Origin of the sequence: Duganella violaceipulchra (genome assembly GCF_019166075.1) — a bacterium.
GTDB classification, from domain to species: domain Bacteria; phylum Pseudomonadota; class Gammaproteobacteria; order Burkholderiales; family Burkholderiaceae_D; genus Rugamonas; species Rugamonas violaceipulchra.
Window position 1 is genome coordinate 458256 of record NZ_JAHTGR010000001.1, and the last position, 57322, is coordinate 515577.

At 65.2% G+C, this 57322-nt stretch carries 53 protein-coding genes (2 of these 53 only partly in view); 37 read left to right on the forward strand and 16 right to left on the reverse strand.

All coding sequences use genetic code 11. The annotated features are described in order from the left end of the window. The 3 genes in view from fliP to KVP70_RS01920 are tightly spaced (at most 4 nt apart) and all read right to left on the reverse strand, a layout consistent with a single transcriptional unit that may run on beyond the window. A protein-coding gene (fliP, locus tag KVP70_RS01910; protein WP_217940306.1) for a flagellar type III secretion system pore protein FliP crosses the window boundary here: on the reverse strand, nucleotides 1-320 show its start. 451 nt of this gene lie to the left of the window's left edge; only the first 320 of its 771 coding nucleotides appear in the window; its start codon is at nucleotides 318-320; its stop codon lies beyond the left edge, outside the window. Beyond that, the gene (locus tag KVP70_RS01915) at nucleotides 317-688 is read right to left on the reverse strand and encodes a FliM/FliN family flagellar motor switch protein (protein WP_026334460.1); all 372 of its coding nucleotides are present in this window, start codon (nucleotides 686-688) and stop codon (nucleotides 317-319) included. The genes fliP and KVP70_RS01915 overlap by 4 nt, the downstream gene beginning before the upstream one ends. A gap of 4 nt (nucleotides 689-692) precedes the next feature. After that, a complete protein-coding gene (locus KVP70_RS01920) occupies nucleotides 693-1571 on the reverse strand; it encodes a FliM/FliN family flagellar motor switch protein (RefSeq protein WP_229224520.1) in 879 nt (292 codons plus the stop codon). A gap of 593 nt (nucleotides 1572-2164) precedes the next feature. On the opposite strand from KVP70_RS01920, the gene fliE reads away from it, so the two are divergent. From fliE to KVP70_RS02005, 17 genes are all read left to right on the forward strand, one after another. After that, nucleotides 2165-2515, forward strand: coding sequence for a flagellar hook-basal body complex protein FliE (gene fliE / locus KVP70_RS01925; RefSeq protein ID WP_217940307.1), 351 nt, complete (start codon nucleotides 2165-2167; stop codon nucleotides 2513-2515). Nucleotides 2516-2548: 33 nt separating this feature from the next. Next, entirely contained in the window at nucleotides 2549-4324 is a 1776-nt protein-coding gene (gene fliF / locus KVP70_RS01930) for a flagellar basal-body MS-ring/collar protein FliF (protein WP_217940308.1), read from the forward strand. Then, nucleotides 4308-5351, forward strand: a complete 1044-nt coding sequence (locus tag KVP70_RS01935) for a flagellar motor switch protein FliG (RefSeq protein ID WP_217940309.1) — start codon at nucleotides 4308-4310, stop codon at nucleotides 5349-5351. The genes fliF and KVP70_RS01935 overlap by 17 nt, the downstream gene beginning before the upstream one ends. Continuing rightward, the gene (gene fliH, locus KVP70_RS01940) at nucleotides 5348-6058 is read left to right on the forward strand and encodes a flagellar assembly protein FliH (RefSeq protein ID WP_217940310.1); all 711 of its coding nucleotides are present in this window, start codon (nucleotides 5348-5350) and stop codon (nucleotides 6056-6058) included. The genes KVP70_RS01935 and fliH overlap by 4 nt, the downstream gene beginning before the upstream one ends. Next, a complete protein-coding gene (fliI, locus tag KVP70_RS01945; protein WP_217940311.1) occupies nucleotides 6055-7365 on the forward strand; it encodes a flagellar protein export ATPase FliI in 1311 nt (436 codons plus the stop codon). Before fliH ends, fliI begins: the two co-directional genes overlap by 4 nt. Beyond that, the gene (locus KVP70_RS01950; protein WP_116988558.1) at nucleotides 7362-7793 is read left to right on the forward strand and encodes a flagellar FliJ family protein; all 432 of its coding nucleotides are present in this window, start codon (nucleotides 7362-7364) and stop codon (nucleotides 7791-7793) included. Before fliI ends, KVP70_RS01950 begins: the two co-directional genes overlap by 4 nt. A gap of 112 nt (nucleotides 7794-7905) precedes the next feature. Further along, entirely contained in the window at nucleotides 7906-9321 is a 1416-nt protein-coding gene (gene fliD, locus KVP70_RS01955; RefSeq protein WP_217940312.1) for a flagellar filament capping protein FliD, read from the forward strand. Nucleotides 9322-9353: 32 nt separating this feature from the next. Then, nucleotides 9354-9743, forward strand: coding sequence for a flagellar export chaperone FliS (gene fliS / locus KVP70_RS01960; RefSeq protein WP_217940313.1), 390 nt, complete (start codon nucleotides 9354-9356; stop codon nucleotides 9741-9743). Continuing rightward, nucleotides 9736-10053 (forward strand): hypothetical protein, encoded by a 318-nt coding sequence (locus KVP70_RS01965; protein ID WP_217940314.1) that lies wholly within the window; start codon nucleotides 9736-9738, stop codon nucleotides 10051-10053. Before fliS ends, KVP70_RS01965 begins: the two co-directional genes overlap by 8 nt. After that, the gene (locus KVP70_RS34575; protein WP_217940315.1) at nucleotides 10050-11771 is read left to right on the forward strand and encodes a flagellar hook-length control protein FliK; all 1722 of its coding nucleotides are present in this window, start codon (nucleotides 10050-10052) and stop codon (nucleotides 11769-11771) included. Before KVP70_RS01965 ends, KVP70_RS34575 begins: the two co-directional genes overlap by 4 nt. A 7-nt stretch (nucleotides 11772-11778) precedes the next feature. Beyond that, nucleotides 11779-12261 carry a flagellar basal body-associated FliL family protein gene (locus tag KVP70_RS01975; RefSeq protein ID WP_217940316.1) on the forward strand — a complete coding sequence of 161 codons (483 nt, stop codon included), beginning with the start codon at nucleotides 11779-11781 and terminating at the stop codon, nucleotides 12259-12261. Between the two features lie 54 nt (nucleotides 12262-12315). Continuing rightward, complete coding sequence (locus tag KVP70_RS01980) at nucleotides 12316-13053, forward strand: FliA/WhiG family RNA polymerase sigma factor (protein WP_217940317.1); 738 nt, start codon at nucleotides 12316-12318, stop codon at nucleotides 13051-13053. Between the two features lie 54 nt (nucleotides 13054-13107). After that, nucleotides 13108-14028 carry a flagellar motor stator protein MotA gene (gene motA, locus KVP70_RS01985; protein ID WP_217940318.1) on the forward strand — a complete coding sequence of 307 codons (921 nt, stop codon included), beginning with the start codon at nucleotides 13108-13110 and terminating at the stop codon, nucleotides 14026-14028. Further along, on the forward strand, nucleotides 14012-15034 hold the full coding sequence (locus KVP70_RS01990) for a flagellar motor protein MotB (RefSeq protein ID WP_217940319.1): 1023 nt from the start codon (nucleotides 14012-14014) through the stop codon (nucleotides 15032-15034). Before motA ends, KVP70_RS01990 begins: the two co-directional genes overlap by 17 nt. Before the next feature lie 42 nt (nucleotides 15035-15076). Continuing rightward, complete coding sequence (gene flgM, locus KVP70_RS01995) at nucleotides 15077-15352, forward strand: flagellar biosynthesis anti-sigma factor FlgM (RefSeq protein ID WP_217940320.1); 276 nt, start codon at nucleotides 15077-15079, stop codon at nucleotides 15350-15352. After that, nucleotides 15349-15801, forward strand: coding sequence for a flagellar export chaperone FlgN (flgN, locus tag KVP70_RS02000; RefSeq protein WP_262311676.1), 453 nt, complete (start codon nucleotides 15349-15351; stop codon nucleotides 15799-15801). Before flgM ends, flgN begins: the two co-directional genes overlap by 4 nt. Further along, nucleotides 15788-16552 (forward strand): glycoside hydrolase family 73 protein, encoded by a 765-nt coding sequence (locus KVP70_RS02005; protein WP_217940321.1) that lies wholly within the window; start codon nucleotides 15788-15790, stop codon nucleotides 16550-16552. The genes flgN and KVP70_RS02005 overlap by 14 nt, the downstream gene beginning before the upstream one ends. On the opposite strand, the gene flgA is transcribed toward KVP70_RS02005, so the two are convergent. Next, nucleotides 16533-17246, reverse strand: coding sequence for a flagellar basal body P-ring formation chaperone FlgA (gene flgA, locus KVP70_RS02010; protein ID WP_229224522.1), 714 nt, complete (start codon nucleotides 17244-17246; stop codon nucleotides 16533-16535). The two genes, KVP70_RS02005 and flgA, sit on opposite strands and share 20 nt — an antisense overlap. 173 nt (nucleotides 17247-17419) lie before the next feature. On the opposite strand from flgA, the gene flgB reads away from it, so the two are divergent. The 12 genes from flgB (at nucleotide 17420) to KVP70_RS02070 (ending at nucleotide 27516) form a co-directional block, all read left to right on the forward strand. Continuing rightward, nucleotides 17420-17782, forward strand: coding sequence for a flagellar basal body rod protein FlgB (gene flgB, locus KVP70_RS02015; RefSeq protein WP_217940322.1), 363 nt, complete (start codon nucleotides 17420-17422; stop codon nucleotides 17780-17782). Nucleotides 17783-17796: 14 nt separating this feature from the next. Next, nucleotides 17797-18219, forward strand: coding sequence for a flagellar basal body rod protein FlgC (gene flgC, locus KVP70_RS02020; RefSeq protein ID WP_020702651.1), 423 nt, complete (start codon nucleotides 17797-17799; stop codon nucleotides 18217-18219). 3 nt (nucleotides 18220-18222) lie between these two features. Further along, nucleotides 18223-18909 (forward strand): flagellar hook capping FlgD N-terminal domain-containing protein, encoded by a 687-nt coding sequence (locus tag KVP70_RS02025; RefSeq protein ID WP_217940323.1) that lies wholly within the window; start codon nucleotides 18223-18225, stop codon nucleotides 18907-18909. A 14-nt stretch (nucleotides 18910-18923) separates the two neighbouring features. Beyond that, nucleotides 18924-20186, forward strand: a complete 1263-nt coding sequence (locus tag KVP70_RS02030; RefSeq protein WP_217940324.1) for a flagellar hook protein FlgE — start codon at nucleotides 18924-18926, stop codon at nucleotides 20184-20186. Between the two features lie 14 nt (nucleotides 20187-20200). Then, entirely contained in the window at nucleotides 20201-20926 is a 726-nt protein-coding gene (flgF, locus tag KVP70_RS02035; protein WP_217940325.1) for a flagellar basal-body rod protein FlgF, read from the forward strand. Between the two features lie 40 nt (nucleotides 20927-20966). Then, the gene (flgG, locus tag KVP70_RS02040; RefSeq protein WP_217940326.1) at nucleotides 20967-21758 is read left to right on the forward strand and encodes a flagellar basal-body rod protein FlgG; all 792 of its coding nucleotides are present in this window, start codon (nucleotides 20967-20969) and stop codon (nucleotides 21756-21758) included. Next, nucleotides 21758-22435, forward strand: a complete 678-nt coding sequence (gene flgH / locus KVP70_RS02045) for a flagellar basal body L-ring protein FlgH (protein ID WP_217940327.1) — start codon at nucleotides 21758-21760, stop codon at nucleotides 22433-22435. Before flgG ends, flgH begins: the two co-directional genes overlap by 1 nt. 29 nt (nucleotides 22436-22464) lie before the next feature. Beyond that, entirely contained in the window at nucleotides 22465-23598 is a 1134-nt protein-coding gene (locus tag KVP70_RS02050) for a flagellar basal body P-ring protein FlgI (RefSeq protein WP_217940328.1), read from the forward strand. A 9-nt stretch (nucleotides 23599-23607) separates the two neighbouring features. After that, nucleotides 23608-24069, forward strand: coding sequence for a rod-binding protein (locus tag KVP70_RS02055; protein ID WP_217940329.1), 462 nt, complete (start codon nucleotides 23608-23610; stop codon nucleotides 24067-24069). Nucleotides 24070-24163: 94 nt separating this feature from the next. Then, complete coding sequence (gene flgK / locus KVP70_RS02060) at nucleotides 24164-25534, forward strand: flagellar hook-associated protein FlgK (protein ID WP_217940330.1); 1371 nt, start codon at nucleotides 24164-24166, stop codon at nucleotides 25532-25534. A gap of 11 nt (nucleotides 25535-25545) precedes the next feature. Further along, nucleotides 25546-26457: a flagellar hook-associated protein FlgL gene (flgL, locus tag KVP70_RS02065; RefSeq protein ID WP_217940331.1), complete on the forward strand. Its 912-nt coding sequence runs from the start codon at nucleotides 25546-25548 to the stop codon at nucleotides 26455-26457. An 18-nt stretch (nucleotides 26458-26475) separates the two neighbouring features. Beyond that, on the forward strand, nucleotides 26476-27516 hold the full coding sequence (locus tag KVP70_RS02070; protein WP_217940332.1) for a hypothetical protein: 1041 nt from the start codon (nucleotides 26476-26478) through the stop codon (nucleotides 27514-27516). A 16-nt stretch (nucleotides 27517-27532) separates the two neighbouring features. On the opposite strand, the gene KVP70_RS02075 is transcribed toward KVP70_RS02070, so the two are convergent. The 4 genes from KVP70_RS02075 to KVP70_RS02090 all read right to left on the reverse strand — a co-directional run bounded on the left by KVP70_RS02075 (nucleotide 27533) and on the right by KVP70_RS02090 (nucleotide 31719). Further along, complete coding sequence (locus tag KVP70_RS02075) at nucleotides 27533-29728, reverse strand: putative bifunctional diguanylate cyclase/phosphodiesterase (protein WP_217940333.1); 2196 nt, start codon at nucleotides 29726-29728, stop codon at nucleotides 27533-27535. A gap of 67 nt (nucleotides 29729-29795) precedes the next feature. Further along, a complete protein-coding gene (locus KVP70_RS02080) occupies nucleotides 29796-30470 on the reverse strand; it encodes an amino acid ABC transporter permease (RefSeq protein ID WP_229224523.1) in 675 nt (224 codons plus the stop codon). Between the two features lie 2 nt (nucleotides 30471-30472). Next, entirely contained in the window at nucleotides 30473-31276 is an 804-nt protein-coding gene (locus KVP70_RS02085; protein ID WP_217940334.1) for a transporter substrate-binding domain-containing protein, read from the reverse strand. A 26-nt stretch (nucleotides 31277-31302) separates the two neighbouring features. Next, nucleotides 31303-31719 (reverse strand): hypothetical protein, encoded by a 417-nt coding sequence (locus KVP70_RS02090; protein ID WP_217940335.1) that lies wholly within the window; start codon nucleotides 31717-31719, stop codon nucleotides 31303-31305. A gap of 67 nt (nucleotides 31720-31786) precedes the next feature. On the opposite strand from KVP70_RS02090, the gene KVP70_RS02095 reads away from it, so the two are divergent. Then, on the forward strand, nucleotides 31787-32005 hold the full coding sequence (locus KVP70_RS02095) for a DUF3460 family protein (protein ID WP_217940336.1): 219 nt from the start codon (nucleotides 31787-31789) through the stop codon (nucleotides 32003-32005). A gap of 3 nt (nucleotides 32006-32008) precedes the next feature. Here KVP70_RS02095 and KVP70_RS02100 read toward each other — a convergent pair whose 3' ends face one another. The 3 genes from KVP70_RS02100 to KVP70_RS02110 form a co-directional block, all read right to left on the reverse strand. Continuing rightward, the gene (locus tag KVP70_RS02100; RefSeq protein WP_416053837.1) at nucleotides 32009-32671 is read right to left on the reverse strand and encodes a YcbK family protein; all 663 of its coding nucleotides are present in this window, start codon (nucleotides 32669-32671) and stop codon (nucleotides 32009-32011) included. 197 nt (nucleotides 32672-32868) lie between these two features. Further along, nucleotides 32869-33336, reverse strand: coding sequence for a hypothetical protein (locus KVP70_RS02105; protein WP_217940338.1), 468 nt, complete (start codon nucleotides 33334-33336; stop codon nucleotides 32869-32871). Nucleotides 33337-33454: 118 nt separating this feature from the next. Then, complete coding sequence (locus tag KVP70_RS02110) at nucleotides 33455-34279, reverse strand: EAL domain-containing protein (RefSeq protein WP_217940339.1); 825 nt, start codon at nucleotides 34277-34279, stop codon at nucleotides 33455-33457. A gap of 155 nt (nucleotides 34280-34434) precedes the next feature. Between KVP70_RS02110 and KVP70_RS02115 the strand changes: the two genes are divergently transcribed. Next, nucleotides 34435-35232 (forward strand): class II glutamine amidotransferase, encoded by a 798-nt coding sequence (locus tag KVP70_RS02115; RefSeq protein WP_217940340.1) that lies wholly within the window; start codon nucleotides 34435-34437, stop codon nucleotides 35230-35232. A 6-nt stretch (nucleotides 35233-35238) separates the two neighbouring features. Here the strand turns inward: KVP70_RS02115 and KVP70_RS02120 are convergent, their stop codons facing one another. Then, entirely contained in the window at nucleotides 35239-35712 is a 474-nt protein-coding gene (locus tag KVP70_RS02120; RefSeq protein WP_229224560.1) for a GNAT family N-acetyltransferase, read from the reverse strand. A 371-nt stretch (nucleotides 35713-36083) separates the two neighbouring features. Between KVP70_RS02120 and KVP70_RS02125 the strand changes: the two genes are divergently transcribed. The 3 genes from KVP70_RS02125 to KVP70_RS02135 all read left to right on the forward strand — a co-directional run bounded on the left by KVP70_RS02125 (nucleotide 36084) and on the right by KVP70_RS02135 (nucleotide 38604). Further along, nucleotides 36084-37106 carry a sulfate ABC transporter substrate-binding protein gene (locus tag KVP70_RS02125; protein WP_217940342.1) on the forward strand — a complete coding sequence of 341 codons (1023 nt, stop codon included), beginning with the start codon at nucleotides 36084-36086 and terminating at the stop codon, nucleotides 37104-37106. An 83-nt stretch (nucleotides 37107-37189) separates the two neighbouring features. Beyond that, complete coding sequence (locus KVP70_RS02130; RefSeq protein ID WP_008449515.1) at nucleotides 37190-37414, forward strand: TOBE domain-containing protein; 225 nt, start codon at nucleotides 37190-37192, stop codon at nucleotides 37412-37414. 317 nt (nucleotides 37415-37731) lie between these two features. Continuing rightward, nucleotides 37732-38604 carry a serine hydrolase gene (locus tag KVP70_RS02135; RefSeq protein WP_217940343.1) on the forward strand — a complete coding sequence of 291 codons (873 nt, stop codon included), beginning with the start codon at nucleotides 37732-37734 and terminating at the stop codon, nucleotides 38602-38604. 141 nt (nucleotides 38605-38745) lie between these two features. Here KVP70_RS02135 and recD read toward each other — a convergent pair whose 3' ends face one another. From recD to KVP70_RS02155, 4 genes are read right to left on the reverse strand one after another with little or no spacing between them, the layout of a single operon-like run. Then, a complete protein-coding gene (gene recD, locus KVP70_RS02140; RefSeq protein ID WP_307730250.1) occupies nucleotides 38746-40776 on the reverse strand; it encodes an exodeoxyribonuclease V subunit alpha in 2031 nt (676 codons plus the stop codon). Beyond that, entirely contained in the window at nucleotides 40712-44464 is a 3753-nt protein-coding gene (gene recB / locus KVP70_RS02145; protein WP_217940344.1) for an exodeoxyribonuclease V subunit beta, read from the reverse strand. Before recB ends, recD begins: the two co-directional genes overlap by 65 nt. After that, nucleotides 44461-47895, reverse strand: a complete 3435-nt coding sequence (recC, locus tag KVP70_RS02150; RefSeq protein ID WP_217940345.1) for an exodeoxyribonuclease V subunit gamma — start codon at nucleotides 47893-47895, stop codon at nucleotides 44461-44463. Before recC ends, recB begins: the two co-directional genes overlap by 4 nt. A gap of 36 nt (nucleotides 47896-47931) precedes the next feature. Further along, a complete protein-coding gene (locus KVP70_RS02155) occupies nucleotides 47932-51063 on the reverse strand; it encodes a CHASE domain-containing hybrid sensor histidine kinase/response regulator family protein (RefSeq protein WP_217940346.1) in 3132 nt (1043 codons plus the stop codon). Nucleotides 51064-51259: 196 nt separating this feature from the next. Between KVP70_RS02155 and KVP70_RS02160 the strand changes: the two genes are divergently transcribed. The 3 genes from KVP70_RS02160 to KVP70_RS02170 form a co-directional block, all read left to right on the forward strand. Beyond that, nucleotides 51260-52861, forward strand: coding sequence for a CehA/McbA family metallohydrolase (locus KVP70_RS02160; protein ID WP_229224524.1), 1602 nt, complete (start codon nucleotides 51260-51262; stop codon nucleotides 52859-52861). Nucleotides 52862-53029: 168 nt separating this feature from the next. Next, complete coding sequence (locus tag KVP70_RS02165) at nucleotides 53030-54922, forward strand: putative bifunctional diguanylate cyclase/phosphodiesterase (RefSeq protein ID WP_217940347.1); 1893 nt, start codon at nucleotides 53030-53032, stop codon at nucleotides 54920-54922. A 4-nt stretch (nucleotides 54923-54926) separates the two neighbouring features. Next, nucleotides 54927-57322 carry the beginning of a hybrid sensor histidine kinase/response regulator gene (locus tag KVP70_RS02170; protein WP_217940348.1) on the forward strand. Its footprint extends 2509 nt past the window's final position, so the window shows 2396 of its 4905 coding nt (coding positions 1-2396); it begins with the start codon at nucleotides 54927-54929; the stop codon falls past the right edge of the window.

Genomic DNA, 57322 nt, shown 5'->3' on the forward strand with positions numbered 1-57322 from the left:
GTCAGGATCAGCGCCACCCCGGTGATGATGCGGTTGGGCAGGCCCTGCTGCAGGCCCAGCGCCTGGCGCAGCAGCGACAACACGATCACGAAGCGGGTGAAGCTGGTCATCATCATGACCATCACCGGGAGCAAGCCCAGCAAGGTCATGACGATCAGGATCTGGGTCTTGACCGTCAGTTCGGTCTTGGCGCCGGGCACCACATTGGCCAGCAGGTCGACCGCGTGGGCCGGAGCGCAGGCCAGCAGGCCCAGCAACGTCAAGCCCGCGGCCGCTGGCAGCAGTCGCCGGCGCCACTGCGGGTTCAGGCTCCAGGTCATGGAGTCATCATGTCGAGATTCAGGCCGTCCAGGTCGATCACTTTGAGGCCGTAGTTTTCACCCGCCACCACCACTTCGGCGCGGCCGATGGCGGTGCCGTTGACCTTGATCACCAGCGGCTCGCCGGCCAGCACGTCGAGCTCGACCACGCTGTCCGGGCCGATCGCCATCAGTTCCTGCAGCGAGATGCGGGCCGAGCCCACTTCCAAGGTCAAGGTCACCGGGATCTTGCGCATCATGGCCGGCAGGTCGCGGCGCGCCGGCGTGGCCGGCACGTCGGTCAGCTCGGTGCCGACCTGGTCGATAATCATTTCCTCGGACAAGTCTTCCAGCAGGGCGTCGCTAGGGTTGGCTACGTTCATGTTCATCATGTTATTCGGCGTCTTCAAAAGAGGTTAAACAGAGTTTGCCTTTGTGTTCGGTGACGGCGGCGGTGAAGATGCGGGAATCTTCGAGCAGCACGTCCGCTCTGTTCAGGCTGATCGGGATCACGTCGCCGACCTGAAGGTCGTACAGGCTGCCCAGCGGCACTTCCTTGCTGGCCAGGCGGCCGACCAGGCCCACCTGCAGGCGCTGCACCAGCGGCGCGGCGGCCTTGGCCTTCTTGCCGGCGTCGCGGTCGCGCAACAGCCCGCGCAGCACGCTGGCCATCAGCGTCTTGTCGAGCGCGAACCAGTACTTGCCGGTGGCGCCGCTCTTGATGTCGGCCACGGTGACGGTGATGATCCAGCTGCCCTTGGGCGGGTGGGAGCCGGGGGCCGGCTTGAATTCGCTGTCGACCGCCTCCGCCTCGCCTTCGGCCGGGACCGGCTTGTCGAGCACCGGCAGGTTCAGTTCGATGCGGCCGGCCAGGGTGCCGGCCAACTGTTGCCCCAACACCACGGCGAGGCGCTCTTCGGTGGCGGTCACCTTGACCGTGTTCTCGTCCAGCGCGGCCGCGTCCGCCTTGCCGCTGCCGTAGCGGAAGTTCAACACACTGAGCAGCACCTTGCGTTCCAGCGAGAAGGCGATCTGGCCGGCCGGCGCGGCAAAGCTGAGCCAGCGGCCACGGATCTCGTGGCCTTCGAGCCGCTCGAACGCGACGTCCTCGACCTGGAAGCCGCCCCAGTAGCGGCGGTTCATATTCAGCCGCATCGACTGCGCCAGGTCGTCGCGCAGCTGCGCCGCAAACAAATGCAGCAGATGCACCGGCCGCCCCAGCAGGCATGGGTCCAGAACTTGAGGTGGCGCGGTCTGTTTTGTGGTTGTCATGTTTTCGCCATATCGGAAATTCTTAGCTACGCCTCCATCATCGCACTATCCAGCCAAAAACTGGTTACTTCCAGCGCACTATTTGGGGAATAAAACCTATCGTAACTTAAAGTCACGCGTCGTCGTTAGCACAGGATACATCAAAATTCACATTATTGCCATCCAACAATATTTGATGAAGTGATTCCCGGTGGCAAATAAGTCTTTACAAGAATATTGCTAGCCAGTAAGCTTAACCCGCTTCCCGTCGTCTGACGCTGCTCTGCAACACACTTGAATACATGGCGCTTAGTAAATGATTTATAACGATATTTGCCGCAAGAGAACAGTTTCCGGCAACCGGGAATTGCGCCAGCACCCCCACCCCCACGCCCGCACCACGGATGCCGCCACCCCAACGCGGACCCGGCGTTGAACACCATGCATACGCTGACTTTCTTACAAGACTGTGACATCGCCGTAACATCCGTCGCGAAGTGTGGCTTGATGGAGCACAGCGACTTACAGATAAACAACGTGGGGCTTGCTGCTTTCTGGCAATCTGGATATGGTAGACATGTGGGACTAACGTTGCATAAACGGGAGATAGCAAGATGAGTAACGGAATCTCGAACCTGATACAGGCCGACCTCGCGTCGCTCACCAACGCGGCGCAAAACCTGGCCCAGCAAAGCGTGGCGCCCGCCGCGCAATTTATCGCCGGCGCCGGCGACAGTCAGCCGGCCTTCTCCTTCGCGCAGTCGATGAAGGACGCGGTCCACAAGGTCAACGACGCCGACGCCAATGCCGCGCAGCAGATGTCCGACGTCGACGCCGGCAAGAGCGACGACCTGGTCGGCGCCATGCTGTCCAGCCAGGAAGCCAGCCTGTCCTTCTCGATGTTGATGCAAGTGCGCAACAAAGTGATGGGCGCCGTGGACGAGCTCATCAAATTGCCGCTGTAACAGCGTGCCCAGTTCAACGCGAAAGCCAACAACGTGATCAATTCCATCAAGTCCGCCTTCGAGCGCTGGCGCGCCAGCCCCGTCGCGCTGTCCATGCCGCCCAACCTGCTGAAGAACCTGTATCCATTGCTGCTGCTGGCGATCGGCGTGACGGCCATGGTGCTGATGTATCTGTGGAGCGACCAGTCCGGCTATAAACCGGTGTTCGGCGCGCGCGAAAAAGTCGCCGCGGCCGACATGATGACGGTGCTCGACGCCGACCACATCCCCTACCGCCTGCATCCGGAAAGCGGCCAGGTGCTGGTGCCGAACTCGATGCTGGGCAAGGTGCGCATGCTGCTGGCCGCCAAGGGCGTGACCGCGCAGCTGCCGGCCGGCCTCGAGCTGATGGATAAGAACGACCCGCTGGGCGTGTCGCAATTCGTGCAGGACGTGCGCTTCCGCCGCGGCCTGGAGGGCGAGCTGGCGCAATCGATCATGACCCTGGATGCGATCGCCCACGCGCGCGTGCACCTGTCGATCGCCAAGTCGACCTCGTTTGTGTCGTCGGACGGCGAGAAGTCGTCGGCCTCGGTGGTGGTGGCGCTCAAGCCCGGCCACACGCTGGCGCCGGAGGCGATCGCCGCCGTGGTGAACATGGTGTCGGGCAGCGTCGCCAGCCTCAGCCCGCAGCGCGTCAGCCTGGTCGACCAGACCGGCAACCTGCTGTCCTCCCACATCGACCTGGCCGACGGCTTCGACGCCGGCAGCGCCAGCAATGAAAACGGCAAGCGCTACCAGGACGAGGTCAAGGCCAATGTGCGCAACCTGCTGGGCCCGGTCATCGGCGACGACAATTTCCGCATGAGCGTGATGGCCGTGGTCGACAACGACAAGGTCGAGGAAACGGTCGAGAAATACGGCGCCGATCCGAAAGTGACCAGCGAAGCGATGCGCGAAGAGCTCGACCGCAACCGCGTGGCGCAAGGCGTGCCGGGCACCTTGTCGAACCGTCCGCCGCCGGCCAACGCCAATCCGGCCGACGCCGCCAAGCCGGCCGCCGCCAACGACCCCAACAATCCCGCCGACGGCACCGCGCGCAAGAACGCCACCACCCGCCAGTACGCCTACGACCGCAGCATCACCCAGACCAAGCGCAGCCGCGGCCGGCTTGAGAAGCTGAGCGTGGCCGTGGTGCTGGCGCAGGCCGCCTCACCCACGCCCAAGACCGGCTGGAGCGCCAACGAGATCGCCAACATCGACAAGATCCTGCGCAACGGCCTGGGCATCAACAGCGAGCGCGGCGACCAGCTGGTGGTGTCGGTCATGAACTTCCCGGCCAAGGCGGCGACCACGCCATGGTGGCAGGAACGCGACAACGTGGTCGACCTCAGCTCCTACGTGATGTACGGGGTCGGCATCATCCTCGGCTACCTGCTGCTGCTGCGTCCGCTGATGCGCCTGGCCACGGTGCGCTTCACCCCGCCGCCGCAGGAACTGGCGCGCATCGCCGCCGAACGCCGCGCCGCCGAACAGGCCGCCGTGGTGGCCGCCAAGGAAGCCAAGGAAGCTGCCGCCGCCGCGGCCGGCACGCCGGCGATCGCCGGGACCCACGCGCCGGGCACGCCGGGCGCGGCCCCTGCCCTGCCGGGCGCCGCCGCGCAGCCGGGCATGCCGGTGGTGCCGCTGTTGGAAAACTACGATCTGCCGCCGCCAGGCTCGGCGGTCGACGTCATGGTCGACCACCTGAAAGTACTGGCCGCCAAAGAACCGGAACGTGTCGCCGAAGTCGTCAAACAATGGATGCAGAAAAATGGCCGAACTCAATAACCCCCAGGACGAAGATTACGGCGACGCCGTCCGCAACGCCCAGCTGTCGCCGGTGGAGCAGGCCGCGATCGTGCTGCTGAGCATAGGTGAGGAGCCGGCCGCGGCCGTGCTGCGCTGCCTGTCGCGCGAGGAGTTGCTGGAAGTGACACAGGTGATGTCGCGCATGAGCGGCATCAAGGTCGAGTCCGTCAAGACCGCGATGCAGACCTTCTTCGACGACTACCGCCAGCAGTCCGGCGTGCACGGCGCCTCGCGCAGCTACCTGAAGCGCTCGCTGGACCTGGCGCTCGGCGGCGACCTCGCCAACACGGTGCTCAACAACATCTACGGCGACGAGCTGCGGCCCAAGATGGCGCGCCTGCAGTGGGCCTCGCCGAAGTGGCTGGCCGAATACATCTCCAACGAACACGTGCAGATGCAGGCGGTGTTCCTGGCCTTCCTGCCGGCCGCGCTGGCCGGCCAGATCATCGACGCGCTGCCGGCCGACGGCCGCGACCTGGTGCTGCTGAACCTGGCCCGCCTGGAGGAGATCGACCGCGACTTGCTCGTCGAGCTCGACGAGCTGGTGGTGCGCTGCCTGTCCTCCTTCGATTCGCAGAGCACCAGCGTGGAAGGCATACGCCAGGCCGCCGAGATCCTCAACCGCCTGCCGAGCAACCGCGCGCAGATGGTCGAGCTGCTGCGTGCGCACGACCCGGAAGTGGTGTCCAAGATCGAGCTGTCGATGTACGACTTCTTCATCCTCGGCAACCAGTCCGAGGTGGCGATCACCCGCATCATCGAGGAAGTGCCGCTGGAGCAATGGGCGATCGCGCTCAAGGGCGCCGAAGTGTCGATCCGCGACGCCATCCTCAAGACCATGCCGAAACGCCAGGCCCAGGCCTTCGAGGACATGATGCGCCGCGCCGGCCCGATGCCGCTGTCGCGCATCGAGCAAACCCGCCAGGAGATCATGGCCACCGTCAAGGCGCTGGCCGACGTCGGCGAAATCGAGATCCAGCTGTTCGCCGAGCAGGTGGTCGAATGAAGGCGTTCCGCGCTTACCGCTTTCCGCCGCTGGCGCAGTTCACCAACCTGGCGCACCAGCGCGCGGTGGCGCACAGCCACAGCCAGAGCGGCGACGGCGGCGCCCAGTGGGCCGCCTCGGTCAGCGAGGGCTTTGAACAGGGCCAGCGCGACGGCTACGAGATCGGCCTGGCGCGCGGCCAGGAAGACGGCTTCGAAGCGGGCCGCAGCTCGGGCCAGGAACAGGGCCGCGAGGAAGGCCGCCACGAAACCCTGGTGGCCTACGACCAGATGGCGCGCCCGGTCGACGCCATGCTCAAGAGCCTGAAAAAACTGCGCTCCGACTACCGCGCCGCCCAGCGCAAGGAAGTGGTCGACCTGGTGGCCAAGGTGGCGCGCCAGGTGATCCGCGCCGAACTGGCCTTGCAGCCGGTGCAGCTGATGGCCCTGGTCGAGGAAACGCTGGCGTCGATGCCGCCCACCCGCGAGGAAATCGACGTCTTCCTGAACCCGGAAGAACTCAAGCGCATCGCCGAGCTGGACCCGAAACGTTCCAAGCGCTGGAACCTGATCCCGGACGCCCGCCTGGAAGTGGGCGAGTGCCGCATCAAGGCTGGCGATAATGAAGTCGATGCCGGATGTCATCAACGTCTTGCGGCTGTCATGGAACAGGTCGATAATCAACTTCAAGCTGCCGACGGCGGCGATGAACCGGAGAGCGAAGAGTGATCGCTGACGCCTTACGCAATCTCGAACTGGGTTCCGTGCCCATGGCGACCCCGACCGGTCGCCTGGTGGGGGCGTCCGGTTTGCTGCTTGAGGCGGTGGGATGTCCCTTGCACACCGGCCAGCGTTGCCAGATTGAGACAGTCAACGGCGAGTGGCTGGACGCGCAGGTGGTCGGTTTCCGCGACAAGCTGTCGTTCCTGATGCCGTTCAAGAAGGCCATCGGCCTGACCACCGGCGCCCGCGTGCTGCCCTCCCCCGAAAAAGTGAGCCTGCAGATCGGTTCCGGCTGGCTGGGCCGCATGGTCAACGGCCTGGGCGAACCGATCGACGGCCTCGGCAAGCTGTCCGGCGACTTCCCGCTCGAACCGCTGCCGCCACGCATCCACCCCTTGAAGAAAAAGCCGGTCACCGAGGCGCTGGACGTGGGCGTGCGCGCCATCAACGCCATGCTGACCCTGGGCAAGGGCCAGCGGGTCGGCCTGATGGCCGGCTCCGGTGTCGGCAAGTCGGTGCTGCTGGGCCTGATGACCCGGCAGACCGTGGCCGACGTGGTGGTGGTCGGCCTGATCGGCGAGCGCTCGCGCGAGGTGCGCGAATTCGTCGACATGTCGCTCGGCAAGGAAGGCTTGTCGAAGGCGGTGCTGGTGATCGCCCCGGCCGACGAGAGCCCGCTGATGCGCATCATGGCCACCGAGCTGTGCCACTCGATCGCCGCCCACTACCGCGACCAGGGCAAGCACGTGCTGCTGCTGGTCGATTCGCTGACCCGCTACGCGATGGCGCTGCGCGAAGTGGCGCTGGCGCTGGGCGAGCCGCCGGCCACCAAGGGCTATCCGCCGTCGGTGTTCTCGGCGCTGCCGCAGCTGATCGAATCGGCCGGCAACGGCGAAAACCAGACCGGCAGCATGAGCGCGATCTACACCGTGCTGGCCGAGGGCGACGACCAGCAGGACCCGGTGGTCGACACCGCCCGCGCCGTGCTCGACGGCCACATCGTCATGACCCGCGAGCTGGCCGACCGCGGCCACTATCCGGCGATCGACATCGCATCGTCGATCAGCCGCTGCATGAGCCAGGTCATCACCCACGAGCACATGATGGCGGCCCGCGCACTGAAGGCCAGCATGGCGCGCCACGACCGCGTGCGCGACCTGATCCCGCTGGGCGCCTATGTGCCGGGCGCCGATCCGGTCACCGACAAGGCGGTGCAGCTGCATCCCCGGGTCGAGGATTTCCTGTGCCAGGGTACCAAGGAAGAGGCGCCCTTCGCGCCGTGCATCCACCAACTTGAAAAGCTGATGACATGAGCCACCACAACATCCGTAACCTGACCACGCTCGTGGCCCTGCGCAACACCGAGGTGGAGCGCCTGCAGACCGAGCTGGCGGAAAAGGAAAGTTTGCGTGAACGTTATCAAAAAAACCTGGAGCGCCTGACCGGGCTCTACACCAACAGCGGCCCCAGCGGCAATCTGCATCCCGCGCTGGCCGGCAACTGCGGCGACTACAAGCAGGCCGTGATGCAGATGGCCGACAGCCACCGGCTCGACCTGCACATGCACGAGGCCGACATGGCGCTGTCGCAACAGCAGCTCAACGCGGCCTGGGCCAAGCGCGAGGTGCTGGGCAAGGTGCTGGTCAAGCAGCAAAAGGTGGTGCTGGCCCAGCAAAATGTACAGGAACGCAAGCAACATGATGAATTGGCAACCCAACTCTGGATGCGCGGCCAAAAATAAACGCGGCGCGCCGCGCGGGGCGAAAAATTAGTTAAGAATATTTTCATAGGGAAACGATTAAGGTCGCCTTATATCAGGGTACACTTCAATCATCCTTCCAGGAGCAACGATCATGGCAGTCATCAGCAGTCCCGTCTACGACCCGCAAACCACGGCCGAGAAACTGGCGAACGCGTATGTCGCGCCGACCAAGGCCATCCTGGATAGCCGGGCCAGCAAGGCCACCGCCACCGTCAGCGCGCTGGGCACGCTGGGCAGCGCGCTGAGCGCCTTCCAGTCCGCGCTGCAGGCGCTGACCACCAGCACCAGCGGCGTGGCCGCCAACGCCGCCACCAGCAGCAACACCACGATCGCCACCGGCACCGCCACCGCCACCGCCGTGGCCGGCACCTACTCGTTCTACGTCGAGCAGCTGGCCACCGCCGGCCAGGTGTCGTACAACGTCAACGACAGCGTCGCCGCCGGCGCCGGCTCGCTGAAGGTGATGCTGGCCGACGGCTCCAACTTCCAGATCGACCTGGCCACCGCCGACAGCAATATGGACGGCAGTCTGTCGGCCAAGGAAATCGCCGCCGCGATCAACGTCGCCGCCAGCAATAATTCGCGCGTCACCGCCTCCACCCTGACCATCAACGGCCAGCCCAAGCTGGTGCTCAGTTCCACCCAGACCGGCGCCGCCAACGCGGTGGCCTCGCTCGACGTCAGCGGCCTGGGCGATGCAGCCCTGCAGTCGGACCTGTCGACCCAAAAGGTCGAGACGATCGCCAACGACGCGATTGTCTGGATGGGCGACCAGAACACCGGCACCAAGGTCACCCAGGCCTCCAACACCTTCAGCACCATCGACAACGTCAAGTTCACCGTCAAGCAGGCGCAGCTGGCCGGCGCCACGCCGGTGCAGCTGACCGTGGGCCCCGACAGCAGCGCCACCACCGCCAACGTGCAGAGCTTTGTCGACGCCTACAACAAGCTGCTGGCCGTGTTCAAGACCGTGACCGCGCCGGGCAACCACGCCGCCACCTCGACCACCGACAGCACGCCGCAGTCGCCCGACGCCGCGCTGTACAACGATTCCGGCGTGGCCGCGCTGCGCGCCACGCTGGGCGCCACGCTGCGCAACGCCACCGGCGGCCGCTCGCTGATCAGCTTTGGCATCACCGCCGCGCGCGACGGCACCTTGACCCTGGACAGCACCCGGCTGCAGAAAACCATCGCCGCCGACCCCGGCAAGATCGACAGCCTGTTCGGCCGCGCCGGCCTGGGCGTCGACAGCGGCGTGCTGGGCTCGATGAACAAGCTGGTCACCACCTGGACCAATTCCGCCACCGGCCTGATCGGCGGGCGCAAGACCGCCATCACCCGCGTGCAGGACGATATCGCCAAGCGCCAGGTCGCCGTGCAAAACCAGTTCGACAACGCCTACAAACGCTATCTGGCGCAGTTCAGCGCGCTCCAGCAGCTGCAGTCGTCGATGACCAGCACCTCGAATATGTTCACGGCGATGTTCTCCTCCAGCAGCGACAATTAAGTTAACGAATCACAACCAGTACGGTGAACACCATGTTGAACCACGAAGCTTACAGCAGTTATCACTCCACCAATCTGGACGCCCAGGTCACCCGGGCGTCGCCGATCGAGCTGGTGCTGGTGCTGACCGACGGCTTGCTCGAAGAGCTGGCGCGCGCGCGCGGCCACATCGTCGGCAAGCGCTACGAGCTCAAGGCCAACAGCCTGAACAAGTGCACCGACATCATCAACGGCCTGGCCAGTTCGCTCGACTTCGAGCACGGCGGCGAAGTGGTGGAAAACCTCGGCCGCCTGTACGACTACTGCGCCGGCCGCCTGTACACCGCCGGCGTCAGCCTGGACCCGACCATCATCGACGAAGTGACGACCTTGCTGACCACCATCAAAAAGGGCTGGCTGGGCGTACAGGCCAAAAATGGATAGGCAACGCACGCTGCTGCAAATGGCGCAAAAGATGCGCGCCGCCATCGCTGCCGGGGACTGGAAGATGCTGGCGGCGATGAACACCCTGATGGCCACCGCCTTGCCGCAGATGGCGGCCCAGGGCGCATGGAGCGGCAGCGAACGGGCCGCCCTGTCGGCCCTGCGTCAGGTACATGAAGAAGCAGTACGCGCATGCAACGCCGCCACCGAGGACCTGGCGCGGCGGCTGCATGAAATGCAAGCCAACAAAGAAGGCTGGCTGGCCTATGCGCTAGACAGCGAACAGTTAGAAACCGGAATCCAAGCATGACCATGACCACCTCCAGCGCTACCGCCGCGGCCAAAGCCGCGAAAGCCGAACTGACCGCGCCGATCGCCGCCAACCATGGCGGCCGCGACAGCATGCCGACGCCAGCGCCCAGTCATAACGCCGCCTACAACGGCGGCCGGGTTCCGCCCAAGGCCGCGCCGCTGACCGGCAACAACAAGCCTCAGCAGGCCAGCAACCAGCCCAAGCCGACGCCGGCCAAGCCCAGCCCGGCGCCCCGCGGCGCCACGCCGGCCAGCCAGAACGACCCGGTCAGCTATCCGGGCCGCGACCAGGCCGAGCCGGCCACCGATGAAACCCAGTCCGGCGCGCCGCTGTTCGCCCAGCTGCTGCAACTGGCCGACCCGCTGGTGCTCGGCCAGCAAAGCGGCGAGACCGACAGCGGCGCCGACGGTGCCGCCGACGCCGACGCCGACGCCGCCAGCGCCGCCGCCACGACCGTCACCGCCGCCAACGCCAACGCCGCCACGCTGGTGCCGGCCATGTTCAGCGCGCTGCAGGCCAGCGCCGCGCCGCCAGCCGCGCCGGTCGCGGGCGCCGACAGCGCCGCCCCGCTGCGCACCGACGCCGTCGGCGCCACCTCTACGCTCAACAGCGCCGTCACCCGCCTGAACCTGTCGGCCGCCAGCGTGGCCGTCACCGCCGCCCCGGCCACGACGCCGGCCCCGGCCCCGCTGCCGACCGCCGCGGCCGCGCGCGACGAGGGCGCCGCCCCCGCCCCCGCTGCCTCCGCCGCCGCCGCGCCAGCCCCGGTTGCGGTCAGCGCGATCCCGGCCGGCACGCCGCAAACCATCTATGCAATGGCCAACAGCGCCGCGCTTGGCGCGCAGGTCCAGCAAGCCTGGTCGGATGCGCCGGCCTCGGCCCCGCTGCCGGCCCCGGCCAGCGCGGCGCCGCTCGCCACGCCGCAAAACCTTTACGCCATGGCCAACAACGCCGCGCTCGGCGCGCAAGCCCAGCAGAGCCTGTCGGATGCGCCGGTCCCGGCCGCCAGCCCCGCGCCGGCCGCCGCCAGCGCCGCGCCGGCCCCGCTCGCCGCCCCCTTGCCGGCCGCCGTCGGCGCCGCCTTCACGCCGGCGCTGCCGCGCGTGGCGCCGCGCGGCGCCGAAGCCGCCGCCACCGACACGCCCGAGCCCGGCAACGCGACCACCGCCGTGGCCGCCACCGCCAAGGACGACGGCATGCCCCGCAGCAGCGCGCCAGCGCCGGCGCCGGTCGGCGGCAGCGTCAGCTTCAACCAGAACACCCAGGCCGCCACGCCGGCCGCCGCCGCCGTGGTCAAGCTGGCCGGCGCGCCGGACCAGTGGCAGCAGCCGCTGCGCGAGGCGCTGGGCGACCGCCTGCAAGTACAGCTGCAACGCAATAACGACCACGCCGTGATCCGCCTGGAACCGCCGAACATGGGCAGCATCGAGATCTCGATCCGCCACAGCGCCGGCTCGCTGCAGGTGAACCTGAGCGCCAACCACAGCGAAGTGCTGCGCCAGCTCAACACCATCGGCGACAGCGTGCGCCAGGACTTGTCGACCCGCCAGTTCGCCGACGTCTCGGTGACGGTGTCGTCGTCGCGCGCCCAGGCCCAGGCCGACAGCGGCGGACGCAACGGCCAGCAGCGCGAGCAGGAAGAAGGCCGCACGCCGGGCCGCGCCCTGTCGGACGACGACACCACCACCTTTGCCATGACGTCCGAGCGGGAGTAATCAGTAGATGAAGAACATGAAAATGATCATAGCGTTGGTGCTGGTGGCCGTGGTCGGCGCAGCAGTGGCCGGCGGCGCAGTCTGGTACATGTCCAAGGGCAAGGATGAGCCGGCGGCCGAGGGCAAGCCGGCCAAGGCCGCGCCCAAGAAGGAAGTCAAGGACGACAAGTCGGCGCCGAAGTACCTGACGGTGGATAAAGTGGTCATCATGCTCAAGCGCCAGCCGGGCGACACGCTGAGCCATTACATGTCGGCCGACCTGGTGATCACCACCACCGAGAAGAAAGAGAAGGAAGCCAAGGAACAATTGCCGATGTTGCGCAGCGTGGCGGTGCGCACGCTGTCCAACCTGCCGATGGCCACCGCGCAAGTGATGACCATCGACCAGTTCGCAGCCGAACTGAACAAGGCTTTCGAGGCCACCTACGAGCACGAGGGCCGGGAAAAGCCGTTTTCCGAAGTCATGATTGGCAAGCTCATCATTGAGTAGGCTGCAACCGGCATGACAAGCATGAAGACGAGTGGTGCGACCAGTGGAGCGGGCATGGCCTATATAGAGCAATATGCGGACGCTTACGCCGAAAGTTATGGCGCAGCCGGCGGCACGCCGGCGGCGCACGGCGTGGCCGACGAGCAAAAACACCTGCTGTCGTACGCGCCCCTGGTCAAGCGCATCGTACGCCAGCTCAATTCGCAGATCGCCGGCGCCATCGACCGCGACGACATGGAGCAGATCGGCCTGATGGGTCTGCTCGAAGCGCTGCGCCGCTACGGCGAACCCGACGGCGCCTTCGGCAGCTACGCCAGCCTGCGGGTGCGCGGCGCCATCCTCGACGAACTGCGGCGCCAGGACTGGCGCCCGCGCGCGGTGCGCCAGCAAAGCCACAAGCTGCGCGACGGCGTGCGCGCCCTGACCCGCAGCCTGGGGCACGAACCGAGCGAACAGGAAATCATGAGCGCGCTGAACCTGAGCTCGGAAGCCTACCAGGCCTACCAGATGGACGAGAACGCCGAGCTGATCGCCAGCTTCGACGAAGTGCTGCAGGAAAGCGTCAGCAACGACAGCGCCCCCAGCCCGGAAGACCAGCTGATGATACGGCGCAGCCTGGAACAGGCGCTGCGCGGGCTCGACGAGCGCGAGCAACGGGTGGTGCAAATGTATTACGAATTCGAGCTCAGCTACAAAGAAATCGCCGCCGTGCTGGACTTGACCGACGCCCGCGTCTGTCAGCTCAACAAGGCGGCGCTGGGCAAGATGAAGGCAGTATTGCAAAGCGCCTGATCCAGAGCGGGCGCAGGGCAAGATTAGAAAAATGACGCGGAAAGGCGAATCATCATGCAGCAAATAGTCGGCATACTCATAGTTTTAGGCAGCGTCTTCGGTGGCTTCTTCATGATGGGGGGCGCCTTCCATCAGATCTGGCAGCCGATCGAGCTGATCGTCATTGCCGGCGCCGGTCTCGGCGCGCTGGTGATCGGCAATCCGTCGCATGTGCTCAAGGAGACCATGACGCAGATCAAGAAGATCGTGTTCCGCAAAAAATACGACTCCGAATTCCAGCGCCAGTTGCTGCTGCTGATGTACGAACTGCTGCAACTGGCGGCCGGCGGCCTGAAGGCGCTCGACGCCCACGTCGAAGCGCCCAAGGACAGCCCGCTGTTCCAGCGCTACCCGCGGGTGCTGGAAGAACCCAAGCTGCTCGCCTTCATCGTCGACAACTTCCGCCTGATGGCGATGGGCAAGATCAACTCGCACGAGCTGGAAGGCGTGCTGGAGCAGGAACTGGAAGCCATCCACGAGGAACTGAACCAGCCGGCCAAGTCGCTGGCCAAGATCGGCGAAGCGATGCCGGGCTTCGGCATTCTGGCCGCCGTGCTGGGCATCGTGATCACCATGAACACCGTCAGCGAAGGCGCGACCTCGGGCGAGATCGCCGAGCACGTCGGCGCCGCCATGGTCGGCACCTTCATCGGCATCTTCTTCTGCTACGGCATCCTGGACCCGATCTCCAACATGATGAAGCAGCTGGTCAACCAGGAGGCGTCGAACAAGGAATGCGTCAAGGTGGTGCTGGTGACCCACGTGGCCGGCAAGCCGCCGCTGCTGGCGATCGACGCCGGCCGCCGCCTGGTGCCGCTCAACATCAAGCCGAGCTTCGCCCAGCTGGAACGCTGGATCAACGACCTCGAGGGACGCGACAGCGCCCCGGCCGAAGACAGCTCGCGCAGAGGAGGCCGCGGTGCTAAAGTCGCATGACAAGGGCCATGAGCAAACCATCGTCAAGCGCGGCGGTGGCAAGCACAAGCACGAGGACCACGGCGGCGCCTGGAAGGTGGCGTTCGCCGACTTCTGCCTGGCGCTGATGTGTTTGTTCCTGGTGCTGTGGCTGATGGCGGCGCGTAACTTCGAATCGCTGGAGCAGATCCTGACCGAGGCCGACGGCGCCAAGACCGACCAGGGCAAGGGCGTCATGCCCGAGCAGGTGGGCGGCCCGCGCGGCAGCCTGATCGACCGTTTCCCGATGCCCCACACCGGCAGCACCGAGGAGCCGGGCGACGCCAAGGCCAAGGGCGAGGCCCACACCAAGGTCACCGGCGAGTCGCAGCCCATGGTCGAGCCGGCCAAGGTCAAGTACGACAGCCCGAGCGACCTGGCGGCGCTGTCCAAGGCGCTGACCAAGATGAGCGCCGAGGCCGGCCTGACCAGCAACCTGGAATCGGTGATCACCCCCTACGGCCTGCGCGTGATGCTGCACGACACCGACCGCCAGGGCATGTTCGTGCGCGGTTCGGCTGTGCCGACCGACAAGTTCCGCGCCCTGCTGCGCAAGATGGGGCCGCTGTTCCGGCAGATGGAAAACCAGATGCTGATCGTCGGCCACACCGATTCGCTGCAATACGCCGACCGCAGCTACGCCGCCTTCTCCAACTGGACCTTGTCGGCCAACCGCGCGATGTCGGCCCGCTCGCAGCTGCTGGCCGGCACCATGAACCCGGAATCGGTGCTGCAGGTGGTCGGCATGGCCGACCGCGCGCCGCTCGACACCAAGCGCGCCGACGCCGGCGTCAACCGCCGCATCGAGTTGCTGATTTTAACCACGGCCCAGGCCAAGTCGATCGCCACCATGTTCGGCATGCCGGAAAGCAGCAGCGCGCTGACCCAGGATGTCGACACCGCCTTACCGGACGCCACCCTGCTGGAAAAACTGCGCGCCAAGCTCGGCGGCGACAGCCCGGTGCGCGACCCGCGCCACAAGAAATAAGACGCACACCGTATGGAAACCAAGCCAAGCAGAGGCACACGTATGAGAATCTCGACAGGAAGTCCGGACGGCGTCGCCGTCCAGCGGGTGGCGGAAGCGGCCGCGGCGGAAGCGGCCGAGGCCGTCGCCGCGCCGGCGCCGCAGGCGCCCCTGCAATCGGCGGTGCTGCAGCCGGCCTTGCAGGCGATGCGCGAGATGCCGGAAATCGACCAGGAAAAAGTCGACATGCTGCGCGACGCGCTGGCCAAGGGCGAGCTGCCGTTCGACGCCGCCAAGCTGGCCGGCCTGGTACAGCGCTTCCACGGGAGCGAGAAGTGAGCACCTTGAACCCGGCCGGCGCCGCGCCGGCCACCCGCCAGGACGCCATGCGCCTGCTGCTGGCCGGCATCGCCGACGATCTGCTGGCCTATCGCGACTTGCGCGGCCTGCTGGAACAGCAATTCGACGCCGCCGTGCGCCACCAGGGCCCGCAGCTGGCCGCCGTGGCCGAGGCGATTTCCACCGTGGTCGACGAGATGCAGGAGCGCCGCACGCAGCGCGTGGCGCTGGTACAACGTTTATTGGGACCAACATCGACCATGTCGCAGGCATTTGCCTTGCTGAAAAATGCGGCACGGGAGAGAATGGAAGCTGACTGGGCCACCCTGGAACAGATGGTGATCGAATGCAAACGTCTGGGCAAGCGCAATAGCGACTTGCTGGTAGAACAGTACAGCATCATGCAGCGCGTGCTGCATGGCGAGGAGCAGATTTATGCACCAGCTTGACCGGATGCAATCGACCGCACCGACCGCAGCAACCGTCTCGAACATGAGCGCCAGCCGCCCCGCCGCGGCGCTGGGCGGCGTTGCGTCGTCCGGCGGCTTCGCCGCCACCTTCCAGCAAGTCCAGCACGACGTCAGCGCCTTCATCGCGCAGGGCGGCGGTTTCAGCGCCCCGCCCGCTTCCACCGCGGCCAGCACGCCGGCCATGAACCTGCAAGCCATGGCGCTGCGCCACCAGGGCGCCGGCGCGATCGACGGCGGCGCCGACACCGACCTGCTGCAGCAATTCCTGGCCTCGATCAAGCCCTGGGCCGAAGAAACCGCGGGCAAGCTGGGCGTATCGCCCGACGTGGTGGCCGCGCACGCGGCGCTGGAGTCGGGCTGGGGCCGCAATCCGCTGCGCCAGGGCGGCGCCGACAGCAACAACCTGTTCGGCCTGAAGGCCGGCGGCGGCTGGCAAGGCGCGGTCGCGGCCGCCAGCACCACGGAATTCGAACACGGCGCCATGCTGAAGAAGGTGGAACGCTTCCGCAGCTATCCGGACACCGCCAGCGCCTTCCGCGACTACGCGGACATGCTCACCACCAATCCGCGCTACCAGGGCGCGCTCAACACCGGCAACGACGCCCGCGCCTTCGCCCAAGGCTTGGCGCGAGGCGGCTATGCCACCGACCCCAACTACGCTGACAAACTCAGCAAACTGGCCGCGCAGTTGCAACGCAGCGCCAGCACCTTCACTGCGTCGGGGAATTAGTGGACCCGGGCATATCGACAGGTTCCACCGTCGCCGCGCCCGTCACCCTGGCACGGATCACGGTGCCGTTGGCGTTGCGCACCCGCACCAGGGTGCCGCGGGCGCCGCTGTCGAGCGCCTCGCCCGCCATGCTGACCTCGATCTGCTCGCGCCTGGCCACGATGCGCACCGCGTCGTTGCGCTTGACCAGGATCGGCGCGGCCAGCAAGGCCATGCGCAACACCTCGCCGCTGCGCAGCGTGCGGCGGGCGCTCAAGCCCACCACCTCCTGCGGATCGGACACACTGTCGGCCAGGCCGGAGATGTCGTGGCGCTCCAGCAACACGTCGTCGTCGGTCAATACTTTCCCCGATGGCACATCGATTGCCAACACGGCAATCCGCGCCGAGATCTGCGCGCGCACCACGAACTCGTATCGCCAGCCTTCGGCGCCGGCGCAGACGGCGGCGAAACGCATGCGGCTGGGCAGGCGCGTATCGAGCGCTTCGACCGTCACAGCCTGTCTGCATGCGGCCAGCGGCCGGCTGCCGCGCACCACGTTCAATTCAAATTTCGGTTCCACCAGACCGCTGCTGTCGGCCCAGCGCTGCACGTGGGCGCGCGCGGCCGCCTCCACCGCCAGCGGCACCTGTTCGGCGGCGGTCGGGCCGGGGGCGGAAACCGCCGCAGAAAATGGAGTGCAAAACAGCAACATTGCACTCAAAGCGGTTACAATACTTTTGTTGAACATGGGCAATACCTCTACTATGATGCCGGGAGCCGGAACGTCTCGGGCGCATGCCGCGCCAGAGCGTCATTCTACCCCGGCGCCCGCGGTTTTCACTCATGCAACATCGTTTTACAGCAATGCTTATACAGGGGAAGAACATGGCGATTAATTTCAAAGACGCAGTGGGCCTGCATGCCGACGCGCTGCATCTGCGGGCCGAGCGCACCCGCATCCTGGCCTCCAACATCGCCAATGAAAACACGCCCGGCTTCCAGGCGCGCGACATGGACTTCGGCGCCACCCTGGCCAACGCCCAGGCCGAGGCCAGCGGCGACATCGGCGGCGACGAGGACAGCGCCATGATGTACCGCGTGCCCTTCCACCCCACCCGCGACGGCAACACGGTCGAGATCGGCGTCGAGCAGGCGGCGTTCTCGCAGAACGCCTCCGACTTCCAGACCAGCCTGACCTTCGTCAACATGAGCCTCAAGGGCCTGGCCAAAGCCATCAACGGCCAATAACAAGGAGCGCCGCCATGTCGTTCAAGAATATTTCAGAGATCGCCGGTTCGGCGATGGCCGCCCAGTCGGTGCGCCTCAATACCATCGCCAGCAACCTGGCCAACGCCGATTCCGTGGCCGGCACCGAAGCGGACACCTACCGCGCCCGCAAGCCGGTGTTCGCCGCCGTCATGGGCGACAGCATCGGCGACATCGGCAGCGCCGGCGGCAAGGTGCAGGTGCTCGACGTGGTCGAATCGAGCGAGCCGCTGCGCAAGGTCTACGAACCGGGCCACCCGATGGCCAACGCCGACGGCATGGTGTTCTACCCCAACGTCAACCAGGTGGCCGAGATGACCGACATGATGTCGGCCTCGCGCGCCTTCGAGACCAATGTCGAAGTACTGGGCCGCATCCGCACGATGCAGCAATCCCTCCTCAAACTCGGTGAAGGTTAAGCCATGACAGTCAGTCTCCTCAACAACGGCGGCAGCGGCGCCGCCGCCGGCACCGGCAACAACATCACCGGCAACAGCGCCAGCGCGACCTCGGACATGTTCACCAAGCTGCTGGTGGCGCAGATCAAGAACCAGGACCCGCTGTCGCCCACCGATCCGGCCCAGTTCGTCCAGCAACTGACCCAGCTGTCGCAGACCGAATCGCTGCAGAACCTGTCGAGCCTGACCAGTTCCAACGCCAGCGTGCTGCAAAGCATGCAGGTGCTGGCCCTGGGCGCCCAGGTCGGCTCCGACGTCATGGCCGAGACCGGCACACTGAACACCGACGGCGCCACCAAGGTCAAGGCCCAGATGACCTTGGCCGCGACCAGCACCGCCACCCGCGTGGTGCTGACCGGCTCGGACGGCGCCAAGCACACCGTCAACCTCGGCACGACCGCGGCCGGCACGGTGCCGTTCGCCATCGACCCGGCCGCGCTGGGCCTGCCCGCCGGCAGCTACAGCATGACGGTCGAGACCAGCACCAAGGAAAACCCGCCGATCGACCTGCAGGGCCGCCTCAACAGCGTACGCCTGGCCGCCAGCGGCAGCGTGGTCCTCAATGTCGGCAACATCGGCGAAGTCGCGCCGACCGCCATCACCGCTTTCAACGGTAAATCCACCGCTTCCGCCACTCAATCTAGTCTCTAAGAAAGGACTCCATCATGAGTTTCGATATCGCATTGTCTGGCATCCAGGCCATTAACGAAGCGCTGGACGTCACCAGCCACAACATCGCCAACGCCGGCACCTACGGCTACAAGACCTCGCGCGCCAACTTCTCGTCGCTGGTGGCGGGCGACCAGCCGACCGGCGTCAAGGTCGGCTCGACCACCCAGAACATCGGCCTGTCGGGCGGCATCCTCAACACCGGCCGCACGCTGGACGCCTCGATCAACGGCGCCGGCTTCTTCATCGTCAAGGACAGCAGCAACACCATCAACTACACCCGGGTCGGCATCTTCAACACCTCCAAGGAGGGCTTCCTGACCGACGCCTCCGGCCGCAAGGTGCAGGGCGCGACCATCACGCCGCCGAGCACCCAGCCGGGCGCCCAGGGCGACATCACGATCCCGACCGGCCAGATCCCGGCCGTGGTCAGCGACAAGGTCAACTACATCGGCAACCTGTCGGCCGACTGGAAGGTGACCGCCTTCCCCGGCGCCGTCACCCCGACCACGCCGCCCGACCCGTCCACCTTCAGCATGTCCAAGGCCACCGTGATCTACGATACGCTGGGCGGCCAGCACACGCTGACCCAGTATTTCGGCTCCACCGCGGCCGGCTCGGTCTCGGTCAACTATGTACTGGACGGCAACCTGGTCGGCAGCGGCGCGCTGGTGTTCGACCCGGCCAACGGCCAGATGACCACCCCGGCCCCAGATCCGCTGACCACCAACGGCTCGCTGCCGCTGGACCTGAGCGCGCTCGACACCAGCGACCCGGTGCTGTGGCCGGCCTTCACCAGCGGCGCCAAGATGGCGTCGACCCCGATCAACATCAACTACACCGGCACCACCTATTTCGCCGGCGAGGCCACCACCTCGACCAACAGCGCCAACGGCTACGCCTCCGGCACCTTCTCCGGGGTCGACCTGGCCAAGGACGGTTCGGTGATCGCCAAGTACAGCAACGGCCAGAAGCAGCCGGTCGGCAAGCTGACCTTGGCCACCTTCCCCGACGAGGGCTCGCTGACCCAGGTCGACGACACCAGCTGGGTGCAGTCGCAGGGTTCGGGCACGCCGCTGGTCAACTTCGCCGGCGTCGGCATGACCGGCTCGCTCAACACCAGCTCGCTTGAACAGTCGAACGTGGACATCACCTCGGAACTGGTGGGCCTGATGACCTCGCAACGCAACTACCAGGCGAACTCCAAGGTCATCCAGACCGAGAGCCAGATGATGCAATCGCTGATGCAAGCGCTGTAAGGACAAGCTGACCCATGGATGCGCTGATCTACACCGCCATGAGCGGGGCCGAACGGGCCCTGCGCGGCCAGCAGGTACACGCCAACAATCTGGCGAACATCGAAACCGGCGGCTTCCGCGCCAATATGGAGCTGTCGTCGGCGCAGACCGTCAACGGCTACGGCTACGACGACCGCCACATGTCGCAGCTGCAGGCCAACGCCGTGTCGACCCGCCAGGGCACGCTCAAGGCCACCGGCCGCGAGCTCGACGTCGCCATCGACGGCAACGGCTTCTTCGCGGTGCAGGGACCGACCGGCGAGGCCTACACCCGCGCCGGCGCGATGACGCTCGACGAGACCGGGACCTTGAAAATCAACGGCAACGTGGTGCTGGGCGAAGGCGGCCCGATCTCGCTGCCCGAGTACAGCAAGATCGCGCTCGGCGCCGACGGCACGGTGTCGATCCAGAGTCCCGGCACCACCACCATGCAGACCATCGACAAGCTCAAGCTGGTCAAGGCCGAGGCCTCGGAGCTGACCAAGAACGAGGCCGGCCTGCTGGTGGCGCGCAGCGGCCAGCCGCTGGCGACCGACGCCACCGTGGTGGTCAAGCCCGGCCACCTGGAGGGCAGCAATGTCTCGGCGGTGGAGGAAATGGTCGCCACCATGAGCTTGAACCGCACCTTTGAAATCCAGATGAAATTGTTCAAGGCCAGCGATTCGATGGCCGAAACCGGTAACCGCCTGGTCGGCGGCTGAGCAGGTCCACGTTAGTCATCTTTAGCAACAGGGAGAAATCATGAATCCAGCAATGTGGATCAGCAAAACCGGCGTGCAGGCGCAGGACGAAAAACTGCAAGCCATCGCCAACAACCTGGCCAACGCCAACACGGTGGGCTTCAAGCGCGACCGCGTGGTGTTCGAGGACCTGTTCTATTCGATCGAGCAGCAGCCGGGCACCCAGCGCGCCGACAACAACACCCTGGCGCCGTCCGGCGTGCAGCTCGGCAACGGCGTGCACATGGTGGGCACGCAAAAAGTCTTCAGCCAGGGCTCGCTGCAAACCACCGGCAACCAGCTCGACCTGGCGGTGATGGGCAACGGCTTCCTGTCGGTGCGCCAGCCCAACGGCGAAACCGCCTACACCCGCGCCGGCCAGTTGCAGGTCGACGCCAACGGCATCCTGGTCAACGCCCACGGCCTGCCGCTGATCCCGCAGATCACCATCCCGGCCAACGCCACCTCGCTGACCATCGGCGAGGACGGCGTGGTCTCGGCCACGCTGGCGGGCAACACCACCGCCAGCCAGCTGGGCCAGCTGACCCTGACCAGCTTCATCAACCCGACCGGCCTGCTGGCCCTGGGCGAGAACCTGTTCGCGGAAACCCCGTCCAGCGGCACGCCGACCGACGGCAAGCCGGGCGACGCCCAGTGGGGCAAGCTCAAGCAAGGCGCGCTGGAAGGCTCGAACGTGCAGGTGGTCGAGGAAATGGTCGACATGATCGCCGCCCAGCGCACCTACGAGATGAACACCAAGGTGCTGTCGGCCGCCGACAATATGCTGCAATACCTGGCGCAGGCGGCGCGCTGATGAGCTCGATGCTGCCTGTCCGTTCGGCGTTGGCCATCGTGGCCACGCTGCTGGCCGGCTGCGCCGCCCTGCAGCCGCCGCCGGTGCGGCCCGGTCCGTCCGACGAGCCGCCCGGCGTCTCGCGCGTGGTCGGCCCGAAAGGCAGCTCGGGCGGCGTCTACAGCGCCGACCTGGGCCTGTCGCTGACCTCGGACAGCCGCGCCTTCCGGGTCGGCGACGTGGTCACCGTCAACCTGCAGGAAACCACCCAGGCCAGCAAGAAGGCCGGCACCAGCTATTCCAAGAATTCGGCCGACAACATCGTCGCCCCCAACCTGCTGGGCAAGACCTTCGGCAAGGCCGCGATCGGCCTGGGCGCCTCCAACACCTTTGCCGGCGACGCCACCAGCACCCAGCAGAACGCCCTGACCGGCGCCATCACCGTGATCGTGCAGGAAGTGCTGCCGAACGGCCTGCTGCGCGTGGCCGGTGAAAAAACCCTGACCCTGAACCAGGGCGAAGAATTCGTGCGCCTGCGCGGCTACCTGCGCGCGGCCGACATCGACGCCGACAACCAGGTGTCGTCGCTGCGCATCGCCAACGCCCGCATCGCCTACTCGGCGCAAGGCACCCTGGCCGACACGCAATCGGCCGGCTGGCTGTCGCGCTTCTTCAATGGCCCGCTGATGCCGTTTTGAACGGCCGACGTTTTAGAGAGGGTGAACCCATGAATTTCCGCACGCGCCTCACTTCCCTGCACCGCATGCTGGCCCTGCCGCTGGCCTTTTGCGTGGCCCTGGGCGCCGTCGCGCCGGTGCACGCCGCGCAAGTGCTGCGCAACCTGGTCGCCGTCGAAGGCATGCGCGACAATCCGCTGGTCGGCTACGGCCTGGTGGTCGGCCTGAACGGCAGCGGCGACTCGACCCAGGTCAAGTTCGCCAGCCAGTCGGTGATCAATATGCTCAAGCAGTTCGGCGTCAAGGTGCCCGACGGCACCGACGCCAAGTCCAAGAACGTCGCCACCGTGATGGTGTCGGCGGTGTTCCCGCCCGGCTACCGCAAGGGCCAGAACATCGACGTGGTGGTCTCGTCCATGGGCGACGCCAAGAGCCTGCGCGGCGGCGCCCTGCTGCTGACGCCGCTGCGCGCGGCCGACAACGAGGTGTATGCGCTGGCCCAGGGCAATGTGGTGGTGGGCGGCTTCAGCGCCGCCGGCAAGAGCGGCTCCTCGGTCACGGTCAACACCCCCACCTCCGGGCGCATCCCGAGCGGCGCCGCGATCGAGCGCGAGATCGCCAGCGATTTCGCCACCAAGCCGACCGTGCGCCTGTCGCTGCGCCACCCGCACTTCCAGACCGCGATCAATATCGTCGACACCATCAACAAGCGCTTCGGCGACATCGCCACCACCACCGACGCCACCAGCATCGACGTGGTGGCCCCGGCCAACCCGACCCAGCGCGTGGCCTTCATGGCCAAGCTGGAGTCGCTGTCGATCGACGTCGGCGACGATTCGCCCAAGGTGGTGTTCAATTCGCGCACCGGCACCGTGGTGATCGCCGACGGCCTGCGGGTGCGCGCCGCCGCCGTCACCCACGGCTCGCTGAAGGTGGTGATTTCCGAATCGACCAAGGTCAGCCAGCCGAACGCCCTGGCCCAGGGCAACACCGTGGCCACGCCGCAGTCGCAGGTCAGCGTCGACCAGGGCTCGGGCCAGATGTTCAAGTGGCCGGCCGGCGCCAAGCTGCAAGCGATCATCGACGTCATCAACAGCCTGGGCGCCTCGCCGGACGACATCATGGCGATCCTGCAGGCGCTGGACCAGGCCGGCGCCATCGAAGGCGAACTGGTCGTCATCTAAGGAACACCCATGAACTTCGACCCCAGCAAATTCGACGGCAGCACCATGCGCCTCGGCGTGGCCGACCAGCTCAGCGAGACGCCGGTGGTGGCCGCGCCCGTCATCGACGACGGCGTCGATCCCAAGTACCGCGCCAAGGCCACCGAGGCGGCGGTCAAGTTCGAGAGCTTCTTCATCGGCCACATGCTGCACCAGATGCGCGCCGGCACCCGCGCCTTGTCCTCCGAGGACAGCGTGTTCAAGGACAAGATCAACGAGGACATGCTGGACATGGCCGACAACCTGGTGGCCGACCAGCTGGCCGGCCAGCGCGCCTTCGGCGTGGCCGACGCCATCCTGCGCCAGCTGTTGCCGCCGGCCAGCGCCCCGCTGGCGATGCGGGCCAGCCTGCCGCGCCAGGCGGCGGCCGCACCGGCCGCGGGTGTTGCCGAGCCGCAAAATATTCCCGCCGCGCTTAATCCGCTGCAATAAGCGGTCGCCCTTTACAGTTAACGGACCAGTGGACCTCGGGTAAACACTGCAAGCGACTGGTCCTCCGGCCTTCACCAGGAAAGACCCTTGCAATATGAGCATCTCTTACAACGCACTGTCCGGCGCCCTGGCCGCCCAGGCTGCCCTGAACACGGTCAGCCAGAACATCGCCAACTCGCAAACCAAGGGTTACACCCGCCAGGGCGTGCTGCTGCAGACGCTGGTGAACGGCGGCGGCGCCAAGAGCCCCGGCAATGGCGTGCAAGTGGGTTCCTTGCTGCGTTTCAGCGACTCGTATAAATCCCAGCAGATGTGGCGCGCGGCGTCCGACCTGGGCCAGCATACCCAGACCCAGCCTTACCTGACGCAGATGGAAAAAGTCATGAGCGATGACAAATCCAGCCTCAGTTATGGCATCGACAACTTCTTCAAGGCGCTCAATGCGGCCGGCGTCGATCCGACCTCGACCCCGCTGCGCCAGCAGGTGATCACCGCCGCCGACTCCATGTCGCAGCAGTTCAACAGCATCTACAACGTCACCGCCAACCAGCTGATCTCGGTGCAACAACAGCGCTCCGCCATCCTGCCGGGACTGAATCAGTCGCTGGTCAGCATCGCCGCGCTGAACCAGCAAATCATCTCCACCGGCGCCAACGGCGCCAACACCTCGCCGCTGATCGACCAGCGCGAACAGCTGATCGACAGCGTCGCCTCGCAGGTCGCGGTGGAAGTCATCAACAATCCGGACGGCACCGCCAGCGTCTCGCTCAAGAGCGGCCAGCCGCTGGTGGTCAGCAACCTGTCAGCCAAGCTGGGCTTCGACACCAGCAGCGGCGTGCAGCAGCTCAACCTGAGCTTTGCCAACACCACCTTCAAGCTGGACGACACCAAGGTCGGCGGCCAGCTGGGCGGCCTGGCGTTCTATCAGGAAAACACCCTGAAGCCGCTGCAAAAATCGATCGCCGAGATCGCCGAGCAGATGTCGGGCAAGATCAACACCCAGCTGGCGGCCGGCTTGACCAGTCCCGGCGTTCCCGGCACGCCGCTGCTGGTGTTCAATCCGACCAGCGCCACCGGCCTGCTGCAAGTGACCGCCGGCTTCACCTCCAGCGACCTGGCCTTCTCCAGCGACGGCACGCCGGGCGACAGCGGCAACCTGCAGCAACTGGTGGCCATCAAGGGCCAGCCTATCACCCTGACCACGCTGGGCAACGTGCTGCTGGGCGATGCCGACACCCAGCTGGTGGGCAAGCTGGGCATCGACAGCGCGCAAAACCAGGCGCAGATGACCACCGCCACCACGGTGCGCCAGCAGTCCGAGGACGACTGGAAGTCGACCAGCGCGGTCAACACCGACGAGGAAGCGATCAACCTGGTCGAGTTCCAGAATATGTATCAAGCCAACATGAAGGTGATCGCGGTCGCCAACACGCTGTTTGACGCCACCTTGAAAATGTTCGGTTAAGGAGAGCCTGCATGCGCATCGCCACCAGTCAGTTCCAGGCCACCATGAACCGCGGCCTGCAAGACAACCAGAGCCATCTGGCCCAGATCACCGCCCAAATGGCGTCCGGCAACAAGATCCAGCTGCCGTCGGACGATCCGGTCACCAATGTGCGGCTGTCGCGCCTGACGCGCGAGGAAGCCATCGTCGGCCAGTACCGCGACAACATCGCGGCCGTCAAGATCCGCCTGACGACCAACGAAACCTACCTGCAGAGTATGGTCAACGACATCACCCAGAGCCACGACCTGCTGGTCTGGGCCTCGGACGGCAGCAACACGCCGAACGACCTGAAGGCCATGGTCAACCCGATGACCGCGCTGCGCGACAGTATCTTCTACAGCGCCAACGAAAAAGACCAGGAAGGCCGCTACATCTTCTCGGGCACCCAGACCAACACGCCGGCCATCAGCTTCGACCCGGCCGCGCCCATCGGTTCGCGCTACAGCTTCACCGGCAACCAGAACCAGCAGAAGACCGTGGTCGGCAACGGCATCACGCAAACCGCCAACGTCGACGTCAAGGGCGTCGATGACCTGCTCAACCAGATGGACGCGACCATCGCCGAACTGGCCTCGCCGACGCTGACCGTGGGCTCGCCCTCGCTGACGGCGGCGCTGGGCGCCAATATGGACGGCGCCAGCAGCGCGCTGGACCTGGTGGCCGGCAAGATCGCCGACCTGGGCGGCGCCCAGAACATCCTCGCCACGCTGGACGGCAACCACGCCAACGTCAGCCAGTCGAACAAGACGGCGATGCTGGACCTGGGACAGTTGGACTACGGCGACGCCGCGACCCAGTTGAACGGCTATAATCTGGCCTTGCAATCGTCGTACAAGGCCTATTCCAAGATCAGCAACCTATCGCTGTTCAACATCCTGTAACTCCAGACTGAGCATCGTATGCAAATCTCGCCCAACTCCACACCCACCGTCATTGTTCCTGGCAACGCCAGCAATGCCAGCGCGGTGGACGGCACCTCCCTGGGGCTGCATGGCGAGAACGCAGCCACGGCCACGCCGGTCACGCCGACACCGACCTCGGCGGCGCCGCTGCGCCGCGGCCTGAACAACTGGGACCAGCCGCTGCAGGGCGACATCTCCGGCGCCCAGCAGGCGCTCGACTTCCTCGAACAGAGCGCGGCCCAGCTGCGCAACCTGAAGGCCGACCTCAGCGCCCGCCTGGCCAACCGCCAGCGCGCCGACGGCAGCCTGGACGCGCGCGTGCGCCAGTTCAGCAACAGCTGGCGCAACCGCAGCGCGGCCTCGGGCGGCACCCTGGACGCCCGCCTCAAATTCAGCAACAAGACCAGCAGCACCCGCTTCACGGTGCGCGGCATGAACATCGGCAACCTGCGCACCGGCGGCCGCGAAGTGCTGGCGATCTCGCTGGGCGGCGGCCAGAACCTGCGCTCGGTGGTGCTGGAACCGGGCCTGTCGGACGAGGAAATCGCCCAGCGCTTCGACGACGCGCTGGCGCCCAGCGGCGTGCGCGCCGACCTCAACGAGGAAGGCCAGCTGGAATTCACCACCGCCGAATCGTCGTGGGCCAATATCCGCGACACCATCGCCGTGCAGGGCGGCGGCATCCGCTTCCCGACCGGCCAGCTGAACCGCGTGAAGGCCGAGGCCGAAGCGCCAGCCGTCGATCCCGACAGCTGGCAAACCTCGGACATGGAATCGATCCGCGCCACCTTGCAGCAAGTGCTGCAGGCGCTGGCGCAGGTGGAGCAGGCGATCGCTTCGGTGCACACCGCGCTCAACCAGGTCAGCGCGCGGGTCCAGAGCGCCACGCCCAGCGACACCACCGACGGCATGGACCAGGTGGCGCAGAATTTCGTCTCGACCGCCAAGCAGCCCGGCTATCAGTCGCTGCTGTCGATCACCTCGGCGCTGGCGGGCATCAGCCGCGAGCGCGTGATCTCGCTACTGAGCCTGCGCTAGGCGGGCCGCTCCGGCGTCACTCCACCACCAGCCGCGGCAGCCCGCGCCTGGCCAGTTCGGTCAACTGCTCGGCCGGCAAGGCTTGCGCATACACAAAGCCCTGCGCATAGTCGCAGCCGGCCAGCGCCAGCAAGGCGCTCTGGGCCGCCGTCTCCACCCCTTCCGCCACCACCCGCAGGCCCAGCTTGTGGGCCATGACGATCAACGCCTCGCACATCGCCAGGTCGCCGCTGTCGACCGCCAGGTGCTGGATGAAGCTGTGGTCCAGCTTGAGCAGGTCGATGCCGAAGTGCTTCAGGTGCGACAGCGAGGAATAGCCGGTGCCGAAGTTGTCCAGCGCCACCTGCAAGCCCATCTCGCGCAGCTCGCGCAGGCGGTCGGCCACCTTGGCCATGCCGTCCATCAGCACCCCCTCGGTGATCTCGATGACGATGCTGCGCGGCGCCAGCTGCAGCTCGGCCGCGTAGTTGAGCCAGCCGACGTACAGCGCGGTGTCGCCGCGGAACTGCGCCGCCGACTGGTTGATGCTGACCTGGAAGCCCGGCCCCAGCTCGTCCTGCCAGCGGCGCGCCTGCAGAGCCGCCTGACGGAACACCCAGTCGCCGATCTCCATCATCAGTCCGCCGGCCTCGGCATGGGCCAGGAACTCGGCCGGGGCCAGCAGGCCGCGCTGCGGATGGCGCCAGCGCAGCAGCGCCTCGGCCCGCTCGATGGTGCCGGTCTGCAGGTTGACGATGGGCTGGAAGTGCAGCTCGAACTGCCGCTCCGCCAGCGCCGAGCGCAAGTCCAGCGTGACCTGCTGGCGCGCCTGCGCCGCCAGCTGCAGGTCGGCCGTGAAGTAGCTGTAGCGGTTGCGGCCCGATTCCTTGGCCGCGTACATGGCCTGGTCGGCATGGCGCAGCAAGTCTTCCGGCGCCACCGCGTCCGACGGATACAGGGCGATGCCGATGCTGGCCGAGATCGACGGATTGGCCGCGCCCAGCGCGAACGGCCGGTTCAGCAGCGCCAGCATGGTCTGCGTGATGCGCTCGATGCCGGCGGCCTGCTCGATGCCGGACAGGATCACGGTGAATTCGTCGCCGCCCAGCCGCGCCACCGTGTCCGAGCCGCGCACGCAGGCGCCGATGCGGCGCGCAGCCTCCACCAGCAGGGTGTCGCCGTGCGCATGGCCGAGGCTGTCGTTGACCTGCTTGAAGCCGTCCAGGTCGATGAACAGCAGCGCCAGCTGCAGGCCCTCGCGCTGCGCCTTCTTGAGCTCCTGTCCCAGCCGGTCCTGGAACATATGGCGGTTGGGCAGTTCCGTCAAATCGTCGAAATTGGCCTGGTGCCAGATGCGCTCGGTGGTCGCGCGGTTGTCGGTGATGTCGGTCACCAGCGCCAGCGCGCCCAGGTAGACGCCCTCGGCGTCGAAGATGGGGTTGGTGGCCAGCGTGGCCCACAGTTCGCTGCCATCCTTGCGCAGGAACTTGAATTCGTGGCGCTCGGCCAGGCCCTGCTGGCGGCGCGCGATATTGCGCTCCAGGATGGCGCGGCCTTCGTCGTCCATGAAGCCCACCAGCGGCTGGTCCAGCATTTCCTCGACGCCGTAGCCCAGCATGTGCGCCATCTTGGGATTGACAAAGCTGGTGCGGGCGGCGGCGTCGATTTCCCAGATGCCCTCCTCGGCGCTGTGGACGATGCGGCGGAAGCGTTCCTCGCTGCGCTCCAGCGCCGCCAGCTTGCCCTCGGCCAGCTCCAGCACCACCCGGATCGCCTGGCCGCTGCTGTCGGCGCTGGCGCGCAGGGTGACCGGGAAGCCTTGCTGGTTGCGCGCGCGCGTCATCTGCAGCGAGCAGTGCTCGGGATGCTGGCTGTTGAGCGCATGCCGCACGAAGCGGTCGAAATCGTCATGGAAACGGGGCGCGATAAACTGCCGCAGCGGCACCTTGGCCGGGTTGTTGCGCGGCAGGCCCAGCAGGTCGGCCGCCACCACATTCATCTGCAGGATGGTGGTGTCGAAGCCGAGCACGAAATAGCCGACCGGCGCCAACAGGTAGACATCGTTGAAATAGGCTTGCTCGGCACTGAGCTCGTCGGCCGTGGGCAATTCGGCGAACGGCTCCATCGCCGCGCCTTCGTCCATGATAGCCATGCTGGTGAGCCCGTCGATGCGGGCCGCGGAGATAGGCTGCCGGCCGCCATGCAATTCGGTATTGTGCGTAGGCTTCTCCATACCACCCCTTTGCGTAGGTATTCAGACTAGCATTTAAGCCGCGCACTGTCGAGCGAACGGCGACGCCTTATCGGTGCGCGCGGTTCAAGCGTTGTTCTGCGCGCCGTTGCAGCGCTTCAAACAGCAGGCTCAGGGCCCAATAGATGAGGGCGGCGGCCAGGTACAGCGGCAGCGGCCGGAAGGTGGTCGCGATCACTTCCTTGGTCGACAACATCAGTTCGGTCATGGTGATGACCGAGACCAGCGAGGTATCCTTGATCAGGCTGATCAGCGTATTGCTCATGGCCGGCACCGCGATGCGCAGCGCCTGCGGCAGCACCACGTGGTACAGCGTGGGCCAGTAGCCCAGTCCCAGGCTGAAGCTGGCCTCCCACTGCCCCTTGTTGACCGCGCTGATGGCGCCGCGCAGGCTTTCGGACAGGAAGGCGCCGGCGTTCAGGCTCAGCGCGAGGATGCCGGCCGTCACCGGCGTGAATTCGACGCCGATGCTGGGCAGGCCGTAATAGATGACGAACATCTGCACCAGCAGCGGCGTGCCGCGCATCAGGCTGACATACACGCTGGCCGGCCAGCGCAACACGCGGTAAGGCAGGATGCGCAGCACCGCGACCGGGAAGCCGATCAGCAGCCCGCCCAGCATCGAAGCCATGGCGAAGATCACCGTATAGCCGGCGCCGCGCAGCATGACCGGCGCGGCCTCTAACAACAACCCTTGCAGCTCCAGCAGCCCCTGCCAGTCCATGCTCAGGGCGCCTTGCTGACGTCAGTGCCGAACCATTTCAGCGAGATCGCTTTCAGGCTGCCATCGGCGGCGGCGTCGGCCAGCGCCTTGTTCAGCGCTTGCTTGAACTCCGGGTTGCCCTTCTGGAAGGGGATGCCCATGCGCTCGACCGCGCCCACCTGCGCGCCGGCCTTGATCGGCAGCCTGGAAATTTTCAGCAGGTAGGCCGACATCAGGCTGTCGTTGAGCGCCGCGTCGAGGCGGCCGCTGGCCAGGTCGGACATGGTGTCGGGCGCCGCCGCGTAGCTGCGCACCTCGATGCCCGGCACCGCCTTGGCCTGCTGCTCGTAGACGCTGCCCTGCCCCACGCCCAGCTTCTTGCCTTTCAAGTCGGCCAGCGTCTTATAGCTGGCCTGCTCGTCCTTGCGCACGATCAGCTGCGGCATCGAGTAGATATACGGCGCCGAAAAATCGAACGCCAGTTCGCGCTTGGGATTGATGCCGACCTGCGAAATGATCACATCGTATTTATTGGCCGACAGTCCGGCCAGGATGCTGGCCCACTCACTGCTGACGAATTCCACTTTCACGCCCAGCTTGCCGGCCAGCAGGCGCGCCACATCGACGTCGTAGCCGGCCAGTTCGCCGCTCTTCTGGTCTTTGTAGTTGAACGGCGGATACGTGCCCTCCAACGCCACCTTGAGCGCGCCGCGTGCCTTGACCGTGGCCAGCAGGTCGGCCGCCGCGGCCGGCACGGCGACGGCCGCCAACGTCAACGCCAACAGCGCGCCGTGCGCCAGCCTGAAAGTGAAATCACGTTTATGCATGGAGTTCCTTGTAAAAATGGCAGGCGCTACCAGGCGCCCATGCGGCGGCGCAGGCCGAAATCATGGCCCACGACCAGGATGGAACTGGCGATCAGGCCGCTCAGTCCTATCATCAACTGTACCAGTTTATCGTCCGGCAGCACCCACAGCCGGCCCTGCGGCGCCTCATCCACGCGCGCGGCCGCCATGATCAGTGGCGCCACCCATTCCGCATCGGGCGTAACATCGAGGATCAAGGCGCCGTCCTGCGTGGTCTGCATATAGATCTCGCCGCCCTCGGCCAGCCTGAAGCAGACGCCGTAGCCGGTTTCATTCTTGGCGATATGTTCCTGCAGGCTGAGATCGTGCTCGGCTATCCACAGTTCCACATCGGCCGGGGTTTCCAGCCCGCTCCACGGCACCGGACGGAAACGCGGTGGCGCAGGCTTGTCATCGTCTTGCATAGTCGTCCTGTTTTGCTTGCGAAGTTGCTTACTAAGCCGCCAGTTTAATCGAAGGGAGGATTACCCCATGAAATATAAATACCCCTATGGCCCCGGACGCCTGGAATACGAGTCCGAGTTCACCCGTTTTCTAAACGACTACCTGCGCCAGCACCCGGAAGTGCGGCGCGACCAGCAGCTGGGATGGCGCATTTTTTGGGAGCGGCCGGTCGATCCGCAAAGCATAGACCGCGACCGCGAGGCCGAACTGAAGCCGACTGTCTATCACTCGTATTTTTACGAGTGAAGCTCAGCCCTTCCAGGTGCGCTTGAGACCGGTATCCGCGTGGATCCAGCCGCCGCGCGGACCGGCGCGGTAGTAGAAGCCCACGCCGCCCTGGCGGAAGCTCTTGACCAGGCCGCCCAAGACTTCGGAGTTCAGGCTGGCCAGGCGGATGTCGGCGGCGCGGCCTTCGATGTGCAGCGACTGGCGCGCGGCCGGCACGCCGGCTTCGCGCAGCTTCTGGTTCGAGGCCGGGGTGCGGTAGCCGGATAAGATTTCCAGCGGCGTCTCGATGCCGTAGCGCGCCACGAAAGCTTGCGTGCCCCACAGCGTTTCAAACAGCTTGGGATCGATGGGCGCGGTTTCCTTGCCGTTGACGTCGCGCAGCAAGTGGCACAAGTCCTGATAGGCCGAATCGATGATCTCGCCGTCCTTCCAGTACAGCAGTTTGGCGCGCTCGCCCGAGGCTGGTCGCACCACGTCGATGGTGCGCGGCTTGAGCCAGAACTCCAGGTCCAGCGCTTGCGCGTCGAAGATGTCCGGTGGTGGTTCCAGCTCGCCGAAGCCGGAAGGCACGGTGGCGCGCGGCATGCTGGCGGCCGGCCTGGCCTGAGCCACGGCGCCAGCCGCGCCGCCGGACGTGACCGGATGCGGCGCCGGTTTCGGCGCGGCGGCCGTGTTGTGTTGCACCGTGCTGCGGGAGGCACACCCTATCAGCGGCACCGATAAAAAACTCGCTCCCGCCAAGCCCAAACCCTGCTGTAAAAAATTTCTGCGCGTTGCCATAGCCTACCCGTGAAAACCAATAGGGACACTATAGCGTATGCAGAGGGAAATGAAAAAGGAAACAGGCCCGATTCCCCCAAAAAACCGGGCACCGTTTGCTGCTAACGGAACGCCAGCAAGACGACCTGCTCGGGCACGAAACGGCCGTCAGACAGGCTCTGCGACGGCACCACCATCGTCACCGAACCGCTTACATTCTCATCGTCATGCAGCACGATTTCCATTTTCAGCTGCCGGTCCAGCGCCACATAATTATTGCGGCTGGTGGAGACGATCTTGTGCAACGGGCCGCTATCAATCACCGCGTACATATTCGTGCCGCGGCCGAGGATGGAAAGCGTTTGCCCATTCGACAGCGAGTAATTGGCCATCAGCTCGCGGTAATCCTGCGGCCACATTTTGGAATAAGCGTCCGGCAATTCGATGCGGAGTTGGCGCGCTGAGACCGGCACGCTGACGGTATCCTCGGACGGCTGCGCTTGCAATGCCGGCGACAAGGCCAGCCCGCCCAATACAATGGCTAAGCATAGTGTTTTCATGATGTTCTTTCCCCGGTTAGGAGATTCCATTTAAGCAGCCACCGGTGAAAAAACAAATTCATTCTGTCTATCATCGACATCGCGACATCTAAATTTAAAATGGCTCAAGAATACCGCATGGTGCAGCCAAACTGGCTCATGAAACAGATCATGCAGCGGCCGCCTCCTGCTCGGTCAGCAGCAAGCCGGAACGGGGCTCGTCCAGCAGATAGCCTTGCGCCAGCAATGGAATATTCGCAGCCTCGCCCAATTGACGCAGCACCGCCAACGCCTGTGTCGATTCCAAGCGCTTGAACACCACCGCCACGCCGGCCGCCGCGCTGCGCCTCAGCAGAGCCAGCAGCGATACGCTGTCATGTAGTTCGCGCGCGTCGAGCTTGAGCGCATCGGGACGCAAGCGATCCAGCACGTGCAAGGCCTCGCGCGCGCTCGGCACGTTGACGGCGAAGCGGAAACCGTTGCGCCGGTAGTTGTCGGACACATAATTCAGCAGCCAGCCTTGTTGCGGCGAGGCCGCCGGCAATTGCAGCACCACGCGTTCCAGCGGCAGTTCCAGCGCGTCGAGGATGCGGCGGAAGGCGTGGCCGTGATTGCTGCTGACCGCGCTCAGCAAACGATCATGCACGTTCAGATACAAGTCCTGCCCGCCATCGCCGGCCTGGCGGAAGAAATTAATCGCATGCAGCATGCGGCACAAGCGATCGAGCTCGATCGACTCATCGTCGCTGGCGGCATGGTCGAGCAGCTTCCACAGCGACAGGCCCTGGTCCTGTGCCGACACGCTGCGCGCCAGGCCTTCATACGCCTGCACCTGCCCCGATTCCAGTTGCCGGATAGGCTGGAACGCGCTGCTCATGGTGCAATTGAAAAAACGTCCCTGCGCCCTGCCCTCGTGATCGAGCCAGATGCTGGAAGCGGCGCCGGTCGCGTCGGATAAACGCGCCAGGTATTTTTGCAGGATGGGAAATGACATGGGACTCCTCGACTGATGCGGACAATACCGACAGCGTAGGGCCGCGCGCGGCAAAGCAGAACGAATGCTTTCAGCTATGGATATGCCAAAACATTCGTTCCGCCTGGCGGATGCGGCCGCTATCGTGGGTCATCGCCACTTTTCGCCAGAACACCATGTGCCAATTACTCGCCATGAGCAGCAGCAAGCCTGCAACCGTCGACTTCTCCTTCGCCGGCTTCGCCCTGCGCGGCAGAGAACACCGCGACGGCTGGGGCATCGCCCTGCATACGGCCAGCGGCTGCCAGCTCTACACCGATGCGCTGGCCTCTACCCACTCGCCGCTGGCGGCGCAGATCCGCAACCATCCGATCAAGGCCAGGAACGTGATCGCCCACATCCGCAAGGCCACGCAGGGCCGGATCTCGCTGGAGAACAGCCATCCGTTCACGCGCGAACTATGGGGCCAGACCTGGTCGTTCGCGCACAACGGCGACCTGAAACTGTTCGATCCGAATCCCAGCCTGTATTCGCCGCACGGCGACACCGACAGCGAGCGCGCCTTCTGCCACCTGCTGTCCGGCCTGGCGCTGCGCTTTGAAACGCGGCCGCCGCGTCATGTGCTGTTCGGCGCGCTGGAAACGCTGGCCGGCGAAATCGCCGACCACGGCAGCTTCAACTTCATCCTGTCCAACGGCGAGCTGCTGTTCGCCCATTGCAGCACCGACCTGCACGTGGTGGTGCGCGAATACCCGTTCTCGGTGGCGCAGCTGATCGATTGCGACCTCAGCATCGACTTCAGCAAGCATAACCATCTGGACGACCGTATCGCCGTGATCGCCACCCAGCCGCTGACCTCGAACGAAGCCTGGGCCCGCTTCGCGCCGGGCGAGCTGAAGCTGTTTGTCAACGGACTGGAAGTGGGAGCGGCGCCGGTGCGGCGCCAGGAATGGGAGTTGGAGATTTGCTGCTGAGTTGAATTACAGCGGATTGCAGTTGCAGAAACGCTTGCGCTTGCTGCCGTCCGGCGCTTCGGCGCCGGCGTCCAGCTGCTTCCAAAAGAATACGGTCTCCACGCCATACGGCGAGCGCACCTTGCCGGCATCCACGTAGCCGCGACGGGCGAAGAAATCCTGGCCGGTGGCGGTGCTGTGCAATTGCAGCGCCTTCACGCCCCAGCTGCACGCCTGCTCCTCCATGCGCGCCAGCAGCGCCTTGCCGACGCCTTGGCGGCGCGCCTCCGGCAACAGATAGCACAAGGCCAGCTTGCCGGCGCCGGTCAGCAGCGCGACGCCGACGACCACGCCTTCGCTCAACGCGACCAGCGAAAAATTCGTCGGCGAACTGAACCAGTTGGCCACCATTTGCGGCGTTTTGTTGCCCAGCCAGGCGTCAAGGATGGCGGGATCGTTTTTATGATCCAGGTCGCAGCATTCCGTGATCGAACGGCGCAACACGGTGCATGCCGCATCCGCATCTGTCGAAGCAGCAATACGAATTTCAAGACTCCGAATTTCAAGACTCATGTACGCTCACAAATATTCCCGATAGCAAAAATGAAGCGCTACGCCGTTATCCCGCGCGCCTTCTTCAGTGCCTGAAACCCACTATACACCAAGCAGCAAAAGCCGTTGCGGGCACGCCCGATTGACTCCCACAGCCTAGTGGTTGGCCCTGTTTTTGCCCACGAATGTTTTCAAAAATCGTTATGCGGTTTCTACTGAAAACCTCGTGGCAAACATCCTACTAAGCATATTACGAAAAATTCGTATCTTTTCCGGGCGAAATTTTACACCATGGGCGCCTGTTATTACGAAAGCTCATTATGACCACCAAAAATCCTGCTCGCCGCGTGCTGATCTCATCCTTCCTGGCGGCCTCCGCCGTCATGCTGGGCCTGCCATTGCAGGCGAACGCGGCTGACACGGTGCTGCTGAATGCGTCCTACGACGTCGCGCGCGAACTGTTCAAGGACATCAACCCCGTCTTCGCTGCCGACTGGAAGAAGAACACCGGCGAAACCATCAACGTCAACCAATCGCACGGCGGCTCGTCCAAGCAAGCCCGTTCGGTGGCCGACGGCATGGAAGCGGCGGTCGTCACCATGAACCAGGCGAACGACATCGACATGCTGGCCGACAAGGGCCTGGTCGCGCCGGATTGGGCCAAGAAGTTCCCGCACAACGCCGCGCCCTTCTATTCGACCATGGTGTTCCTGGTCCGCAAGGGCAACCCGCAGCAGATCAAAGACTGGGGCGATCTGGCCAAGCCAGGCGTGAAAGTGGTCATTCCCAATCCCAAAACCGCCGGCAATGGCCGCTACACCTACCTGGCGGCCTGGGGTTCGGTGCTGAAAAAAGGCGGCAGCGAAGCGCAGGCGCGCGAGCTGGTGGGCAAGATCTTCAAGAACGTGCCGGTGCTGGACGCAGGCGGCCGCGGCGCCACCACCACCTTCACCCAGCGTGAAATCGGCGATGTACTGGTGACGTTCGAGAACGAAGTGAACCTCGTGCGCGCCGAGTTCGGTAGCAACTTCGAGGTCGTATATCCGTCGATCTCCATCCTGGCCGAATCGCCGGTGGCGGTGGTTGACAAGGTGGTTGACCGTCGTGGCCTGCGCAAGCAGGCCACTGGCTACCTGAGCTTCCTGTACACAGAGCAGGCGCAGGACATCATCGCCAGGCACTATTTCCGCCCGCGTTCCGAGGCGGCATTCAGGAAGTACAATGCCAACTTCCGTCAAATCACGCTGTTCACGGTAGATGACGTCTTCGGCGGCTGGAAATCGGCGCAGAAGAAGCATTTTGACGACGGCGGCGAATTCGACAAGATCTACCAGACCAAATAAGGATATACGGATCGATTCGTTTGCAAATGGCCGGGCTGGCCGTAATCTGGAAGTGTAGTAACCAACCACACAAAGGAAGCACGATGGCCATTTCTGAAATTAACGTACGTAACCAGTTCCGCGGCAAGATCAAGGAAATCATCTTTGGGCCGGTCGTTTCGGAAGTCGATGTGGAGACCCAGCACGGCATCGTCACCTCGGTGATCACCTCGCGCTCGATCCACGACCTGGATTTGAAAGTCGGCAGCGAAGTCATCGCCCTCGTCAAATCCACCGAAGTCTCGATCGCCAAGATCAGCAGCAACTAAGCCCGGCCGCCGCCGCGGCCGTCAGCGACCAAGAAAGCCCTGAGCGATCCCGTCTCAGGGCTTTTTTCCATGGGGGGTCAAGTCTGACATTCGGACACGAACTCTGCCGTAACCGATGTTACGGCAGAGTTCGTGTCCGAATGTCAGACTTGACCCCCGTTGAAAATAAATGGAATCGTGGAGTTACATTCAATAGACGAGAAACCACTTTAATGTTATCTTCTATCCTCAGGAAATATTGCCGCATAGCTAGACTAGTTTTGCGCTGCGTCAACTTCTGACGCCCGATACACTCCTCTCTCCCAAGAATACCTAACATGCTCAAGAAAATTGTTGCTGTATTGCTGAGTTCGTTTACCGCGGCTGCGCTCGCGGTACCGCTCGGCTCGCAGTCGGTGCTGGTCGTCGAAGACGGCACCGGCAAAGTGCTGCTCGAAAAAAATTCCAACGTTCAGGTCCCGATCGCTTCGCTGACCAAGCTGATGACCGCGATGGTGGTGCTCGACTCCAAGCCGGACATGGATGCACCCATCAGCATCGATAAGACCGACGTGGACATGCTCAAGCACAGCACCTCGCGGGTCCCGGTCGGCGCCGAACTGGCCCGCCGCGACGCGCTGCAACTGGCCCTGATGTCGTCTGACAACCGTGCCGCCGCGTCGCTCGCCCGCACCTATCCAGGCGGCCCCGCCGCGTTCAAACTGGCGGTCAACGCCAAGATCAAGGCGCTGGGCCTGACCCAGACCGTAATCGAGGAACCGACCGGTCTGTCACCAAATAACCGTTCGACCGCGACCGACCTGGTCAAGATGGCAACCGCCGCCTCGGCCTATCCGGACATCCGCCGCATCACCACCGACACCAAGGATGTGATCACCATCAAGGGTCGCCAGGTGGAGTACCACAACACCAACCGACTAGTCGGTGCCAAGGGTTGGGACGTCGGCCTGTCGAAGACCGGCTACACCGAAGAAGCCGGCCGCTGCCTGATCATGCGCTTCAAGTCGGCCGGCAAGAATGCCACCTTGGTGTTGCTCAATGCCAAGGCCAACTCGGCCCGTTTGATGGATGCATTCAACATCCGCCGCTTCGTTGCCGGCCCGGATGGAGAACCAAAAGTCATGAAGGTTTCGGTCAGCCGCCACAAGAAGGCGGCCAAATCGGCCAAGCGCCACCGCCGCGCAGCCTGATCTTTTCAGCCTGCCGCAGCAACAACCGGACCCAAGGGTCCGGTTTTTTTGTTCTTCGCAAGCCAGATTCTGGTGTTTATAAGCTAATTATTAGCTTGATTTAGCTATGACGACGCCTTGAACAGGCATCGTACCGAGGGGCTAGTTGCCGAGCAGCGTGCGCAGGCCGCTGGCGCGCTGGGTGCGCTGGGCGATGGCGTCGAGCAGCACCTGGCCGTTCGGCGTGAGTAACGTGAAGTAGTCGCGCGCGCGCGTGATGCCGGTGTAAATCAGCTCGCGCGCCAGCATGCCGCCGCTGTCTTTGGGCAACACCAACACCGTATGCTGGAATTCGGAACCTTGTGATTTATGCACCGTCATGGCAAACGCCGTCTCGACATTGCGTAGCCGTGTAGCAAGAACACTGCGCACATTGTCACCTTCCGAGAAGTAGACGCGCAGCGCCCCAGGACGTGCCGGATCGGGCAAAGTCAGGCCGATATCGCCATTGAAAACGCCGGTCCCGTAATCGTTGCGCGTGACCATGACCGGCCGGCCGACATACCATTCGCCGCTACGCCGCAGCAATCCGGCCGACTGCAACCTTTGCTCGATGACATCATTCAATCCCGCAACACCCCACTCGCCCTCGCGCACCGCGCACAGAATCCGGAAGGTTTCAAAGCTGGTCAGCACGGATTTCACCCACGCAAGATGTACGATCTCATCGCCCTCCGCCGCCCCATTTTTGATCATTTTCAAGTAAGCCTGGTAGCCGCCGGCGGCGCCGGCGCGGCCACTCAACGCCAGTTGCAACAGATCGGAAGTCTGGGCAGGATCAATCCAGGCCACCTTTCCCTCAGTACTGTCACGCAAAACTTGTAGCGATGCGGCAGCATTTCCGGCGTTCACAGCCAGCGCCAGCGCGCCGATCGGGCCGCCGAAACGCCGACTTTCACGCAACATCACTGTCTGCTGAGCAATAGGTCCACCGTCGCCGGCGAAGTTGTCGGGGATCTGCTGGCCGCTGCTTGCTTGCACGTATGACAAGGTTTCCGACTCATATCCACCCGCCTCCGCGTTGTGGCACAGGTCGCCAAGCACCGCGCCCGCCTCCACCGAGGCCAGTTGATCCTTGTCGCCAAGCAAGATCAAGGTCGCCGCCTTGGGCAATGCAGCCAGCAGCGCGGACATCATTTCCAGATGAATCATTGACGCCTCATCAACAATCAGCACGTCGACTTCCAGTTGATTACCGGCATTGTGCTGGAAGACACGGGTATCCGGCCGGGCGCCAAGCAGGCTGTGCAGAGTACGCGCCGGGCCCATGCGCGCCGCCAACTCGCGCAGCGGCAGCGCCGACCCTACTTTTTCCGCCAAATCATCCAGCGCGGTATCGATCGATTGCTTGAGGCGGGCCGCCGCCTTGCCGGTCGGCGCCGCCAACGCCACTCGCAGGCCGGACTGCCGGTCGCCGGCGGTGGCGAACAGCAAGGCCAGCAATCGTGCCACAGTGTAAGTTTTGCCCGTGCCGGGCCCGCCGGTGATGATGCCCAGCTTGCCACGCATGGCCACCGCGCAGGCGATTTTCTGCCAGTCGGTAACGCCGCCGCGCGGGGCGTGCGGGAACAGGATATCCAGCCAGTGTCGCACATCGGCGGTGCTGGTCTCGGCGTCGAGGGCGATCAGGCCGCCCAGCGCGCGGCCGCGCACGGCTTCGGCCACCAGAGTTTCATCGCGCCAATAACGGCGCAGGTAGAGGCGCTCGCCGTCCAGCACCAGCGGTTGCTGGAGATCCTTGCCGCCCACCGGCATCACCTGGTCGCAGCCCGCCAGCAGCGTGCGCCAGGCGTCAGCGCTCCTGGGCCAGGCGCCGGCCGCGTCACGCAGCGCGCGCCATTCGTCGCCGGTCCAGCCCAGCTGGCCGGACAGATCGCCCTGCAGCTCGTCGAGCATCAAACAGCTGTGGCCGCGCCCTTCCAGCTCAGACAACAGCACGCAAACCGCCATCAATTGCGGCGAACTGGCGCCAACCGACGCGATAAAGCGCGCAAACGCCCCACTCAAACGGCGCAGCTGGCCGTATTCGGTCAAGGCGTCGACTTGTTCGAACAGGGCGGCGGACGTTTCAATACTCATGCGGTGCCTCTGCTTGCGTGACGCCGGACTCATCCAGCAACCGATCCAGCCCATCCAGCAGCTCCGGATCGGGTTCTATCAGGTAACAACCGCGCGTTTGCTGATTCGCAATGCCGCGCAGGAACAGGAAAATCGCGCCGCCCAGGTGCTCGGCCGGATCGTACTGCCCACCCAGACGGCTTTGCAGCAGCCGGTGCAAAGCCAGCATGTAGATCGCGCCCTGGATGTCGTAGCGATGCTCGGCCATCGCCGCCACCAGCGCCGGCTGGTGATAGGCGGCGTCGCCCGCGCCCAGTGCGTTGGATTTGTAGTCCAGCACCCAGAACCGGCCTTCGTGCTCGAATACCAGGTCGGCAAAGCCTTTCAGCATGCCGTGCAGCTGACGCTCCGGCAACGCCGGCCGCGCCACGCCGCCCAGCAGATGCGTCGCGCACAGGCTGTCGAGCGCACCGGTGCTCAGGCGCTCGCTGGGGAACCAGAACTCCATCTCCGGCAGCGGCGCGGCGATGGCGCTCAGCGGCGCACCAAGATACGGCAGGCTGGTGCCGGCGATCTCGCGCAGCCACGCCAGCGTATCCTCCAGACGATTGCCCCAGCCGGCGCGCTCCACCCGCCGCGTCATGCGCGACTCGAAGTGCTCGTGATCGACGACGGCAAAGCCCTCCTGCCCCATCCACTCCAGCTGCTCGTGCAGGAAGTTACCCGGCACCGAGCCGCGCGGAAAGCGATGCCACGGCGCGTCTTCCACGCGGTTCGACAGCGCGATCGACGGCATGCCGGCGCCTTCCAGCAGGTTCTCCTGCAAACCGTCGCGCGGCACCGGCAAAGACAATGCGCCGCTGCCGATGGTGCCGGTCGGGCCGGTGCGCCGCGCCAGCGAACTGAAACTGCCCACCGACCAATCGCGTTCAAAGCGGCCGGTGTAAAGCTGCGGCTCCAGCAACGGCGGGCGTTGTTCGATGCGGCTCAGGCGCGTGAACTGCTGCATCGCCATCTCCAGCGTTTCGATGCTGATGCCGTCGCAGCCTTTGCAGGCGTGGCCCCAGCGTTCCATCATCAGGTCCGACGGCAGCGCTTCGCCGCCGGTAAGCAGATAGCCCAGCGCCGATTCATGCAGCGTGTTGTCGCCCGCCTTGCGCGCGGCCAGCGCCGTCACGCCCAGCCACAGGAAGTGGCGCGCCCGCGTCAGCGCCACGTACAGCAGGCGCAAGTCCTCCTGCAGGCGCGCGCGTTCGACCAGTTCCATCGCGGTGTCAGTCAGCGCCATGTCGATCTGGCGCACGCCATCCTCGTCGCTGAACTCGAAGAAGCTGCGGTTGCGCCGCTCCACCTTGCGCGCCGTGACGGCGAATGGCAGGTACACCAGCGGATACTCCAGGCCCTTCGATTTGTGGACCGTGACGACCTTGACCAGCTCCGCATCGCTTTCCAGGCGCAGCACGCGCTCGTCGCCGGCGCCCTCGCCGCCTTCGATCTGCTCGGCGAGCCAGCGTATCAACGCCTGTTCGCCGTCCAGTTGGCGACTGGCCGATTGCAGCAGCTCCGCCAGATGCAGCAGATTGGTCAGGCGTCGCTCGCCGCCCGGCTGCTGGAGCAAGGCCGCCGGCAGTTTCAGCTCGTGGATGAAGCGGCGCAGCATCGCCAGCACGCCCTGCCGCTGCCATACGATGTGCAGCGCCTTCAATTGCTCGACGCGCGCTTCCCACGCCAGTTCGTCCGACGACAGCAGCGCCAGTTCCGCCAGCGGCAGGCCGGTGGTACGGGTGGCGAAGGCGGCGCGCGCCAGGCCGCCGTCCAGTGGGCTGGCGACGGCCGACAGCCAGCGCAGCACGTCGGCCGCTTCCGCGCTGTCGGTGACGGAGTCCTTGTCCGACAAATACACGCTGGCGACCTGGCGCCGCTGCAGCGCGCGGCGTATGGCCGCTGCCTCCTTGCGGTCGCGCACCAGCACCGCAATGTCTGCCGGTTGCAGGCGCACAAAGCCTTTCGGACCTGCAAAGCCCGCGCGCTCGTCGTTGAGCTGCGCGACGATATGTTCGGCGCAGTGCCAGGCGAAGAATTCGCGATAGCTGTCCGCTTTCAAGTCCTGCGCGGCGCTGCATGCGATGACCAGCGCCGGCACGTCACCAGCGGTGTTGACCATGCGCTCGCCGCGCCCCTGGGCGCCGACCGCCTCGAACGGCAAGGGATTCACGCGCGTGCCGGGATCGCGGAAGCGGAAGGCGCCGCGTCCGAAGCCGCCTTCCGCAGGCTGGCCCTCGGCGACCATGAACAGGTGGTTGACCGCATCCACCACCGGCTTGGTCGAGCGGTAGTTGGTACCCAGCTGGTAATGGCGGCCGGTGGTGGCCAGGCGCGCGGACAGGTAGCTGTGGATGTCGGCGCCACGGAAGCCGTAGATCGACTGCTTCGGATCACCGATCAGGAACAGGCCTGTCTCGGCATCGTTGTCCGCCACGCGGTACAGCAGGTTGAAAATCTGGTACTGGTTGGGCGCCGTATCCTGGAATTCATCGACCATCGCCACCGGGTACTGGTCGGTGATGCGCTTGCGCAGCGCGGCGGCGTTCTCGCCTTGCAGCGCCGCGTTCAGGCGGTCCAGCATGTCGGCGAAGCCGAACTGGCGGCTGCGCTTCTTCAATTCGTCCATGCGCTTGGCCACCGCACCGGCCGCGTGGCGGTACAGCGCGTGCGACAAGGGTTCGATATCGTCCAACGCCTTCTTCAGCGGTTCGATGGCGTCGAAATCGTCGGGGATCGAGGCAGTGTAGCCTTTCGAAAAAGCGTCTTCGAGGCCGTGCGGCGTCAGGCGCTTCCAGGCGGTGTCCGAGATGTCGGGCATGACCATGGCGGCATCCTCGGCCCAGGCGCGCAGGCCGTTGAACCAGGCCACCAGCGAATCGGCGCGCATCTTGTTACCGTTGAAGCACTTGGGCGACAGCACGCGTTCGGTGGCGATCCATTGTTCCATGCGGTTGGCGCGATCGGTCCAACCGGCCTTCAAGCCGGCCAACTGCGCCTGCTGCTCGCGCTGGACGGTGGCGATCAGCTCACCCAGCGATTCGATGCGCGCGCCGTCGCCGATGATGTCGGCGCGCTTGACCAGCTCCCGTATCGACTTCTTCAACGCGCCCACGTCGCCCCAGCACGACAGCAGCGCATCCAGCGACACGGCGTTGAGCGGATAGACCTGCTGCCGCCAATAGTCGTGCGCGGCGTCCTCGAACAGGGCCTGTTCGTCGCTGACCAGTTCCTCGTCAAACAGGCTGCCGCTGTCGAAGGCGTGTTCGCGCAGCATGCGCTGGCACCAGGCGTCGATGGTGAAAATCGCCGCCTCGTCCATCGTTTCCGCCGCCAGCATCAGGCGGTGCGCGGCTTGCTGCTGCTCGCTGTGGCTGGGGTAGGACTCGAGGATGGCGTCCAGGTAATCGTCGCGCACCACGCCGCTGCCTGCGCCCAGGCCCATCGCCGAATAGCCACGGAAGTAAGCCGCCGCTTCCACCAGCCGTTCGCGCACGCGGTTCGACAGCTCGCGCGTGGCCGCGCGGGTGAAGGTCATCACCAGGATATCGGCCGGCAGCAAGGGCCGGCCATAGGCGTTGTCGCCGCCGTGGCCCAGCACCAGCCGCACGTACAGCGCGGCGATGGTCCAGGTCTTGCCGGTGCCGGCGCTGGCCTCGATCAGGCGCGAGCCGTGCAGCGGGAAGCTCAAGGGGTCTAGCGAATTAGCGGTGCTGCTCATGCTGCGTCCTGGCCGTCTTGGGCATCAATGGCGTCTATCGTAATGGAGTGTTCCAGCCAGTCCGCCAGCGGTCCGTAGAGCGCTTGCGAGACATCGGCAAAATCCGGTTCGGCGCTGAGCGCCGCAAAGTCCGGCCACAATCGGGCCAGGCACAGGTCGTCGTTCTCGCCGGAGATCTCGAAACCGCCGTCGTACACGCCGCGCGGATCGCCCTCCTGCGCCAGCGCCAATGCCGTCTTGCATGCCGTCGGCAAGGGGCGGTTCATGCCGTCGCGCCACAGGCAGACCAGTTCCCGCAAGGCTTCCAGCGCGTCGGCCTGCGCCAGCGGCTTCATGGCGACGATGGCGTCGCGCGCCACCAGGAAGCCCTCGACCTGCATACCGGCCGCCGACACCGCCAGCTGGCGCAGCCACATGGCGATCAATTTGTCGCCGCGCGGCTTGCCCTGCTTGTCCGTGACCTTGGACGACATCTGCGCCAGCCACACGGTCTCGTTGCCGTTGCTGCGCAGCTGGTCGATCCAGTCGTCGACCTGCACGCCGGCCAGCTGGAGGCTCAACGCCACCTTGGACGCCGCCAGCGGGTAGCCTTCGCGCAGCGTCAGCCAGGCGCAGCGCACCGGCACCAGCGCCTGTACCAGTTGATGCTGGTACTGCTGGCCGATCAAACCTATCGGCAGCACGCCTTCGCGCGCCAGGCGTTCGGCGCGTTCGGTCATCTTGTCGTGGACCTGGTAGATTTCTTCCGCCTCGGCGCCGTCGTCCAGCATCGTGTCTTCGAGCAGATAGCGTTCCAGCGCGTTCAGCGAAAACGGTTCCTCGTCCTCGCCCACCAGCGCGGCGTCGCCGAACATCACGCCCAGGCGCTGGCGGAAGAAGAAGCGCACCGGCTGGCGCATGAAATTGGTCAGCGTCGACAGCTTTAGGCGGTACTTGTGGTCGATCTCGTAGGGCGGCAGCTCGGCGGCGGCGGCTTCGCCGGCCTCCTCGCCGTGCGCTTCGCGCCATTCGCGCGCGTAGGTCAGCAGGCCGCCGTCCTCGAAATAGCGGCGGCTGAACGGCTGCAAGGCGTGCTCCGTGGTGCGCGCATGCAGGTGGTCTTCCTCCAGTTGCCAGCCGTTGACCAGGTAATCGCGCAGCTGCGACACCAGCACCGACGGCGGCTGCTCGCTGTTGTCGCGCACATTGCGTCCGACCCAGCTAATGTACAGCTTGTCGCGCGCGGCCAGCAGCGCTTCCAGCATCAGGTAGCGGTCATCGTCGCGGCGCGAGCGGTCGCCCGGACGGGCCATGCCCGGCTGCGCCAAGAGGTCGAAGTCGGCCTTGGGCGCGCGGCGCGGGAAGTCGCCGTCGTTCATGCCCAGCAGGCACACCACGCGGAACGGCACCGCGCGCATCGGCATCAGCGTGCAGAAGGTCACGCCGCCGGAGACGAATTGGTGGTTCAGCGTCGGCTCGTCGAGTAGGCCCAGCCACGCCTCGCGCAGCACGGCCAGCGGCACCGCTTCGTCGTACTGCGCGCCCTCGCAGGTCTCCAGCCAGTTGTTGAGCGCATCGTCCAGATGCGCCAGCGTCAGGCGGTCGCCCTCCTCGCCCGCTTTGAAGAAGGCCGCCAGCAGGGCGCGCGCCTGCACGCCCCACTCGGCCGGCGGGTGCGATTGCGCCAGCACGGCGCGCCAATGCAGCAGCGCCTCGACCATCTGCGCCAGCGAACCGGCCAGCGCCGCATCCAGGCCGCCCACTTCGCCATACGCCTCGATGCCGGCAAAGGCGACATCGCCGCCACTGGCGTAGCCGAGCAGCATGCGGCGCACGCCGAACAGCCAGGAATTCTGCTCGCCCGCCGCGCCAAGACCCAGGCCGGCACGGTGTTCGGTATCCAGCCCCCAGCGCACGCCGGCGCCTTCGATCCACAGGCCCAGCGTCGGCAGGTCGTCCTCTTTCAAGCCGAAGCGCGCGGCCAGCGCCGGCACGTCCAGCAAGTCGCGCACCTCGCTCTGGCGGCAGCGCTGCTGCGGCAATCGCAGCAGCCATTCCAGCGCCACCAGCAGCGGATTGACGCTGCGATCATTGACGTCGCCGATTTCAAACGGGATATAGCGCGGATCGCTGCGGCGGTGCTGCGCGAACACCGCGTGAATGGCGGCGGTGAAGGTGTCGATGTCCGGCACCATCACCACCACATCACGTGGACGCAGGCCGCTGCCATCGGCGAACATGGCCAGCAATTGGTCGTGTAGCACTTCCACTTCACGCTGCACGCTGTGGGTGACGTGGAACTCGATGGAGCGGTCGTCGTCCGGCGGCGGTATCTGCGGATGTTCGGACAGCGGCAGCAGGTCGCGGATGGCCGCCTGCACCTGCGACAGCAAGGTATCTCCCTCGCCATCGCTGAACAGATCGATGCGCAGCGGCGCGACGTCATCATTTTCTGCCGCGGCGGCGGCCGAGGCTTCGTCGAATTCGTCCAGCATGCGGATGAAATCGCGGCCCTGCCGCCCCCAGCTGGCCAACAGCGGATGGCTGTGCGCATGCAGCTCTTCCAGCGGAATCGCGCCCAGGTCCTGGCCGTTGCGCAGTTGCTGGCGGCGGTGCGCGGTGCGCAGCAGCTCGCGGCCTTCGATGATGTCGCCCCAATAAAACTGGCATGGATTGGGCACCGCCAGCAGCACCTGCGTGTAGCGCGACAACGAAGCGAGCGCCTGCAAGCTTTGATACGGCAGCGCCGAGACGCCGAAGATCACGATGCGGCGCGGCAGGCGGCCCAGCGGTTCCTCGCCGGCAGCGCTGGCGCGCACGAATTCCGTGTGGACCGTGGCGCGGCCCAGCTCCCGCTCATGCGGTTCGACGTCGGCGATCACCGCGCGCCACAACTGGCCTTGCCAGCGCTGGTCTTCCGGCAGAGGATGCGCTTCGTTGCGGGCGGAATTGGCCATAACCTGCAGCTGGTCGCGGCCCTGGGCCCAGTCGTCCAGCCAGTCGGCGCGATAAACCTGGTATTGATCGAACAAGTCGGCCAGGCGTTCGGCCAGTTGCAGCCGGCGTTCCGCCTCGCCGTCGGCCAGGAAGTGGCGCAGCGGCGTGAACACGGGATCGGCCAGCAAGGTAGGCAGGAGGCGCATCAGCCGCCAGGTCAGCGGCCCTTTGTCGAAGGCTGAGCGCACCGGCACGCGCTCGCGCCCCAGCATGCCGCGATAGGTTTCCCACAAAAAGCGCGCCGGCAGCGCCACCCGGGTGGCCGCGCAGACCCGCATTTCCTCGGCCAGTGCGATCTTCAGCCATTCGGCCACGCCGTTCGACTGCACCAGGATGGTTTCCGATTCGAGCGCCCCCAGCGGATGATTGCGCAGCCACTGGAACACCGCCGCGCGCAGCTGCTCCATTTGATTACCGTGCAAAATCAGCAGGCCGGGGGTGATGCTCGAATGCATAGGGCTCTTCGTTGGAATAGAGCCCGTATTATCGCTCTAGCCGGGATCGTAGGCCAGCAGTTCCTGTTCCATGCGCTCGTTCAGCAATGCCAGCATGGCATGCAGTTTTTGCACCAGTTGGCGGGCGTTGGCGCAATCGGCATCATGACGCACGTTTTCCAGCGCCAGGCACAGGTTCCCGAAGCGCATCGCGCCCACCGCGCGGGCCGAGGATTTGATGCGATGTCCCAATTCGGACAAATGCGCCAGGTCCTCCTGCGCCAGTGCCGCGTCGACCTCGCGCATGCCCTCGCGGGCCGAGTCCAGGAACAACATGGCGTACTTGCGCATCTTGTCGGCCTTGCCGCCGAAAGTCTGGGCCAGCGCGGCGACATCGAGCAGCTCCGCTTCAACCGGCACTGAAGCCGGCACCGACGGCGCAGCCGCTTCAATCCGCGCCGCAGGCTGCTCCACGCCTGGCGCCATCGCGCGCAGCTGCCCTTGCAGCGGCGCGGCCGCGCCATCGGCCATGGTGAAGTACGACGGCGGCGGCGGCGCCAACGGCCGCGCGAAACTGGCCGTGCGCGCCCGTTGGCTCATCCACTTGGACAGCATATTGAACAGCAGGTTGGGCGCGATCGGCTTGGTGACAAATTCGTCCATGCCCGCGCCGAGGCAGCGTTCCTGGTCGTCGCGGCCGGCGTTGGCGGTCATCGCGATGATCAGCGTGGCCGACAATTTTGGATGGGCGCGGATCAGGCGCGTGGTCTCGTAGCCGTCCATCACCGGCATCTGCACGTCCATCAGCACGCAATCGAAGCGCTCCTTGAGCAGCAGGTCGATCGCCTCCTTGCCGTTGTTGGCCACGCAGACGGTAGCGCCGGCGTCCTCCAGCAGCTCCTGGCCCACCTGCTGGCTGAAGATATTGTCCTCGACCAGCAGGATGGAGGCGCCGCGTATGCTGTCCAGCACATCCGGCTGCACCGATTCGTCGCTTGGCTGCAGCATGCTGACGCCCTTGGCCAGCCGCGCCGTGAACCAGAAGGTGCTGCCGGCGCCGGGGTGGCTGTCGACGCCGACGCCGCCGCCCATCAGTTCCGCCAGCTGCTTGCTGATGACCAGTCCCAGTCCGGTGCCGCCGTAGCGGCGCGTGGTCGAGGTATCGGCCTGGTGGAAGGACTGGAACAGCTGCTCCAGCTGGTCCGGCGACATGCCGATGCCGTGGTCCTCCACTTCGAAGCGCACCAGGATATGGCCGTCGCGCTCCTCCAGCGGCCGCGCCCGCACATAGACTTTGCCATTTTCCGAGAACTTGATGGCGTTGCTGGTGAAGTTCAGCAGCACCTGCTCCAGCCGCAGCGGATCGCCGCGCAGCTGCTGCGACAGTCCCGGCCAGATCTCGTACACCAGCTCCAGCCCCTTGGCCGCGGCGCTCTCGCCCAGCTGGCTGGACATATTGGACAGCAGCGAATCGAGCGCGAAGTCCAGCACCTCCAGGTCCATCTTGCCCGCTTCGATCTTGGAGAAGTCCAGGATGTCGTTGATGATGCCCAGCAGGTGCTGACCCGAATGGTAGATTTTTTGCAGGTAGTCGCGCTGCTTCGGATGCGTGACCGATTTCAACGCCAGGTGGGCCATGCCGATGATACTGTTCATCGGCGTGCGGATCTCGTGGCTCATATTGGACAGGAAATCGCTCTTGGCCTGGTTGGCGGTGTCGGCTTCCTCCTTCAGCTGATGCAGCTCGGTGACGTCGGTCGACAGGCCAATGACGGCCGTGACGGCGCGGTCTATCTCGACCGGCACCTTGACGGTCCACAGGTGCTGCACCACGCCGTCGCGGCCCACGTACTGGGTCTCGCCGGAACGCTTGACGTTATCGGCGAACACCGGCCGTTCCTGCGCCCACGCGGCGTCGGCGACGGCGGTCGGCATCAGTTCGCGATCGAGTTTGCCGACGATCTGCTCCACCGGCAATCCCATCGAGTCGGCCATCTTGGCATTGACGTAGATGTAGCGGCGCTTCTGGTCCTTCATGTAGACGTGGGCGTCGACGTTGTTGAGCACCGTGTCGAGCAGCACGCCCTGCTTCAGCGCGCGCCGGCGCGAGGTGTACAGCACGAAGAAGTAGCTGTACAGCAGCATGGTGCCGGCGAAACCGGTCAGGCCGGCGACCCACGGGAAGTACAGGTCGAAGCGCGTCAACAGCTCGGATTTCCTGACCTGGAACTGCGCCTTCCACAGGCTACCGTTGAAATCGATCGGCAGCACCGACTCGAAATACTCTCTACGCTGCGCTACCGGAATGGGCATCGCCTGCATCGAGCCATTGTCATTGAACAGCAAGCGGTCGGTCTTTTCGATCACCAGGCGGCGCTGTTCGATTTCCTTGCTGCCGTCGGCATACAGCATCAGGTGCACCTGGCGCACCGTCATTTCGTCGATGGCGCCCTGCACCAGCTTGGGCACGCTGAAGCCTATGCCGACCGAGCCCAGATAGGCGGCGCGGCGTCCCGTCACATCGGCCACCGGCATATTGCGGCGATAGACCGGCAAGCGGATGCCCAGACCGAAATGCGGCGTCGGATGCTGGACCACGATGGGCTGGCCGGAGGCGCTGACCTGGCCGCTGTCGCGCGAGGCCGCCACCAGCTTGTCGACCAGCGGATTGGCGACCACGTCGACGCCCATCTTCTCGCCCATCATCGACGTCGGCTCCAGGTAGGTCAGCACCGCGTAATGCGGCCGCCGGCCCGGCGGCTTGATGTCGAACTCCGGATAACCCTGTGGCGACATGCTGCGGTCCACGCGCACGCGGGCGACGAAGGCGTCGCGCTGCGCGTCCGGGATCAGCGGCGCCCAGGTCACCGCCTCGATGGCAGGGAAGTGACGGGGAATCTCCAGGCTGGCCACGTACTCGTGAAATTGCAGGCGTGACAAATCATCGCTGGTCTGGAACAGCGCCACCAGGCCGCGCGTCAGATCGGAATACGATTTGATGCGGGCCGAAATACCGTACTGCGTGCTGCGCGCCAGGTTCTCGAAACGCTGGTTGGCATCGTCGTCGACGGTCTTGGCGGCAGTGCCGTACAGGGCCGCGCCGACGGCCAGCGCCAACGCGCCACCTGCCAGCCAGAACAACAGGCGGGGACTGCGGACCGCTTCCTTCGCGTTACCCGATTTGAGCATTCGCCATCACTTTAAGTCTATAAATTCGCGGAAAATTTTGCATCACAGCAGCATACTATTAATGCCGCCCGGGAACCAGTGAAACAATTGGAGAGAATTCACCAATTTTTCACATGAATTTCAAGGGAACCATATGCAGTAAGGCGCGCTCTAAACGATGAGGTTGGCAATTTGCCGGCATTGCGGGAGACTCATCATGCGCGCACCATTCATGATAGCGGTATTTTTCACATGCATCCTTTGTATATCGACGGCCAGTCGTGCGACGACTGTTGACCACCACGAATTCGAAGCGTGGCTGGAGGCGCCCTTCCACGCCGACGCCCACGGCGATCGCACGCTGGCGCTGCATTTTTCCTCGCCCGACCCGCAGCCGGGCGACACCCTGCGCTGGCGCCTGGCCCTGCTGGCGCCGGACGGCCGCACGGTGCGCAGCTGGCGCGGCGCGCATCCCATGGCCGAGCCCGTCCACGACGTGACGCTCCGCTGGCGCGCGCCGACTACGCTGCGCCACGGCATCTACCAGCTGCGCTTGCGCGCCAGCGCGGGCGCAAGTCCCGCCGTCGAGCAAGCCTGGAGCGTGATGGTGGGAAAAAGCCCAACGCCGGCGGCGTCCCTGCTGGCGCCGACGGCGGTCGACGCCTTGCCTTACGCCGTCTACCTCGGCAACCTGCACAGCCAGACCAAGCACAGCGACGGCGGTGGCGCACTGGACCATTGCACCGGCGCGCAGGCGCCGCAAAGCGCCGCGCTCGGCCCTGCGGACGCCTATGCCTATGCCCTCCAGCACGGCCTGGATTTCCTGATGACGTCCGAACACAACCATATGTATGACGGTTCGGACGGCACCAACGCCGCCGCCGATCCGGCCGCCGCCAAGGCGCTGTACCGGAGCGGGCTGCAAGCGGCGGCCGCGTGGAACCAGGCGCATCCGGGCTTTGTCGCCCTCTACGGCCAGGAATGGGGCGTCATCAACCACGGCGGCCACCTCAACATCCTCAACAGCGAAGAACTGCTGGGCTGGGAACGCAACGCCCTCGGCGAACTGATCGCCGATACAGAAAGTCCAAAAGGCGACTACGCCTCTTTGTACAGATTGATGCGCGAACGCGGCTGGCTGGGCCAGTTCAATCATCCGCAGGACGACCAGTTCGCCATCCTGGGCAAGCCGCTGGCCTGGAACGCCGACGGCGACCAGGCCATGGTGTTGTGCGAGGTAATGAACAGCGGCGCCTTCTCGACCAGCAGCGACGAAACGGAAACCCACCTGAGCAACTATGAAGCGGCCTGCAACAAGCTGCTGGAGGCCGGCTACCACGTCGCCTTCAGCAGCGACCAGGACAATCATTGCGCCAACTGGGGCGCGTCCTACAGCAACCGCACCGGGGTGCTGGTGCCGCCCGGCGCGCCGCTGGACGGCGCCGCCCTGCTGGCCGCGCTGCGCGAGCGTCGCGTATTTGCCACGATGGACAAGAACGCCAGATTGATCCTGACCGCCAACGGCCACCTGATGGGCGCACGCTTCGTCAATCGCGGCAAGCTGACGCTGCAAGCAAGCTATGCCAGCACCAGCGGGCATGGCGCCGTCGCCGTCGCCATCTTCCACGGCATACCCGGACGCAACGGCACGGTCGCCGCGTTGGGCACCAAGGCCCGCAGCGTCGTCAAGCCGGCCGCCGGCGAGCACTTTTATTACGCCAGGGTGACACAGGACGATGGAAAGATGCTGTGGAGCGCGCCGATCTGGGTCAGCCAGCGGGGCCGCAATCGTGCGCGGCAAAGTATTGAACTACGATAATATTTTTGCTGGTAAAAAATTCCTGCATGGCGATTGTCATATTGATAAAATGCCGTTTTAACCATCGTATGGTGAAGCGCAATTTTGCTTGACTCCCGGACATACAAGAGTATCTTTCACCTTCCAGACACAGAGCGACCGCCCGACACCTCAACCGTTCAGCCAGCCGTGCCTATCCCAAAAGTCCTCCTCGTAAATGACGATCCGGCGAGCCTGTATGCGCTGGAAAGCCTGCTGTCCGAGGCCGCCGACCAGCATGTGTATGAGGTGTTGACGGCAGGCTCCGGCAAGGAGGCCCTGCGCCAGGTGCTGCTGCACGAATTCGCCGTGATCCTGCTCGACGTCAGCATGCCCGGCATGGATGGCTTCGAGACGGCCGAAGCCATCCACTCGCACCCGCGCTCGGCGGGCGTGCCGATCATCTTCATCACCGCGCACTATGCGGACGAGATGAACCGCCTCAAGGCCTATCAAAAAGGCGCGGCCGATTACCTGTTCACGCCGGTGATACCGCAGATCCTGCAAGCGAAGGTGGCGGTGTTCGTCGAGCTGACCAAGAAGAATATCCAGCTGCGCAAGAAGAGCGAGCAGCTGGCGCGCCTGAACCAGGACCTCCGCGTGCAGCGCCTGCAAGACCTGGAGCGCATCAACGCCGAGCTGGAACAGGAAATCAAGGACCGCAAGCAGGCCGAGTTGCGCGCCCACGAGCTGTCCACCCGCGACGCGCTGACCAACCTGGTCAACCGCCGCGCACTGATCCAGCAACTGGAACACGCGGTGGCCACCTCGGACCGCAGCGGCACCGGCTTCGCGCTGCTGTTCCTCGACCTCGATAAATTCAAGCATATCAACGACAGCTACGGCCACGAAGCGGGCGACGAACTGCTGCGCCAGGTCTCGGCGCGGCTGACAGCGGCGATGCGCGTGGCCGACGTGGTGGCGCGGCTGGGCGGCGACGAGTTCGTGGTGCTGATCGAAGGCCGGGCGGCGGCGGCCAACGCCGCGCGCGTGGCGCGCAAGATCGAACTGGCCTGCGCCCTGCCCTTCGACATCGCCGGCCACCGCTTGAAGACGGCGGCCAGCATCGGCATCGCCATCTATCCGCAGGACGGCAACAATGCGCAGGCGCTGATGAAGAACGCCGACACCGCCATGTACCACGCCAAGCAGAATGACGCGGGGCCGGTGCAGTTCTTCCACGAAGAGCTCAACGTGCGCGAGCGCGAACGCGGACTATGGACGCTGGAGCTGCACAAGGGGCTGGCCGCCGGCCAGCTGGAGCTGCGCTACCAGCCGCAGGTCGACATCGCCAGCGGTCGCACCATCGGCGCCGAGGCCCAGCTGCACTGGCGGCATCCGGACAAGGGCCTGCTGGAAGCGGCGCAATTCCTGCCGCACGTGCAGGACCGTGGACTGCTCGATCGCGTCGACGCCTGGGTGATCGTGCAGGCCTGCGCGCAGGCTGCCCTGTGGCAGCGGGTCGCCGCGGCCGGCGCCCGTCCCCGTGACGCGGCGCCACTGTGCATCTGGATCAACCTGGCCACGCCGCAGTTGAACACCGACTTGCTGCAAACACTGCTGCCGGCAATACGCAAGCAGCATCTGGCGCCGGGCAGCATCGGCGTGGAACTGAACGAAAAGCTGCTGCAAGGCCGGGTCGAACCGCTGACCCAGTTGCTGCTGCAATTGCAGTCCGGCGGCGTGCGCGCGGCGCTGGACGACTTTGGCAGCGCGCGCTCCTCACTGGCGGCCTGCAAACGCTGGCAGCTGAACGCGCTGAAGATAGACCGCACATTCATCCACGCGATCGGCAACGACGAAGGCGGAACCGACATCGTCGCCGCGGTCATCCACCTGGCGCGCGCGCTGGCCATGCGGGTCGTGGCGATGGGCGTCGACCAAAACGAACAGCTCGACGTGCTGCGCGCGCTGGGCTGCGACAGCTGCCAGGGCGAGCTTTTTTTCCCGCCGCTGACCGCCGCGGAACTGATCGAACACACAGGCGCCAAACCGAAGGCGCCCACCACCAAATCCCACTCCCTCCTAAACGACGAGGAATAAGCCGATGAACAATATGACCGACATGGGCGAGCAGATCGACGCCAAGCGACTGCTGTCGACCCTGATGGCGCTGAAAAAAGGCGACTTCACGGCGCGCATGCCGTCCGACTGGACCGGCATGGCGGGCAAGATCGCCGACACCCTGAACGAGATCATCGAGACCAAGGAAAAAATGGTGCAGGTGGTGACCGACGTGAGCCGCGTGGTGGGCCGCGAGGGCCGGCTGACGCAGCGCGCGCAGGTTCCCAATATGTCCGGCGGCTGGGCCACCATCGTCAGCGCCGTCAACGCGCTGATCGACGACCTGGTGCGCCCGACCACCGAGATGGCGCGCGTGATCGGCGCCGTGGCGAAGGGCGACCTGTCGCAGACCATGGCGCTGGAGGTGGACGGCGTGCCGCTGAAAGGCCAGTACCTGCGGGCGGCAACCACCGCCAACACGATGGTGGAACAGCTGTCGTCGTTCTCCTCCGAGGTGACGCGTGTGGCGCGGGAGGTGGGCACCGAGGGTAAGCTGGGCGGCCAGGCGCAAGTGAAAGGCGTGGCCGGCACGTGGAAGGATCTGACCGACTCGGTGAACTCGATGGCGGGTAACCTGACCTCCCAGGTGCGTAACATCGCCGAGGTGACCACCGCGGTGGCGAACGGCGACCTGTCCAAGAAAATCACGGTGGACGTGCGCGGCGAGATCCTGCAACTGAAGGACACCATCAACGTGATGGTGGACCAGCTGCGCTCCTTCGCATCGGAAGTGACGCGGGTGGCGCGCGAGGTGGGTACCGAGGGTAAGCTGGGCGGCCAGGCTTATGTGCCGGGCGTCGGCGGCACCTGGAAGGACTTGACCGACAACGTGAACTTCATGGCGTCCAACCTGACGGGCCAGGTGCGCAACATCGCGGCGGTGACCACCGCCGTGGCGAACGGCGACTTGTCCAAGAAGATCACGGTCGACGTCAAGGGCGAGATTCTCGAACTGAAAAACACCATCAACGTGATGGTGGACCAACTGTCCTCCTTCGCATCCGAGGTGACGCGGGTGGCGCGGGAAGTGGGTACCGAGGGCAAGCTGGGCGGCCAGGCGCAGGTGAAGGGCGTGGCCGGCACATGGAAGGACTTGACCGACTCGGTGAACTCTATGGCGGGTAATTTGACGGGCCAGGTGCGCAACATCGCCGACGTGACCACCGCCGTGGCGAACGGCGACTTGTCGAAAAAGATCACGGTCGACGTAAAGGGCGAGATTCTCGAACTGAAGAACACCATCAACGTGATGGTCGACCAATTGAACTCCTTCGCATCCGAAGTGACGCGGGTGGCGCGCGAGGTGGGCACCGAGGGTAAGCTGGGCGGCCAGGCCAACGTGCCCGGCGTGGCCGGCACATGGAAGGACTTGACCGACGGCGTGAACTCGATGGCGGGTAACCTGACCGGCCAGGTGCGCAACATTGCCGACGTGACCACCGCCGTGGCGAACGGCGACCTGTCGAAAAAGATCACGGTGGACGTCAAGGGCGAGATTCTCGAACTGAAAAACACCATCAACGTGATGGTGGACCAACTGTCCTCCTTCGCATCGGAAGTGACCCGTGTGGCGCGCGAGGTGGGCACCGAGGGTAAGCTGGGCGGCCAGGCTTATGTGCCGGGCGTCGGCGGCACATGGAAGGACTTGACCGATAACGTGAACTTCATGGCCTCCAACTTGACGGGCCAGGTGCGTAACATCGCGGCGGTGACCACCGCCGTGGCGCGCGGCGACTTGTCGAAGAAGATCACCGTGGACGTGAAGGGCGAGATCCTGGAACTGAAAGACACCATCAACGTGATGGTGGACCAACTGTCCTCCTTCGCATCCGAGGTAACGCGGGTGGCGCGTGAAGTGGGTACCGAGGGTAAGTTGGGCGGCCAGGCCAACGTGTCCGGTGTGGCCGGTACGTGGAAGGACTTGACCGAAAACGTCAACCAGCTGGCGGCTAACCTGACCAACCAGGTGCGGGCGATCGCCGAGGTGGCGACCGCCGTGACGCGCGGTGACTTGTCGCGCTCCATTCAGGTGGAGGCGCGCGGCGAGGTGTCCTACCTGAAGGACAATATCAACGAGATGATCCGCAACCTGAAGGACACCACGCTGAAGAACGCGCAGCAGGATTGGCTGAAGACCAACCTGGCGCGCTTTACCCGCCTGCTGCAAGGCCAGCGCGACTTGCAGGCCGTGACCAAGCTGATTCTGTCCGAACTGGCGCCGCTGGTGTCTGCGCACCACGGCGTGTTCTACATGATGGACTCGCAGGAATCGGACGCCCGCCTGCGCATGATCGCCAGCTACGGCTACCGTTCCAGCCGCAAGCTGCCCACCTCCTTCCTGCCGGGCGAAGGCCTGGTGGGCCAGTGCGCGGTGGAGAA

Bases quoted from the DNA above. Each gene is read 5' to 3' on its own strand.
- KVP70_RS01915 (WP_026334460.1), bottom strand. From the start codon at position 688: ATGAACATGAACGTAGCCAACCCTAGCGACGCCCTGCTGGAAGACTTG.
- KVP70_RS01920 (WP_229224520.1), bottom strand. From the start codon at position 1,571: ATGACAACCACAAAACAGACCGCGCCACCTCAAGTTCTGGACCCATGC.
- fliE (WP_217940307.1), top strand. From the start codon at position 2,165: ATGAGTAACGGAATCTCGAACCTGATACAGGCCGACCTCGCGTCGCTC.
- KVP70_RS01935 (WP_217940309.1), top strand. From the start codon at position 4,308: ATGGCCGAACTCAATAACCCCCAGGACGAAGATTACGGCGACGCCGTC.
- fliH (WP_217940310.1), top strand. From the start codon at position 5,348: ATGAAGGCGTTCCGCGCTTACCGCTTTCCGCCGCTGGCGCAGTTCACC.
- KVP70_RS01950 (WP_116988558.1), top strand. From the start codon at position 7,362: ATGAGCCACCACAACATCCGTAACCTGACCACGCTCGTGGCCCTGCGC.
- fliD (WP_217940312.1), top strand. From the start codon at position 7,906: ATGGCAGTCATCAGCAGTCCCGTCTACGACCCGCAAACCACGGCCGAG.
- fliS (WP_217940313.1), top strand. From the start codon at position 9,354: ATGTTGAACCACGAAGCTTACAGCAGTTATCACTCCACCAATCTGGAC.
- KVP70_RS01965 (WP_217940314.1), top strand. From the start codon at position 9,736: ATGGATAGGCAACGCACGCTGCTGCAAATGGCGCAAAAGATGCGCGCC.
- KVP70_RS34575 (WP_217940315.1), top strand. From the start codon at position 10,050: ATGACCATGACCACCTCCAGCGCTACCGCCGCGGCCAAAGCCGCGAAA.
- KVP70_RS01975 (WP_217940316.1), top strand. From the start codon at position 11,779: ATGAAGAACATGAAAATGATCATAGCGTTGGTGCTGGTGGCCGTGGTC.
- KVP70_RS01980 (WP_217940317.1), top strand. From the start codon at position 12,316: ATGGCCTATATAGAGCAATATGCGGACGCTTACGCCGAAAGTTATGGC.
- motA (WP_217940318.1), top strand. From the start codon at position 13,108: ATGCAGCAAATAGTCGGCATACTCATAGTTTTAGGCAGCGTCTTCGGT.
- flgM (WP_217940320.1), top strand. From the start codon at position 15,077: ATGAGAATCTCGACAGGAAGTCCGGACGGCGTCGCCGTCCAGCGGGTG.
- KVP70_RS02005 (WP_217940321.1), top strand. From the start codon at position 15,788: ATGCACCAGCTTGACCGGATGCAATCGACCGCACCGACCGCAGCAACC.
- flgA (WP_229224522.1), bottom strand. From the start codon at position 17,246: ATGTTGCTGTTTTGCACTCCATTTTCTGCGGCGGTTTCCGCCCCCGGC.
- flgB (WP_217940322.1), top strand. From the start codon at position 17,420: ATGGCGATTAATTTCAAAGACGCAGTGGGCCTGCATGCCGACGCGCTG.
- flgC (WP_020702651.1), top strand. From the start codon at position 17,797: ATGTCGTTCAAGAATATTTCAGAGATCGCCGGTTCGGCGATGGCCGCC.
- KVP70_RS02025 (WP_217940323.1), top strand. From the start codon at position 18,223: ATGACAGTCAGTCTCCTCAACAACGGCGGCAGCGGCGCCGCCGCCGGC.
- KVP70_RS02030 (WP_217940324.1), top strand. From the start codon at position 18,924: ATGAGTTTCGATATCGCATTGTCTGGCATCCAGGCCATTAACGAAGCG.
- flgF (WP_217940325.1), top strand. From the start codon at position 20,201: ATGGATGCGCTGATCTACACCGCCATGAGCGGGGCCGAACGGGCCCTG.
- flgG (WP_217940326.1), top strand. From the start codon at position 20,967: ATGAATCCAGCAATGTGGATCAGCAAAACCGGCGTGCAGGCGCAGGAC.
- flgH (WP_217940327.1), top strand. From the start codon at position 21,758: ATGAGCTCGATGCTGCCTGTCCGTTCGGCGTTGGCCATCGTGGCCACG.
- KVP70_RS02050 (WP_217940328.1), top strand. From the start codon at position 22,465: ATGAATTTCCGCACGCGCCTCACTTCCCTGCACCGCATGCTGGCCCTG.
- KVP70_RS02055 (WP_217940329.1), top strand. From the start codon at position 23,608: ATGAACTTCGACCCCAGCAAATTCGACGGCAGCACCATGCGCCTCGGC.
- flgK (WP_217940330.1), top strand. From the start codon at position 24,164: ATGAGCATCTCTTACAACGCACTGTCCGGCGCCCTGGCCGCCCAGGCT.
- flgL (WP_217940331.1), top strand. From the start codon at position 25,546: ATGCGCATCGCCACCAGTCAGTTCCAGGCCACCATGAACCGCGGCCTG.
- KVP70_RS02070 (WP_217940332.1), top strand. From the start codon at position 26,476: ATGCAAATCTCGCCCAACTCCACACCCACCGTCATTGTTCCTGGCAAC.
- KVP70_RS02075 (WP_217940333.1), bottom strand. From the start codon at position 29,728: ATGGAGAAGCCTACGCACAATACCGAATTGCATGGCGGCCGGCAGCCT.
- KVP70_RS02080 (WP_229224523.1), bottom strand. From the start codon at position 30,470: ATGGACTGGCAGGGGCTGCTGGAGCTGCAAGGGTTGTTGTTAGAGGCC.
- KVP70_RS02085 (WP_217940334.1), bottom strand. From the start codon at position 31,276: ATGCATAAACGTGATTTCACTTTCAGGCTGGCGCACGGCGCGCTGTTG.
- KVP70_RS02090 (WP_217940335.1), bottom strand. From the start codon at position 31,719: ATGCAAGACGATGACAAGCCTGCGCCACCGCGTTTCCGTCCGGTGCCG.
- KVP70_RS02095 (WP_217940336.1), top strand. From the start codon at position 31,787: ATGAAATATAAATACCCCTATGGCCCCGGACGCCTGGAATACGAGTCC.
- KVP70_RS02105 (WP_217940338.1), bottom strand. From the start codon at position 33,336: ATGGAATCTCCTAACCGGGGAAAGAACATCATGAAAACACTATGCTTA.
- KVP70_RS02110 (WP_217940339.1), bottom strand. From the start codon at position 34,279: ATGTCATTTCCCATCCTGCAAAAATACCTGGCGCGTTTATCCGACGCG.
- KVP70_RS02115 (WP_217940340.1), top strand. From the start codon at position 34,435: ATGTGCCAATTACTCGCCATGAGCAGCAGCAAGCCTGCAACCGTCGAC.
- KVP70_RS02125 (WP_217940342.1), top strand. From the start codon at position 36,084: ATGACCACCAAAAATCCTGCTCGCCGCGTGCTGATCTCATCCTTCCTG.
- KVP70_RS02130 (WP_008449515.1), top strand. From the start codon at position 37,190: ATGGCCATTTCTGAAATTAACGTACGTAACCAGTTCCGCGGCAAGATC.
- KVP70_RS02135 (WP_217940343.1), top strand. From the start codon at position 37,732: ATGCTCAAGAAAATTGTTGCTGTATTGCTGAGTTCGTTTACCGCGGCT.
- recD (WP_307730250.1), bottom strand. From the start codon at position 40,776: ATGGGCTGGATCGGTTGCTGGATGAGTCCGGCGTCACGCAAGCAGAGG.
- recB (WP_217940344.1), bottom strand. From the start codon at position 44,464: ATGAGCAGCACCGCTAATTCGCTAGACCCCTTGAGCTTCCCGCTGCAC.
- recC (WP_217940345.1), bottom strand. From the start codon at position 47,895: ATGCATTCGAGCATCACCCCCGGCCTGCTGATTTTGCACGGTAATCAA.
- KVP70_RS02155 (WP_217940346.1), bottom strand. From the start codon at position 51,063: ATGCTCAAATCGGGTAACGCGAAGGAAGCGGTCCGCAGTCCCCGCCTG.
- KVP70_RS02160 (WP_229224524.1), top strand. From the start codon at position 51,260: ATGCGCGCACCATTCATGATAGCGGTATTTTTCACATGCATCCTTTGT.